The sequence below is a fragment of the Streptomyces sp. NPDC019890 genome, assembly GCF_044903445.1.
Classification (GTDB): Bacteria; Actinomycetota; Actinomycetes; order Streptomycetales; family Streptomycetaceae; genus Streptomyces.
Window position 1 is genome coordinate 55,929 of sequence record NZ_JBJDQK010000014.1, and the last position, 50,395, is coordinate 106,323.

At 70.1% G+C, this 50,395-nt stretch carries 49 protein-coding genes and 3 pseudogenes (1 of these 52 running past the window's edge); 22 read left to right on the forward strand and 30 right to left on the reverse strand.

Annotation, left to right across the window (positions count from 1 at the left end; all coding sequences use genetic code 11):
- A protein-coding gene (locus tag ACI2LP_RS29680) for an SDR family oxidoreductase (protein ID WP_404727606.1) crosses the window boundary here: on the reverse strand, positions 1-79 show its beginning. Its footprint begins 671 nt before the window's first position; only the first 79 of its 750 coding nucleotides appear in the window; the start codon lies at positions 77-79; its stop codon lies off the left edge, out of view.
- A gap of 133 nt (positions 80-212) precedes the next feature.
- Here ACI2LP_RS29680 and ACI2LP_RS29685 point away from each other — a divergent pair, with 133 nt between their 5' ends.
- The 3 genes from ACI2LP_RS29685 (at position 213) to ACI2LP_RS29695 (ending at position 4,419) form a co-directional block, all read left to right on the forward strand.
- Positions 213-1,835, forward strand: coding sequence for an alkaline phosphatase D family protein (locus ACI2LP_RS29685; protein WP_404727607.1), 1,623 nt, complete (start codon positions 213-215; stop codon positions 1,833-1,835).
- Positions 1,836-1,968: 133 nt separating this feature from the next.
- Positions 1,969-3,306 carry a multidrug effflux MFS transporter gene (locus ACI2LP_RS29690; protein ID WP_404727608.1) on the forward strand — a complete coding sequence of 446 codons (1,338 nt, stop codon included), beginning with the start codon at positions 1,969-1,971 and terminating at the stop codon, positions 3,304-3,306.
- Positions 3,307-3,363: 57 nt separating this feature from the next.
- Entirely contained in the window at positions 3,364-4,419 is a 1,056-nt protein-coding gene (locus ACI2LP_RS29695) for a small ribosomal subunit Rsm22 family protein (protein WP_404727609.1), read from the forward strand.
- A 76-nt stretch (positions 4,420-4,495) separates the two neighbouring features.
- On the opposite strand, the gene ddaH is transcribed toward ACI2LP_RS29695, so the two are convergent.
- On the reverse strand, positions 4,496-5,299 hold the full coding sequence (gene ddaH / locus ACI2LP_RS29700; RefSeq protein ID WP_404727610.1) for a dimethylargininase: 804 nt from the start codon (positions 5,297-5,299) through the stop codon (positions 4,496-4,498).
- Positions 5,300-5,550: 251 nt separating this feature from the next.
- Between ddaH and ACI2LP_RS29705 the strand changes: the two genes are divergently transcribed.
- Positions 5,551-6,315 carry a bifunctional DNA primase/polymerase gene (locus tag ACI2LP_RS29705; protein ID WP_404727611.1) on the forward strand — a complete coding sequence of 255 codons (765 nt, stop codon included), beginning with the start codon at positions 5,551-5,553 and terminating at the stop codon, positions 6,313-6,315.
- Between the two features lie 63 nt (positions 6,316-6,378).
- On the opposite strand, the gene ACI2LP_RS29710 is transcribed toward ACI2LP_RS29705, so the two are convergent.
- The 4 genes from ACI2LP_RS29710 to efeO are packed head-to-tail and all read right to left on the reverse strand — an operon-like array spanning position 6,379 to position 10,730.
- The gene (locus ACI2LP_RS29710) at positions 6,379-7,296 is read right to left on the reverse strand and encodes a hypothetical protein (protein WP_404727612.1); all 918 of its coding nucleotides are present in this window, start codon (positions 7,294-7,296) and stop codon (positions 6,379-6,381) included.
- Positions 7,247-8,230, reverse strand: coding sequence for an iron uptake transporter permease EfeU (efeU, locus tag ACI2LP_RS29715; RefSeq protein ID WP_404727613.1), 984 nt, complete (start codon positions 8,228-8,230; stop codon positions 7,247-7,249). The genes ACI2LP_RS29710 and efeU overlap by 50 nt, the downstream gene beginning before the upstream one ends.
- A 15-nt stretch (positions 8,231-8,245) precedes the next feature.
- Positions 8,246-9,574, reverse strand: a complete 1,329-nt coding sequence (gene efeB / locus ACI2LP_RS29720; protein ID WP_404727614.1) for an iron uptake transporter deferrochelatase/peroxidase subunit — start codon at positions 9,572-9,574, stop codon at positions 8,246-8,248.
- Positions 9,575-9,587: 13 nt separating this feature from the next.
- Positions 9,588-10,730 carry an iron uptake system protein EfeO gene (gene efeO, locus ACI2LP_RS29725; RefSeq protein WP_404727615.1) on the reverse strand — a complete coding sequence of 381 codons (1,143 nt, stop codon included), beginning with the start codon at positions 10,728-10,730 and terminating at the stop codon, positions 9,588-9,590.
- Positions 10,731-11,028: 298 nt separating this feature from the next.
- Between efeO and ACI2LP_RS29730 the strand changes: the two genes are divergently transcribed.
- Positions 11,029-11,700, forward strand: coding sequence for a PhzF family phenazine biosynthesis protein (locus tag ACI2LP_RS29730; protein ID WP_404727616.1), 672 nt, complete (start codon positions 11,029-11,031; stop codon positions 11,698-11,700).
- A 50-nt stretch (positions 11,701-11,750) separates the two neighbouring features.
- On the opposite strand, the gene ACI2LP_RS29735 is transcribed toward ACI2LP_RS29730, so the two are convergent.
- Positions 11,751-12,440 carry a heme oxygenase (biliverdin-producing) gene (locus ACI2LP_RS29735; RefSeq protein WP_404727617.1) on the reverse strand — a complete coding sequence of 230 codons (690 nt, stop codon included), beginning with the start codon at positions 12,438-12,440 and terminating at the stop codon, positions 11,751-11,753.
- A 138-nt stretch (positions 12,441-12,578) separates the two neighbouring features.
- Entirely contained in the window at positions 12,579-13,436 is an 858-nt protein-coding gene (map, locus tag ACI2LP_RS29740; protein WP_404727618.1) for a type I methionyl aminopeptidase, read from the reverse strand.
- Positions 13,437-13,494: 58 nt separating this feature from the next.
- Between map and ACI2LP_RS29745 the strand changes: the two genes are divergently transcribed.
- Entirely contained in the window at positions 13,495-13,728 is a 234-nt protein-coding gene (locus ACI2LP_RS29745) for a hypothetical protein (protein WP_404727619.1), read from the forward strand.
- Between the two features lie 46 nt (positions 13,729-13,774).
- Here the strand turns inward: ACI2LP_RS29745 and ACI2LP_RS29750 are convergent, their stop codons facing one another.
- Complete coding sequence (locus ACI2LP_RS29750) at positions 13,775-14,380, reverse strand: hypothetical protein (protein ID WP_404727620.1); 606 nt, start codon at positions 14,378-14,380, stop codon at positions 13,775-13,777.
- Positions 14,381-14,475: 95 nt separating this feature from the next.
- On the opposite strand from ACI2LP_RS29750, the gene npdG reads away from it, so the two are divergent.
- Both npdG and ACI2LP_RS29760 read left to right on the forward strand, forming a co-directional pair.
- Complete coding sequence (gene npdG / locus ACI2LP_RS29755; protein ID WP_404727621.1) at positions 14,476-15,189, forward strand: NADPH-dependent F420 reductase; 714 nt, start codon at positions 14,476-14,478, stop codon at positions 15,187-15,189.
- Between the two features lie 35 nt (positions 15,190-15,224).
- Complete coding sequence (locus ACI2LP_RS29760) at positions 15,225-15,467, forward strand: hypothetical protein (RefSeq protein WP_404727622.1); 243 nt, start codon at positions 15,225-15,227, stop codon at positions 15,465-15,467.
- Here the strand turns inward: ACI2LP_RS29760 and ACI2LP_RS29765 are convergent.
- Complete coding sequence (locus ACI2LP_RS29765) at positions 15,457-16,260, reverse strand: site-2 protease family protein (protein ID WP_404727623.1); 804 nt, start codon at positions 16,258-16,260, stop codon at positions 15,457-15,459. The genes ACI2LP_RS29760 and ACI2LP_RS29765 overlap by 11 nt on opposite strands.
- 160 nt (positions 16,261-16,420) lie before the next feature.
- Here ACI2LP_RS29765 and ACI2LP_RS29770 point away from each other — a divergent pair, with 160 nt between their 5' ends.
- Positions 16,421-20,032 carry an AfsR/SARP family transcriptional regulator gene (locus ACI2LP_RS29770; RefSeq protein WP_404727624.1) on the forward strand — a complete coding sequence of 1,204 codons (3,612 nt, stop codon included), beginning with the start codon at positions 16,421-16,423 and terminating at the stop codon, positions 20,030-20,032.
- Positions 20,033-20,045: 13 nt separating this feature from the next.
- On the opposite strand, the gene ACI2LP_RS29775 is transcribed toward ACI2LP_RS29770, so the two are convergent.
- The 4 genes from ACI2LP_RS29775 to panB form a co-directional block, all read right to left on the reverse strand.
- Positions 20,046-20,891: an ABC transporter permease gene (locus ACI2LP_RS29775; RefSeq protein ID WP_404727625.1), complete on the reverse strand. Its 846-nt coding sequence runs from the start codon at positions 20,889-20,891 to the stop codon at positions 20,046-20,048.
- On the reverse strand, positions 20,888-21,898 hold the full coding sequence (locus ACI2LP_RS29780; protein ID WP_404727626.1) for an ATP-binding cassette domain-containing protein: 1,011 nt from the start codon (positions 21,896-21,898) through the stop codon (positions 20,888-20,890). The genes ACI2LP_RS29775 and ACI2LP_RS29780 overlap by 4 nt, the downstream gene beginning before the upstream one ends.
- A 100-nt stretch (positions 21,899-21,998) precedes the next feature.
- A complete protein-coding gene (locus ACI2LP_RS29785; RefSeq protein WP_404727627.1) occupies positions 21,999-22,373 on the reverse strand; it encodes a cupin domain-containing protein in 375 nt (124 codons plus the stop codon).
- A 157-nt stretch (positions 22,374-22,530) separates the two neighbouring features.
- Positions 22,531-23,391, reverse strand: coding sequence for a 3-methyl-2-oxobutanoate hydroxymethyltransferase (gene panB / locus ACI2LP_RS29790; protein ID WP_404727628.1), 861 nt, complete (start codon positions 23,389-23,391; stop codon positions 22,531-22,533).
- A 161-nt stretch (positions 23,392-23,552) separates the two neighbouring features.
- On the opposite strand from panB, the gene ACI2LP_RS29795 reads away from it, so the two are divergent.
- The 4 genes from ACI2LP_RS29795 (at position 23,553) to ACI2LP_RS29810 (ending at position 28,740) form a co-directional block, all read left to right on the forward strand.
- On the forward strand, positions 23,553-25,199 hold the full coding sequence (locus ACI2LP_RS29795) for an MFS transporter (RefSeq protein WP_404727629.1): 1,647 nt from the start codon (positions 23,553-23,555) through the stop codon (positions 25,197-25,199).
- A gap of 251 nt (positions 25,200-25,450) precedes the next feature.
- Positions 25,451-26,128 (forward strand): TetR/AcrR family transcriptional regulator, encoded by a 678-nt coding sequence (locus ACI2LP_RS29800; protein WP_404727630.1) that lies wholly within the window; start codon positions 25,451-25,453, stop codon positions 26,126-26,128.
- Positions 26,129-26,330: 202 nt separating this feature from the next.
- Positions 26,331-27,353, forward strand: a complete 1,023-nt coding sequence (locus tag ACI2LP_RS29805) for an endonuclease/exonuclease/phosphatase family protein (RefSeq protein ID WP_404727631.1) — start codon at positions 26,331-26,333, stop codon at positions 27,351-27,353.
- A gap of 145 nt (positions 27,354-27,498) precedes the next feature.
- On the forward strand, positions 27,499-28,740 hold the full coding sequence (locus tag ACI2LP_RS29810; RefSeq protein WP_404727632.1) for an MFS transporter: 1,242 nt from the start codon (positions 27,499-27,501) through the stop codon (positions 28,738-28,740).
- On the opposite strand, the gene ACI2LP_RS29815 is transcribed toward ACI2LP_RS29810, so the two are convergent.
- The 3 genes from ACI2LP_RS29815 to ACI2LP_RS29825 all read right to left on the reverse strand — a co-directional run bounded on the left by ACI2LP_RS29815 (position 28,709) and on the right by ACI2LP_RS29825 (position 32,735).
- Positions 28,709-30,466, reverse strand: coding sequence for an NAD+ synthase (locus tag ACI2LP_RS29815; RefSeq protein ID WP_404727633.1), 1,758 nt, complete (start codon positions 30,464-30,466; stop codon positions 28,709-28,711). The two genes, ACI2LP_RS29810 and ACI2LP_RS29815, sit on opposite strands and share 32 nt — an antisense overlap.
- Positions 30,467-30,590: 124 nt before the next feature.
- Complete coding sequence (locus ACI2LP_RS29820; protein WP_404727634.1) at positions 30,591-32,189, reverse strand: multicopper oxidase family protein; 1,599 nt, start codon at positions 32,187-32,189, stop codon at positions 30,591-30,593.
- A 105-nt stretch (positions 32,190-32,294) separates the two neighbouring features.
- Positions 32,295-32,735 carry a hypothetical protein gene (locus ACI2LP_RS29825; RefSeq protein ID WP_404727635.1) on the reverse strand — a complete coding sequence of 147 codons (441 nt, stop codon included), beginning with the start codon at positions 32,733-32,735 and terminating at the stop codon, positions 32,295-32,297.
- A gap of 181 nt (positions 32,736-32,916) precedes the next feature.
- Here ACI2LP_RS29825 and ACI2LP_RS29830 point away from each other — a divergent pair, with 181 nt between their 5' ends.
- Positions 32,917-33,813: an alpha/beta fold hydrolase gene (locus ACI2LP_RS29830; protein ID WP_404727636.1), complete on the forward strand. Its 897-nt coding sequence runs from the start codon at positions 32,917-32,919 to the stop codon at positions 33,811-33,813.
- Between the two features lie 33 nt (positions 33,814-33,846).
- Here ACI2LP_RS29830 and ACI2LP_RS29835 read toward each other — a convergent pair whose 3' ends face one another.
- The 3 genes from ACI2LP_RS29835 to ACI2LP_RS29845 all read right to left on the reverse strand — a co-directional run bounded on the left by ACI2LP_RS29835 (position 33,847) and on the right by ACI2LP_RS29845 (position 35,584).
- Positions 33,847-34,512: a DUF305 domain-containing protein gene (locus tag ACI2LP_RS29835; protein WP_404727637.1), complete on the reverse strand. Its 666-nt coding sequence runs from the start codon at positions 34,510-34,512 to the stop codon at positions 33,847-33,849.
- Positions 34,513-34,517: 5 nt separating this feature from the next.
- Complete coding sequence (locus tag ACI2LP_RS29840; protein WP_404727638.1) at positions 34,518-35,159, reverse strand: DUF3105 domain-containing protein; 642 nt, start codon at positions 35,157-35,159, stop codon at positions 34,518-34,520.
- A gap of 68 nt (positions 35,160-35,227) precedes the next feature.
- Entirely contained in the window at positions 35,228-35,584 is a 357-nt protein-coding gene (locus tag ACI2LP_RS29845) for a hypothetical protein (RefSeq protein WP_404727639.1), read from the reverse strand.
- Between the two features lie 248 nt (positions 35,585-35,832).
- Here ACI2LP_RS29845 and ACI2LP_RS29850 point away from each other — a divergent pair, with 248 nt between their 5' ends.
- From ACI2LP_RS29850 to ACI2LP_RS29880, 7 genes and pseudogenes are all read left to right on the forward strand, one after another.
- Positions 35,833-37,194 (forward strand): glutamine synthetase family protein, encoded by a 1,362-nt coding sequence (locus tag ACI2LP_RS29850; protein WP_404727640.1) that lies wholly within the window; start codon positions 35,833-35,835, stop codon positions 37,192-37,194.
- A 293-nt stretch (positions 37,195-37,487) separates the two neighbouring features.
- On the forward strand, positions 37,488-38,375 hold the full coding sequence (locus tag ACI2LP_RS29855; RefSeq protein WP_404727641.1) for an MIP/aquaporin family protein: 888 nt from the start codon (positions 37,488-37,490) through the stop codon (positions 38,373-38,375).
- 1 nt (position 38,376) lies between these two features.
- Positions 38,377-38,568, forward strand: a pseudogene (locus ACI2LP_RS29860) (transposase); the annotation flags it as partial.
- A 393-nt stretch (positions 38,569-38,961) separates the two neighbouring features.
- Positions 38,962-39,108: pseudogene (locus tag ACI2LP_RS29865) on the forward strand (transposase); the annotation flags it as partial.
- Positions 39,109-39,150: 42 nt separating this feature from the next.
- Positions 39,151-39,267: pseudogene (locus tag ACI2LP_RS29870) on the forward strand (AAA family ATPase); the annotation flags it as partial.
- Between the two features lie 383 nt (positions 39,268-39,650).
- On the forward strand, positions 39,651-40,460 hold the full coding sequence (locus ACI2LP_RS29875; RefSeq protein ID WP_404727642.1) for a S1 family peptidase: 810 nt from the start codon (positions 39,651-39,653) through the stop codon (positions 40,458-40,460).
- Positions 40,461-40,716: 256 nt separating this feature from the next.
- Complete coding sequence (locus ACI2LP_RS29880; RefSeq protein ID WP_404727643.1) at positions 40,717-40,908, forward strand: antitoxin; 192 nt, start codon at positions 40,717-40,719, stop codon at positions 40,906-40,908.
- A 27-nt stretch (positions 40,909-40,935) separates the two neighbouring features.
- On the opposite strand, the gene ACI2LP_RS29885 is transcribed toward ACI2LP_RS29880, so the two are convergent.
- Genes ACI2LP_RS29885 through ACI2LP_RS29900 form a run of 4 tightly spaced genes read right to left on the reverse strand, consistent with a single transcriptional unit; the run spans position 40,936 to position 43,096 of the window.
- Positions 40,936-41,586, reverse strand: coding sequence for a hypothetical protein (locus ACI2LP_RS29885; protein WP_404727644.1), 651 nt, complete (start codon positions 41,584-41,586; stop codon positions 40,936-40,938).
- Between the two features lie 35 nt (positions 41,587-41,621).
- Positions 41,622-42,053 (reverse strand): VOC family protein, encoded by a 432-nt coding sequence (locus tag ACI2LP_RS29890; RefSeq protein WP_404727645.1) that lies wholly within the window; start codon positions 42,051-42,053, stop codon positions 41,622-41,624.
- 18 nt (positions 42,054-42,071) lie between these two features.
- Positions 42,072-42,263, reverse strand: coding sequence for a DUF397 domain-containing protein (locus ACI2LP_RS29895; RefSeq protein WP_404727646.1), 192 nt, complete (start codon positions 42,261-42,263; stop codon positions 42,072-42,074).
- Positions 42,260-43,096 (reverse strand): helix-turn-helix domain-containing protein, encoded by an 837-nt coding sequence (locus tag ACI2LP_RS29900; protein WP_404727647.1) that lies wholly within the window; start codon positions 43,094-43,096, stop codon positions 42,260-42,262. The genes ACI2LP_RS29895 and ACI2LP_RS29900 overlap by 4 nt, the downstream gene beginning before the upstream one ends.
- A 116-nt stretch (positions 43,097-43,212) precedes the next feature.
- On the opposite strand from ACI2LP_RS29900, the gene ACI2LP_RS29905 reads away from it, so the two are divergent.
- Complete coding sequence (locus tag ACI2LP_RS29905; protein WP_404727648.1) at positions 43,213-43,641, forward strand: ATP-binding protein; 429 nt, start codon at positions 43,213-43,215, stop codon at positions 43,639-43,641.
- On the opposite strand, the gene ACI2LP_RS29910 is transcribed toward ACI2LP_RS29905, so the two are convergent.
- From ACI2LP_RS29910 to ACI2LP_RS29935, 6 genes are read right to left on the reverse strand one after another with little or no spacing between them, the layout of a single operon-like run.
- On the reverse strand, positions 43,633-44,574 hold the full coding sequence (locus ACI2LP_RS29910; protein WP_404727649.1) for a glycoside hydrolase family 16 protein: 942 nt from the start codon (positions 44,572-44,574) through the stop codon (positions 43,633-43,635). The two genes, ACI2LP_RS29905 and ACI2LP_RS29910, sit on opposite strands and share 9 nt — an antisense overlap.
- A gap of 50 nt (positions 44,575-44,624) precedes the next feature.
- Positions 44,625-46,730 (reverse strand): ATP-binding protein, encoded by a 2,106-nt coding sequence (locus ACI2LP_RS29915; protein ID WP_404727650.1) that lies wholly within the window; start codon positions 46,728-46,730, stop codon positions 44,625-44,627.
- On the reverse strand, positions 46,727-48,268 hold the full coding sequence (locus ACI2LP_RS29920) for a glycosyltransferase (RefSeq protein ID WP_404727651.1): 1,542 nt from the start codon (positions 48,266-48,268) through the stop codon (positions 46,727-46,729). The genes ACI2LP_RS29915 and ACI2LP_RS29920 overlap by 4 nt, the downstream gene beginning before the upstream one ends.
- The gene (locus tag ACI2LP_RS29925) at positions 48,265-49,365 is read right to left on the reverse strand and encodes a HEAT repeat domain-containing protein (RefSeq protein WP_404727652.1); all 1,101 of its coding nucleotides are present in this window, start codon (positions 49,363-49,365) and stop codon (positions 48,265-48,267) included. Before ACI2LP_RS29925 ends, ACI2LP_RS29920 begins: the two co-directional genes overlap by 4 nt.
- Positions 49,362-49,736, reverse strand: a complete 375-nt coding sequence (locus ACI2LP_RS29930) for a response regulator transcription factor (protein ID WP_404727653.1) — start codon at positions 49,734-49,736, stop codon at positions 49,362-49,364. Before ACI2LP_RS29930 ends, ACI2LP_RS29925 begins: the two co-directional genes overlap by 4 nt.
- On the reverse strand, positions 49,736-50,110 hold the full coding sequence (locus ACI2LP_RS29935; RefSeq protein ID WP_404727654.1) for a response regulator: 375 nt from the start codon (positions 50,108-50,110) through the stop codon (positions 49,736-49,738). Before ACI2LP_RS29935 ends, ACI2LP_RS29930 begins: the two co-directional genes overlap by 1 nt.
- Positions 50,111-50,395 lie beyond the last annotated feature (285 nt).

The following is a 50,395-nucleotide window of genomic DNA, read 5'->3' on the forward strand; positions in this document are numbered from 1 at the left end:
CCGCCAGCGTCAGCGCGACGCTCCGGCCGATGCCCGAACCCGCGCCCGTCACCACCGCAATCTTCGCAACAGCGTTCATGGACGCGCAGCGTAAACCCGTACCTGTACGCGGAACTCATCCGACCGACATACGGATGTTGTGTACTCGACAACGCGGAGTCGTCGGCCCCTACTCAAATGCGAAGGGACAACACCCGTCAGGGGAGGGGCACATGAGAACCGCACCGCACGCACCCGAGCTGCGCGCCGCCGCCCGGCACATCGGCCGCCGCAGGTTTCTCACCGTCACCGGCGCCGCCGCCGCGCTCGCCTTCGCCGTCAATCTGCCCGGAACCGCCCACGCCGCCGAGCTCGACGCCAAGAAGATCACCGAGGACCCCTTCACCCTCGGCGTCGCATCCGGAGACCCGCAGCCCGGATCCGTACTGCTGTGGACCCGCCTCGCGACCCGTCCGTACGAGCCCGACAGCGGACTGCCCCGAGCCAGGATTCCGCTGCGCTGGGAGATCGCCCACGACTCCGGCTTCTCCCGCATCGCCAGGCGTGGATCCGTCATCGCCCACCCGGAGTTCCACCACAGCGTGCACGTCACGGTGACCGGGCTCGGCAACGACCGGCCGTACTACTACCGCTTCCGCGCGGGGACGTGGATCAGTCCCACCGGCCACACCCGTACCGCCCCCGCCCGCTCGGCCCGCATCACCGAGCTGAAGCTCGCCGCCGTGTCCTGCCAGGCGTACCACGACGGCTACTTCACCGCGTACAAGCATCTCGCCGAGGAAGAGCTCGACGCCGTCTTCCACCTCGGTGACTATCTGTACGAATACGCCGTGAACGCCGTCGGCGGTGCGCGCGCCTACACCGACCGGCGCCTGCCCGCCCACTTCAACCACGAGACCGTCACGCTCGAGGACTACCGGCTGCGCTACGGCCTCTACAAGTCGGACCCCGACCTCAAGGCCGTGCACGCCGCGCACCCCTTCGTCCTCACCTGGGACGACCACGAGACCGAGAACAACTACGCGGGCGACATCCCCGAGAACGACGTCCCGCCGGAGGAGTTCCTGCTGCGCCGGGCCGCCGCCTACCGCGCGTACTGGGAGAACCAGCCGCTGCGCAGGCCCCAGCAGCCCGATGGCCCCGACATGCAGCTCTACCGCAGGCTGCACTTCGGCCGGCTCGCGCAGTTCGACATCCTCGACACCCGCCAGTACCGCTCCGACCAGGCGTACGGCGACGGCTGGCAGGTGCCGGGCCCGGAGTCCGAGGACCCGGCGCGCACCCTGACCGGTGCCGCGCAGGAGCGCTGGCTGCTCGACGGGTGGAAGAGCTCCCGCGCCCGCTGGAACGTCGTGCCCCAGCAGGTCACCTTCGCCCAGCGGCGCGATGTCCCCACCGGCACCTTCAAGTTGAGCATGGACGCCTGGGACGGTTACCCCGCCTCGCGCGAGCGGGTCCTCGCGGGCGCCGCGGCGGCCGGCGTCGAGAACCTGATGGTCCTCACCGGCGATGTGCACGTCGGCTACGGCTTCGACCTGAAGAAGGACTTCAACGACCCGGCGTCCCGCACCATCGGCACCGAGATCGTCGCCACCTCGATCAGCAGCGGCAAGGACGGCTCCGACAAGCCCGCCAACTGGGACAACCTCACCAAGGCCAATCCCCACCTGAAGTTCTACAACGGCCGGCGCGGCTATGTGACCGTCACCCTCGGCGAGCAGCAGGCGCGCGCCGACTTCAAGACGGTCGGCGCGGTCACCAAGCCGGGCGCGCCGATCACCACGGCCGCGTCGTTCGTGACGGAGGCGGGCAACCCCGGCCTCAAGCCGGTCTAGCTTCGTCCGGGAGTGGACGCCGATGTGGTCCCTACCGCATCGGCGTCCGCGCGCGCTGCGCCCCAGCGACTCCGAACCGATCCGCGAATGCCTTCTGAGAGCATGGGGCGGGATTCAAGGACATGGAGACGCAATGCCGAAGCCGGACAGCGGCCAGGGAAGCACAGAAGGACACATAGCGGCCGCCGTCGCGGCACCCCTTGCGGAACCCGCCCCGCCCGCCGCCCAGGCATCCGCATCCGCACCCGCACCCGTCGTGGCAGCCCGCCGCGTCGGCTTTCTGGTCACGCTCGTGCTGGGCGGGCTCACCGCACTCCCGCCGCTCTCCATGGACATGTACCTCCCGGCCCTGCCCGCGGTCACCAGGTCGCTCGGCGCACCGGCCGCGACCGTACAGCTCACGCTGACCGCATGCCTGGCGGGCATGGCGCTCGGTCAGCTGGTCGTCGGCCCGATGAGCGACAGATGGGGACGCCGCCGGCCGCTGCTCATCGGCATGATCGTGTACGTCGCCGCCACCGCGACCTGCGCCCTGGCGCCCACCGCCGAGCTGCTGATCGGCTTCCGGCTGCTCCAGGGACTCGCGGGCGCGGCGGGCATTGTCATCGCGCGGGCCGTGGTCCGCGATCTGTACGACGGCGTGGAGATGGCCCGGTTCTTCTCCACGCTGATGCTGATCTCCGGCGTCGCGCCGATCATCGCTCCGCTGATCGGCGGCCAGGTGCTGCGGATCACCCAGTGGCGCGGCATCTTCGTCGTCCTGACCGGCGTCGGCATCCTGCTCACGCTGGTCGTGGCGAAGTGGCTGCACGAGACCCTGCCCCGCGAGAAGCGGCACAGCGGTGGCGTCGGCGAGGCGCTGCGCACCATGCGCGGGCTGCTCGCCGACCGGGTCTTCACCGGCTACACGCTCACCGGCGGGCTCGCCTTCGCCGCGCTCTTCGCGTACATCTCCGCCTCGCCCTTCGTGGTGCAGGAGATCTACGGCGCGTCCCCGCAGACCTTCAGCCTGCTCTTCGGCGTCAACTCCGTCGGGCTGATCACGGTCGGCCAGATCAACGGCAAGGTGCTGGTGGGGCGGGTCAGCCTGGACAAGGCGCTGGGCTTCGGGCTCGCGGTGATCACGCTGGCCGCGACCGCGCTGCTGCTGATGACGGCGGGCGTCTTCGGGAAGGTGGGGCTGCTCCCCGTCGCGGCCGGTCTCTTCGTGCTGATGTCCGCGATGGGTCTGGCGATGCCCAACACCAACGCCCTGGCCCTGATGCGCACCCCGCACGCCGCGGGCTCCGCGTCCGCACTGATCGGCACGTCCTCGTTCCTGATAGGCGCGGTCGCCTCACCGCTGGTCGGGATCGCGGGCGAGGCGACCGCCGTCCCGATGGCGGTGGTCCAACTCACCTGCGCGTTGGGCTCGTTGGGCTGCTTCCTGGGCCTGTGCCGCCCGTGGCGGCCGCGCGCCGAGGCGCTCTGAGGATCCTGGCGCCCGCGGCCTGCGCCCACGGCAGCCGCGCATGGCTAGAATTTGTCGGTGAACGCCACACTCCCCACCGCGGAAGCCCTGCGCAGCGCCCTAGCCGGGCTGCTCGACGGGCTGCCGCCCACGCAGGCTGCGCGGGCCGTCGAGCGACTGATCGCGAACTACCGGGGGGCGACCCCGACCGACGCGCCGGTGCTGCGGGACCGTTCCGACGTCGCCGCGTATGCCGCGTACCGGATGCCGGCCACCTTCGAGGCGGTACGGGCGGCGCTCGCCGGTCTGCGGGCCGCGGCCCCCGGATGGACCCCGGGCACGCACACCGACATCGGCGGCGGCACGGGCGCGGCGAGCTGGGCGGTCGCGGAGGCGTGGGAGTCGGGGGAAGGGGCGCCGGAGTCCGGGGACGAGGCGTCGGGTGCCGGGGAAGCAGGGGGCCCGCGCACGACCGTGCTCGACTGGGCCGAGCCCGCGCTGGCTCTGGGCCGTGAACTGGCCGCAGCCTCGGGGGTGCCCGCCCTGCGCGCCGCACAATGGCAGCGCTCACGGATCAGCTCGGCGCTCCGTATCGAGAGCACTGATCTCGTCACGGTGTCGTACGTCCTCAAGGAGCTCACCGCCGAGGACCGCGCGGCTGTCGTCACCGAGGCGGCCCGCGCGGCCCAGGCCGTCGTGATCGTCGAGCCCGGGACCCCCGACGGCTACGCCCGCGTCATCGAGGCGCGCGACCGCCTGATCGCGGCCGGCCTGCGGGTGGCCGCGCCATGCCCGCACAGCGCCGCCTGCCCCATCGAGCCAGGTACGGACTGGTGCCACTTCGCGGCCCGGGTCAGCCGCTCCTCGCTGCACCGCCAGGTGAAGGGCGGCTCACTGCCGTACGAGGACGAGAAGTTCAGCTATGTCGCGGCGGTCCGCTTCCCGCCCCACCCGGCCCCGTCCCGGGTCACCCGTAAGCCCCAGATCCGCAAGGGCCTGGTGCTGCTCGACCTGTGCACACAGTCCGAGGGCCTGCGCCGCGAAACGGTCACCAAGCGCCGGGGCGCGCTGTACCGCGACGCCCGCGACGTGGCGTGGGGCGACGCGTGGCCGCCGGAGCCGGCGGAGGACTGACCTCTGTGGCCGGGCGGCGCGAAGCAGCCGCCCGCCGGGGGCGCCGTTGCACCCACACACCCGCCGCGCCGGAGATTCAGGGCCGGAGCTCCAGCGTGCAGCACTTGACGCTGCCGCCGCCCTTGAGTAGTTCGCTCAGGTCCATGCCCATCGGCTCGAACCCCCTCTCCCGCAGCGGTTCGAACAGCCCCACCGCCGCCTGCGGCAGCAGCACATGGCGGCCGTCGCTCACCGCGTTCAGGCCCAGCGCCGCTGCGGCCGGCTCGTCGGCGATCAGCGCGTCCGGGAAGAGCCGGGCCAGTACCGAGCGGCTGCCCGCCGAGAACGCGTCCGGGTAGTACATGATCTGGTCCGCCGCGTCGTCCAGCACGCACAGCGCCGTGTCCAGGTGGTAGTAGCGGGGGTCCACCAGATCCAGGCCGATCACCGGCCGGCCGAAGAACTCCTGCGCCTCGGCGTGCGAGAGCGGGCTGGAGCGGAAGCCGCGCCCCGCCAGCAGACAGGACGCGGTGACGGCGAAGTCGCCCTCGCCCTCGTTGATGTGTACCGGCTCGTGGACCTCGGTGAAGCCATGGTCCCGGAACCAGCCGAGATGCGCCTCGGCCTCGGCGGTGCGCTCCGGATGCGCAAAGCGGGCGCCGAGCACCCGCCCGTCGACGACGGTCGCCCCGTTCGCGGCGAAGACCATGTCGGGCAGCCCGTCCCGCGGCTCGAGCAGCTCCACGGTGTGGCCGAGCGAGACGTAGCGGTCGCGCAGGTCCTCCCACTGGGCGAGGGCGAGCGGCAGATCCACCGGCTTCGTGGGGTCCATCCACGGATTGATGGAGTACGTGACCCGGAAATGGGCCGGCGGGCACATCAGATAGCGCCGAGTCGGCAATGAGGGCTCCTTACGGACGGTTGGGGCAACTGCCGCCCATGGTGAGGCCTGTCAGGCCCGCGCACTGTGAACCGATCGGGTGGTTTGCCGCGAAGGGCGCCAGGGCAAGGCATTGAGCCCCCGGAATACGCGGACAAGCCCCAGGAATGCGCGGACAAGCCCCCCGGTTGGGGGCGGTGGCCGTCCGAGGAGCAGGATGGTGGGACGATGGCAGGGTCCACCTGGAGCAAGCGTGAGGTGTGAGGGGATAGATGGGCGACGGTAAAGGCCGCTACCGCGGCACGGAGAACAGGGTCTCCCGGGAGAGCCGACTGCCCCAGTGGCTGCGCCGGCGCCCCAAGAACACCGAGCCCGAGGACTCCCGCCGCGAGACCCTCCTGCTGGCCAGCGCCGCCGCGGGCCTGCCGCTCGCGCCCGCCGCCCACCCCGTCGCGTACCGCTGTTCCTGTGAACGCATCGGCTGTCCGACCCCGGGCAGGCACCCGGTCTCCTTCGCCTGGCAGACACAGTCCACGACCGACAGCGCGCAGATCGAGCGCTGGGCCCAGGGCCAGCCGCAGGCCAACTTCATCACCGCGACCGGCATGGTGCACGACGTCCTCGACGTTCCCCTGGAGGCCGGCCGCAGTGCCCTCGACCGGCTGCTCGAGCAGGGCATCGAGGTGGGCCCGGTCGCCGAGTCCGGCGGTGCGGGCAACGAGGGGAGGCTGCTGTTCTTCACCGCCACGCGCGGCACCCCCGAGGACGAGGACGAGTGGTGGCCCTGTGAGCTCGACTGCCACCCCGAGACGATGGACGAGCACCCGGGGCTGCGGTGGCACTGCCGCGGCAGCTATGTCCTTGTACCGCCCGCGAAGCTGCCCGGCGATCTCGAGGTGAGCTGGGTGCGCGGCCCCGAGCATCCGCTGCCGGATCCGCTGACGCTGCTCGAGACGCTGACGGACGCGTGCGCGAAGTACGCGGGCGAGAACGAGCGGCTGGACCATCACGAGGTGGCCTGGCCCCTCGGCCGCTAGACCGGACAGGGCCTGAGCACAGGCTGCCCGGATCGAGGACCCGGGCCGGGGCGGGAGCCCCGGCTACGAACCCTTCGCCGCGGTCAGACCCGTCAGCCGGCCCAGCACCTCGACCTGCCCGCTGCCCGGCGCGCCCGTGGGCACCGTCACGGCCTGGCTGGAGACCCGCTCCTTGGTGATTGTGGAGGTCACCTGCCCGGTCAGCAGCGCCTTGACGTCCGGGTGCACCTTCAGCCGTACACCTTTCGCCGCGGTCTGCCGCTCGTAGTTGCGCACGGTGAAGAAGACCAGCGCGTTGCCGTCCTCGGTGACCAGACCCAGCGGCGCGAAGTCGTCCGAGTCCAGCGGCTGGTCGATGTACTGCGTGGTCATCCCCGGCAGATTCGCGTCCTTCGTGCGGGAGGCGCGCCAGCCCGAGGTGTGCGGTCCGTCCTTGAAGTGCTCCGGCTTCCCGTTCTGCATGTACGAGGCGTACTCCTCGCTCAGATCGCGGGGAGCGACCGCCAGCGCCGTGCTGTCCGGGGCGACCGGCTCGGCCCAGCCGTCCTTGTCGGTCTTCAGGGCCGGGATCCGGCTGGGGGACAGGATCGTGAGATATGCCGCCTCCCACAGCTGGTCCGCACCGCCCCGTACGAAGACGAGCACCCAGCGGTTGTCCCCGGCGCCCTTGTCCACATCGCGGTTGGAGTCCACATCGGCGAGGAAGAAGCGCGGCCAGCCGGCCTTCTTCGGGATGGTGAACTTCGCGTCGGTCAGCTCCAGCGGCACATGCTGCGGGTTGCCGTCCGGGTAGTTGACGTTGCGCGCCTTGAGACCGGCCTGGTTGATCGCGCCGAGCGCACCGGTGACATGCTCCGCGTCCAGCGCCGGGTCGTACGCCTTGTCGGCCTCGTTGTACGCGTCGGTGAAGTCCTTGAGGGCCTGCGCGGCCTCAGTCTTCGTCGCGGACGGAACTACCTCCAGCTCCCCGTGCACCGTCACGCACGCGCTCGCCGTCAGAGACAGCACTGTCGTCGCCGCGAGTCCCGTCGCCGCCCGGCGCAGCCTTCCCACCCGCATCGGCCTTCTCATCGGTTGCCTTCTGCTCCTTGACCCCCACTGACCGTCCGAACCCTACCGGGGCCAGGAAAAGGCCGAGCGTCGGGATCAGATACAGCGCCCACACCGTGACCTGAAGAACGGTGGGGTTGGGCTGGAAGTTGAAGACGCCCTTCAGCAGCGTGCCGTACCAGCTGTCCGGCGGGATCGTCGCGCTGATGTCGAAGGCCTTGTTCGCCAGACCGCCGAGGAAGCGCGCCTCCTGGAGGTCGTGCACGCCGTACGCAAGGACGCCCGCCGCCACGATCACCAGCATGAGGCCGGTCCACTTGAAGAACTTCGCCAGGTTGATCCGCAGCGCGCCCCGGTAGAACAGCCAGCCCAGCACGACCGCGGTGGCGATGCCGAGCAGCACACCGGCCAACGGGCCCTGGGTGCCGCCCTCGTCGGTGGCCGCCCGGACCGACGCCCACACGAACAGCGCCGTCTCCAGACCCTCGCGCCCCACCGCCAGGAACGCGGTGGCGACCAGCGCGCCCGTGCCCATCTGCAGCGCGGCGTCCAGCTTGCCGTGCAGCTCGGACTTCAGATGCCGCGCGGTGCGCCGCATCCAGAAGACCATCCAGGTGACCAGGCCGACCGCGACGATCGACAGCGAGCCGCCGAGCAGCTCCTGCGCCTCGAACGTCAGCTCCTGCGAGCCGAATTCGAGCGCGAAGCCGAAGGCGAGGGAGAGCGCGACCGCGACCCCGATGCCGATCCAGACCGGACGCAGCGCGTCGCGCCGCCCGGTCTTGACCAGATACGCGATCAGGATGCAGACGACCAGGCTGGCCTCGAGGCCCTCGCGCAGGCCGATCAGATAGTTACCGAACACGTCGGGTCCCTTCGATCAGGAGAACAGCGCCCGGCCCCACCAGTCGTCCTTGTCCCGGACGCCCGGCGGAACGGCGAACAGCGCCGAACCCACGTGCTGGATGTACTCGTTGAGGTCGTCACTGGCCGCCAGCGAGCGCTGAACCGGAATGAAGCCCTTGTGCACGTCGCGCTGGTACGCCAGGAAGAACAGCCCCGCGTCCAGCCGGCCCAGACCGTCCGTGCCGTCGGTGAACGAGTAGCCGCGGCGCAGGATCTTGGCACCGCCGTTGGTGTCCGGGTGCGCGAGCCGTACATGCGCGGTCGGCAGCATCGCCTTGAGGAACGGCTCGTCGCGCTCCTTGGCCTTGCCGACCGGCGCGCCCTCGCCCTTGTCGCGGCCGAAGATGTCCTCCTGCTCACTGAGCGGAGTGCGGTCCCAGGTCTCGATGTTCATCCGGATCCGGCGGGCGACGAGATACGAGCCGCCGGTCAGCCAGCCCGAGCCCTCTTTGTCGGAGACCCAGACATGCTTGTCGAGCGCGGCCGTGTCCGTACCGGCGATGTTCCGGGTGCCGTCCTTGAAGCCCATCATGTTGCGCGGGGTCTGCGCCTCGGGCGTCGTCGACGAGGTCTTGCCGAAGCCCAGCTGCGACCAGCGGACCGCGACCTTGCCGAAGCCGATGCGGGCGAGGTTGCGGATCGCGTGCACCGCGACCTGCGGGTCGTCCGCGCAGGCCTGGACGCACAGATCGCCGTCGCTGCGGGCCGGGTCGAGGTTGTCGCCGGGGAACGCGGGCAGTTCGACCAGGGCCGCCGGGCGCTTGCCCTCAAGGCCGAAGCGGCCCTTGGCGAACAGGGACGGGCCGAAGCCGATGGTGAGTGTGAGCCGGGACGGCTTGAGGCCGAGCGCCTCACCGGTGTCGTCCGGCGGGGCCTCGGCGAGACCGCCGTACGCGCCCTCGCCGACCGCCTGACCGGCCGTCATCCGCTCCGCGGCCCGCGTCCAGTCCTTGAGCAGCTGCACCAGTTCGGCGCGGTCCTTCGTCTTCACGTCGAAGGCCGCGAAGTGCAGCCGGTCCTGGACGGGGGTGGCTATACCTGCCTGGTTCGGGCCGTGGAAGGGCACGGCCGCGCCGGCCGAGGCGGCGGGTTCGGTCGTGTCCCCGCGGCTCAGAGCAACGGCGCCGCCGGCCGCGGCGGCGCCGAGCGCGAGGCCCGCACCGCCCCAGCCGAGCACCGAGCGACGGGACGGAGCCTGGTCCTGGGACTGGCCGCCGGTCTCCGTGGTCTCCGTGGTCTCCGAGGTCTCGACGGTCTCGTTGGACTCGTTGGACTCGTTGGTCTCGTTGTTCTTCTCGGACATGTCGATCCCCCCGTTACTTCGCAACCGCGGCGCCGAGCTTGGACAGCGGCTCGGCGAGCGCGTTGACGCCGTCGCTGAGCTCCTTGCGCTGGTCCTTGCCGACCTTGTCGTAGGAGGTGAATTCGTACGAGGTGGTGTCCTTGCGGTACTTGTCGAGCAGCGCGTTCAGCGTCGCGAACTGCTTGTCCAGCTCGGCGACGAGCTTCGGGTCGTTCTTGGTGGCGACCGGCTTCAGCAGCTCGAAGGACTTCTGCGCACCTTCGACGTTGGCCTTGAAGTCCACCAGGTCGGTGTGGCTGTAGCGCTCCTCCTCACCGGTGACCTTGCCGGTGGCGACCTCGTCGAGCAGCTCCTTGGCGCCGTTGGCCATGGAGGTCGGGGAGATCTCGGCGGTGCCGACCTTCTTCTGCCAGTCGGTCAGGTCCTTGACCAGAGTGTCGGCGAGGGCCTTCTCCGCGGGGCCGAGCTTCTTGGTCTGCCACAGCGCCTTCTCCAGCGTGTGCCAGCCGGTCCACTTCTGGCCCTTCTCCAGGCCGTCCTCACGCAGGTCGACCTTGGGGTCGATGTCGCCGAAGGACTCGGCGACCGGCTCGGTGCGCTCCCAGCCGATGCGGGAGTCGGCGTAGGCCTTCTTGGCGGCCTCGATGTCGCCCGCCTTGACGGCGTCGGTGAAGACCTTCACCTTGGGCAGCGTCTCGTCGGCCTGCTGCTGCACGTACTGGCGGTACGCGGCGACGGCGGCGTCCATCTGCGGGCTGCGCTTGGCGGCCTTGCCGTCGCCGGTGGCGCTGACCTTCTGGCTGATGCCGTCGCCCTTCATGCCGGGCTTGCAGGCGATCTCGTAGTCACCGGCCTTCACTTCGGCGGTGATGTTCGCCTTGGTGCCGGGGCCGATGTTCTCCCGCTCGGTGACGATGCGGCCGTCCGGGAAGAGGACGTAGACCTCGGTGACCTTGGAGCCCTTGTTCTCGATGTCGAGCTGGACGTGCCCGGCCGGGAACTCCTTCTTCGACAGCTCGCAGGAGTCGTCCTTCGCGGTGACCTTGATCGCGCCGTCGCTGCCCTTGGCATCGCTCTTCTCGGCGCAGCCTGTGACGGCGGTCAGGGCCGCTGCAGTGGCGGCGGCGGTGACGACGGACAGACGGACGGCTCGCATGCGGACTCCAGGGTTCGGAAGTGAGGCGGACCTAACTTAACCGAGGCTTACCTGACCGATACCCGCCCGTCCAGTGATTCAGCTCTCATACCGTTCATACGGTCACGGACGAATCGCGGAATGGTCGGGTAAACCCCATGTCCAAGTAAAGGAAAGGTCAAGCGACCCGTTTCGGGGGCGCCGGGAGCGCTGCGGTGTGCGACTGCCATGGGACGCGCCGCCTCCGCGCCGGCCTCCGCGCCGGCCGTCATGTTGGCCGAAAACACCAAGTCGGCCTGCCTGGTGCTTGAATGCCGGAGTGAATGAACGTGACGTGCTCGACGTGCTCCACGTCTTCTGCGGTGGCGACGGCCGGTACGGCAACGCCCTCGGTGTCGTACGCGACGCCCGCGCGTATCCCGACCAGGCGTCCCGGCAGGCCCTCGCCGCCGAGCTCGGGTTCAGCGAGACGGTGTTCGTCGACGACCCCGAGCGCGGCGTCGTCGACATCTACACCCCCGGCCTCCGGCTTCCCTTCGCCGGGCATCCGCTCGTCGGCGCCGCCTGGCTGCTCGATCTCGAGGCGGTGAATCCGCCCGCCGGCGAGGTGTGGGTCCGGCAGGACGGGGAGTTCACCTGGATCACCGCGCGCGCCGAGTGGGCGCCGCCGCGCACACTGCGGCAGTACGGCTCGGCCGCCGAGGTCGACGCGCTCGAGGTGCCGCCGCCCGGTGAGTGGGTGTACGCGTGGGGGTGGGAGGACGAGGCCGCGGGCCGCGTCCGGGCGCGCGCCTTCCCCGGGCGGGGCGACGGCATCGACGAGGACGAGGCGACCGGCGCCGCCGCGCTGCTGCTCACCGACCGGCTCGGGCGGGCCCTGAACATCACCCAGGGCCGGGGATCGCAGATCCTGACCGCCCCCGGCCCCGACGGCACGATCGAGATCGGCGGCCGCGTGCGCCTCGCGGCCCCCGTACCCGTCTCGCGCTGAGCGTCGCGCCGCGTACCGCTTGTGCGGTGAGCGCCGCGCCCGCCTGCCGCTTATGCGCTGAGCGGGCCCCTTCGGTGCGCCGCGGTGGCCGCGCCCAGCTCCCGGAACATCGCTCCGTTGCAGTGGAACGCCCGCTTGCACTCGTCCACGATCCGCTGCTTCTCCAGGTCGTCCGCGTTGACCGCGTCCAGCAGTTCCCGGTAGCCCCGCTTGAACGCCGCCGGGTTCGGGATCTGCTCGAAGACGTAGAACCGCACCCCGTCGCCCTTGCGCCCGAAGCCCCAGATCCTCTCCGCCCTGTCGCGGATGATCTGGCCGCCGGACAGGTCGCCGAGGTATCGGGTGTAGTGGTGCGCGACATAGCCTGCGGGCCAGTCGCTCGCGCACTGCGCGATCCGTGCGGCGTACGCGGCGGTCGCGGGCAGCGGCGTGAGTCCCTTGCGCCAGTCCGCGCCCCGCAGATGCGCCAGATCGCGCTCCAGCTCCGCCGTACGCATCAACTCCGGCCGGATGAACGGCCCCGCCACCGCGTCGTCTCTCAGCGTCTCCGCCGGCTCCTCCAGCGCCCGGTACACGAACCACAGCTGCTCGGTGTAGCGCGCATACGCCGCCACCCCCAGCCGGTCGCCGAGCAGGTCGCTCATGAAGGACGAGGTCTCCGCCTCGGTGTGCTGCGCGTGCGAGGCGACACGGATGACCGTCGAGAAGGGCGTACCGGTGGTCGTGGCGGTGGCGTCCAAGGCGGGCCTCCAGGGAACCGGTGGGGACGGGAAAGGGAGCGGTGACTTAGGCTTACCTAAGTCAATGTGTTCCCGACGTCCTGTCGGTAAAACCCTACGCCTGTCGGCGATCGCCGCAAGACGATCACGGCACAGCGATCACGGCAGGGTGAGGATCTCCGCGCCCGTCTCCGTGACCACGAGTGTGTGCTCGAACTGCGCCGTCCGCTTCCGGTCCTTGGTCACCACGGTCCAGCCGTCGTCCCACATGTCGTACTCGTGCGTGCCGAGCGTGAGCATCGGCTCGATGGTGAACGTCATGCCGGGCTGGATGACGGTCGTCGCATGCGCCGCGTCGTAGTGCGGGATGATCAGCCCCGAGTGGAACGACGAGTTGATCCCGTGCCCCGTGAAGTCGCGCACCACGCCGTATCCGAAGCGCTTCGCGTACGACTCGATGACCCGGCCGATCACATTGACCTGGCGGCCCGGCCTGACGGCCTTGATGGCGCGGTTGAGGGACTCGCGGGTCCGCTCCACCAGCAGCCGCGACTCCTCGTCCACGTCGCCGCAGAGATAGGTGGCGTTGTTGTCGCCGTGCACGCCGTTGATGTACGCGGTGACGTCGAGGTTCACGATGTCACCGTCGCGCAGCACGGTGGAGTCCGGGATCCCGTGACAGATGACCTCGTTGACCGAGGAGCACAGGGACTTGGGGAAGCCGCGGTAGCCGAGCGTGGAGGGATAGGCGCCGTGGTCGCACATGAACTCGTGCGCGACCCGGTCCAGTTCGTCCGTGGTCACGCCGGGCGAGATGTGCTTGGCGGCCTCCTCCATCGCCTGCGCGGCGATACGACCCGCGATGCGCATCCGTTCGATGGTCTCGGAGTCCTGGACCTCCGGCCCGGTGTACGGCGTCGGCGCGGGCTTCCCGACGTACTCGGGGCGCCGGATGTTTCCGGGAACGGAGCGGGTGGGAGAGAGCTCCCCTGGTACGAGCAGCGACTGGCCAGACATGCCAGCGAGTCTAACCAGGGGCGATGGGGCAGCATGGCGGGAGAGGAAGGAGCCGACGATGGCCCTGTTCAAGAAGCGCACGGTCGGAAAGCCGGGCGAGTGGTACTACTGCCTGGAGCACAAGAAGGTCGAAGAGGGCCCGGAGTGCCCGGCGAAGGACCGCTTCGGCCCGTACTCCTCGCGCGAGGAGGCGGAGCACGCGATGGAGCTTGCGCGGGAACGGAACCTGGAGTGGGAGACGGACCCGAGGTGGCATGACGCGCCCAGGCCGGACGGCGACGACGTGGCGTAACCGAGGGTCCCGTGGGCTCCGGGGCCGTCCCTCCGGTCACCCCGAACTACCAGCGCGCGGGCGGCGGTGACGTCAGCTGGTCCGCCAGCCGCGACAGCCGGTCCCTGAGCCGTCGCCGCCCCCGCGCCACCGGCACGCTGTTCTCCCCGGCCGCCGCGCTCACCAGATGCTGAACCGTGTCGATGTCGACCTCGTCCACCTGCTCGGCCACCGTCAGCGCCTCGTGCGCCAGGCCGTGCACCTCCGGGTCCCCGCCGTCCAGCGCCAGCACCGTCGCCCCGGCCCGCCGGGCGTCGTGCACCCGCTCGAGCAGCCCCGCGTCCGGCCGCGTCGGCGCGACCATCAGCAGGGTCTCGCCTCGCCGCGCCGCCTCCAGCCTGCCGAGCCCGACCGCCAGCTGCGCAGGATCGGCCGGCCGCACCCGGTGCCGTACGAGCGTCGGCGTCAGCTCCGGCTGCCCCGACCAGGCCGCCTCGTCCACAAGGTGCGCGGCCAGATGCCACGGCTCGTACTCCTCGGTCCCCACCAGCAGCAGCCCGCCGCCCTGCGGCACCACGGACGACCGGAGCACCCCCGCGAACCGCCGGGTCGCCGCCGGCCACTGGGTACCCGCCAGGACTTCGCGCAGCAGCGCGACGCGTACGGCATCCATGGCCCCGCATACTGCACCACGGCCGGACCGGGCGGGGACGGTTGCCGCCCGCTCACCCGATCGGGTGCCCGATACCACGAAGTAAGGTCGAGCCCATGACTTCTACTGACAGTTCAGGCACCGCGCCGAAGGCCCCCGCCAAGGACCCCTGGGACCTCCCCGACGTGTCCGGCCTGGTCGTCGGCGTCCTCGGCGGCACCGGCGACCAGGGCCGCGGGCTCGCGTACCGGCTGGCCAGGGCCGGGCAGAAGGTGATCATCGGATCCCGGGCCGCGGAGCGCGCCGAGACCGCAGCCGCCGAGCTGGGCCTCGGCATCGAGGGCGCCGACAACGCCGAGTGCGCCAGGCGCAGCGATGTGGTGATCGTGGCCGTGCCGTGGGACGGGCACGCCAAGACCCTTGAGACGCTGCAGAAGGAGCTCGTCGGCAAGCTCGTCATCGACTGCGTCAACCCGCTCGGCTTCGACAAGAAGGGCGCGTACGCACTGAAGCCGGAGGAGGGCAGCGCCGCCGAGCAGGCCGCCGCCCTGCTGCCCGATTCGCGGGTGACCGCAGCCTTCCATCATCTGTCCGCCGTGCTGCTCCAGGACGAGTCGATCGAGGAGATCGACACCGATGTGATGGTGCTGGGCGAGGTGCGCGCGGACACCGACCTGGTGCAGGCGCTGGCGGGCCGCATCCCGGGCATGCGCGGAGTCTTCGCGGGCCGGCTGCGCAATGCCCACCAGGTCGAGTCGCTGGTGGCGAATCTGATCTCGGTGAACCGCCGCTACAAGGCGCACGCGGGTCTGCGCGTCACCGACGTGTAGTCGACCGTGTAGTCGACGACAGGGCAGCCGGGGTCATGGGGGACACTGGACCGCGTACGCCATCAGTACCCGGACAGGAGCCGTACCCCATGCCCCGCCTCGCTCTCTACTCCCTCGCCGTCTGCATCCTCGCCGCCGCGGCGGCGGTGGTGTCCTTCGCGCAGGGCAGCTGGCTCGGGATCGTGTGGGTGCTGCTGGCCGGGCTCTCCTCCAACATGGCGTGGTACTGCCTGCGCCGGGCGAAGGCGGAGCGCCGGGCCGGCGGGGCTACCGGTTGACGAACGCCTGGCAGGCGTCGCTCGTCTGCCAGAAGCGGTAGAAGTCCTGGCCGCAGTACGTCTCGACCTCGCTGATGCCGAGCCCCCGCAGGATGGCGTCGATCGCGTCGAAGAACGCGTGGTTCACCTCGGGGATGAACAGGATGCCGAAGACGGCGAGCAGCCCGAAGGGCGCGTACGGCTCGACCTGGCGGCGGATCTTGTACGAGAGCCACGGCTCGATCACGCCGTAGCCGTCAAGGCCGGGCACCGGCAGGGAGTTCAGGATCGCGGCGGTGATCTGGAGCAGCGCGAGGAACGCGAGCGCGAAGCGGAAGACCAGCGGAACGCCGTCCAGCGCGTTCAGCCAGAACGGCGCGGTGCACACGAGGGCGAACAGGGCGTTCGTCAGCGGCCCTGCCGCCGAGATCAGGCTGTGCTTCCAGCGGCCGCGGATGCGGCCCCGCTCGATGAAGACCGCGCCGCCGGGCAGACCGATACCGCCCATGATCACGAACAGTACGGGCAGCACGATGCTCAGCAGCGCATGGGTATAGACGAGCGGATTGAGCGTCAAGTACCCCTTTGTGCCGATGGAGATGTCACCGCTGTGGAGTGCCGTGCGGGCGTGTGCGTACTCATGCAGACAGAGCGAGACGATCCAGGCGGATGTGACAAAGAGGAACACGGCGATGCCGGGGCTCGCCGAGAAGTCCGTCCACACCGCCCAGCCGGTCACCGCCATCACGGCGACGATCCCGAGGAACACCGGACTGATGCGCCGGTCGCCGTGGCGCTTGGTGGCGGTGGTCATGGGTGCGGCTCCTGAGGCTTGGGGGTCCCCCCACGCCCGCCAGGGCGTAGGGGGAGGGACGTGCGGGACCGACCGTACCGGTGACGTGAAGGGAACGTCCCGCGGGGGCGCTGAGGTTCCTGCTGCACGGGGCCGGGGCGGCAGCAGTGACAATGGGCGGGTGCGCTATCGGGTACTCGGCACCACTCAGGCTCTGAACGACGACGGCACGCCCGTCGCGCTCGGCGGTGCGCGGCTGCGCGCGCTGCTGGCCGTGCTGGCGCTTCGGCCCGGGCGTACGGTCCCGGTCGGCGTCCTCGTCGACGAGGTGTGGGACGGCGATCCGCCCGCGGACGCGGTGGGCGCGGTGCAGGCGCTGGTCGGGCGGCTGCGGCGGGCGCTGGGGCATGCGGCGGTGGCGTCGGCGGACGGTGGCTACCGGCTGTGCGCCGAGGGCGAGGACGTGGACCTGCACCGTTTCGAGCGTCTTGCGGGGGAGGGGGCGCGGGCGCTGGAGGAGGGCGACGCGGTGAAGGCGGCGGCGCTGCTCGACGATGCGCTGGGTCTGTGGCAGGGGCCGGTGCTCGCCGACCTGCCGAACCGCACGGCCGAGTCGGCGCGTTGGGAGGCCCGCCGCCTGGACGCCCGCGGCGCGCGCCTCGCGTCGGCGCTGGCACTGGGCCGCGCGGAGGAGGCGCTGCCGGAGCTCGTCGCGCTCTGCGGGGAGCACCCGCTGGACGAACGCCTCCAGGCACTGCGGCTGCGGGCGCTGCGGGCTGCGGGCCGGCCGGCGGAGGCGCTGGCGGCGTACGAGGAGATACGGGCGGACTTGGCGGACCGACTGGGGGCGGACCCGGGCCGCGAACTGCGCCTGCTCCACGCGGAATTGCTGCGCCCGGATATGTCCCCCACCCCGCTCCTCCCCGGACCTGGGGCTGCGCCCAAGCCCCCGCCGCGGAGCGGCGCAGAGGCCGGGGGGCATCCCGGCGAGGAACCGGGCTCCCGGGCTCCCGCAGGGGACGCTGCCGGAGCCTCCGGCGAAGCCGGGGCGAGCGGGGCCCGGGCCCCGGGACTTGGTCCCGGAGGCCCCGTCTCGCCGCGGAGCGGCGGAGAAGGGTCCGAAGCGACCGGCGAAGCCTGGGCGGGGGATTGGGGTCCGGGACCGCGTCCCGGGCAACCCTTCGCGCCGCGGAGCGGCGCAGAGGCCGGGGCCGGGGGCCGGTATCCCGGGCAACCCCCGCGGAGCGGCGAAGGAAACCGGGACGGGGTGGCCCCGGCCCAGGAGGGACCCGCCGGGAATCTGCGTGCCCGGCTCACCTCCTTCGTCGGGCGCGACGCCGACATCCTCACCATCCACGCCGACCTCACCCACTCCCGCCTCGTCACCCTCCTCGGCCCCGGCGGTGCCGGGAAGACCCGGCTGTCGCAGGAGGCGGCCGAGCGGGCCGTAGAGGCGTGGCCCGACGGGGTGTGGCTCGCCGAGCTCGCACCCGTGGACGACCCCGAGACCGTTCCCGACGCCGTCCTCACCGCCCTCGGCGCCCGCGAGACCGTGCTCCGCGGCGCCGGTGCCGAGGAGCTGCGCGCCGCCGAGCGAAACGGCGACGACCCCCTCGCACGGCTCACCGAGCACTGCTCCCGCCGCCGCATGCTGCTCCTCCTCGACAACTGCGAGCATGTCGTCGACGCCGCGGCCACCCTCGCGGAGCGGCTCTTGGAGAGCTGCCCGGCCGTCACCGTCCTGGCCACCAGCCGCGAACCGCTCGGCGTCCCGGGCGAGTTGGTGCGCCCAGTCGACCCGCTGCCGGACCCCATGGCCCTGCAATTGCTCGCGGACCGCGGCGCCGCCGCCAGACCTGGTTTCCGTATCGAGGACGACCCGGACGCCGCCGCCGAAATCTGCCGTCGCCTCGACGGGCTCCCCCTCGCCATCGAACTCGCCGCAGCCCGGCTGCGCATGCTCACCCCCCGCCAGATCGCCGACCGGCTCGACGACCGCTTCCGTCTGCTGACCGGCGGAAGCCGCACCGTACTCCCGCGCCAGCAGACCCTCAGGGCGGTCGTCGACTGGTCCTGGGACCTCCTGGAGGACACCGAACGCGCCGTCCTGCGGCGGCTGTCGGTCTTCGCGGGCGGCTGCGACATCCCCGCCGCCGAGGCCGTCTGCGGCGCGACCGCCCTCGACGTACTCGGGTCGCTCATCGACAAGTCACTCGTCGTCGCCGCCCCGACCCCCGACGACCAGATGCGCTACCGCCTCCTCGAAACCGTCGCCGAGTACGCCGCCGAGCGCCTCGACGAAGCCGACGAGCGGGACGCCGTGGAGCGCCGGCACCTGCTCCACTACCGGGAGTTGGCGCGCACCACCGACCCCCTCCTGCGCGGCCACGGCCAGCGCGAGGCCGTCGCCCTGCTGCAACGCGAGTACGAGAATCTGCGCACCGCGCTCCGCCGCGCCGCCGCGGCCCGCGACGAGCAGGAGGTGCTCTGCCTCGTTCTCTCGCTGTCCTGGTACTGGCAGATGCGGGATCTGCGCACCGAGGCCAGACACTGGGCCGCGGCCGCAGGCGCACTGGGCCCCGACCCCTTCCGCGCGCCCGTCGAACCCGCCCCGCAGATCTTCGAGCGGTTCACCGACGCGCCGCCGCCCATGTCGCCGGAGCTGCTGCAGGAGGCCAGACGCAGCGCGGGGCTGATCCGCATGGTCTTCATGGAGTACAACATCGAGGAGTGGACGACCCCGGACCGGACCGAGTGGCTGCGCGGGGTCACCGTGGCCTATCACCCGGGGCTGCCGCAGACCTGCCGCCCACCGGCCTCGCTGTGGTTCTTCGCCGTGCTGCTGACCGGGAACAGCGAGGACCTGAAGGAACTGCTCAACGAGACCGTCAAGGCCTGCCGTGCCTACGGGTACGAGTGGGAGCTCGCCGCCGCGCTCCAGGCCCGCGCCAATGTCCTCGCCAACCGCACCGAGTGGGCGGGTGACGCCACCCGTGACGCCGACGAGTCGCTGGAGCTGTTCACCCGGCTCGGCGACGCCTGGGGCGCGGCCGAGGCACTGTCCGCGCGCGGCGAGGCGCACGAGCGGCGCGGCGAATACCCACTGGCCGCCGAGGACTTCACGGCCGCGATCGGGTATGCCGAGCGGATCGGAGCCCAGGCCCAGACCGCGGTGCTGCGCTCCCGCCTCGCCGGCATCCTCCTGGAGTCGGGCGAGGGCGACCGGGGCGAGGCGATCATCCGCGAGGTGCTGGCCGAGAAGGGCATGGGCAACGAGTCGACGGCCATCGCCCGGCTGTACCTCGTGCTGTGGCTGGCCCGCAGCGGTCGCGTCCAGGAGGCGCGGGCCGAAATCACGCAGTTGCTGCGGCAGTTCCAGTCCAGCACCCTCGCGATCTTCGAGGGCATGGTCATCGGCATACAGGCCTGGCTGGACCTGATGGAAGGCTGCTACGAGCAGTCGTTGGAACGGAGCCGCGTGGCGCTGCGCAGGGCGCACGACCCGCTGGCCCGTATGGTCGCGCCGCAGTTGGCCTCGGTGCACCTGGTGACCGCCGCGACTGCCTTGGCCAAGGGCCGGCCCGACCGCGCCGAGGACGCGGCCCGGGTGCTCGGCGCGGCCGACGCCGATCTGCCGCCCGGTCATTTCCGTCCGCTGTACGAGAGCGAGAGCCGGGCCGAGGCGGAGGAGGCCGTACGCGCCCTGCTCGACGATGCCGCGTACGAGGCCGCATACGCCGAGGGCGGCGGCCTCACCTTCGATGAAGCCGCCGCCCTGGTCCAGGACCCCTGACCCCCTGTCGGGGTCACGTCTTCTTACGGAACTTGGCGACCGCGAGCGGCGCCGTGACGAGCGTGATCACCACCGCCCAGCCGAGCGTCATCCACACCGCGTGGGCGACCGGGCCGCCGTTGATCAGATTCCGGGCCGCGTCCGCCAGGTTGGAGAGCGGGTTGTAGTCGGTGAAGGACTGCAGCCAGCCGGGCATCGTGGTCGGCGGGGCGAAGATCGACGAGCCGAACTGGAGCGGCATCAGAACCATCATGGCCACTCCCTGGACGGCCTGGGCCGTCTTCATGGTGAGACCGAGCAGGATGAAGATCCACATCAGTGAGGCGCCGAAGACCATGGAGAGGCTGACGGCGGCGAGCAGTTCGAGCACCGAGGTGTGGATCTGGAGGCCGAGCAGGAAGCCCATGCCGAGCAGTACGGTCGTGGCGACCAGCATCCGGCCGACCTCGACCACGATCTTCGCGATGAGGACGGACGACCGGGCGATCGGCATGGACCGGAAGCGGTCCATCACGCCCTTCTTGAAGTCGTCGTTGACGCCGGTGCCGACGGCCATGGCGATGTTCATGCCCATCATCGCCATCATGCCGGGGACCACGTAGTTGACGTACTGCTGCTGGTTGCCCTTGCCGGAGATCGCGCCGCCGAAGACGTACACGAACAGCAGAATGAAGATGACGGGCATCAGCAGGGCGTCGAACATCGACTCCGGGTCCTGCTTGATCTGCAGGGCGTTGCGGCGCACCAGCGCGCCGATGTGCCGCAGATTGGCCCGCAGGCCGATCCGGCCCTCGCCGGAAGGCGCCTTCGCCGGGGCGGGCGCGGGCGTCTTCGAGTGCTGCAACGTTGCCGTACTCATGCGGCGACCTCCTCGGGAATGGCGTCGGACAGGGGCGTCTTCTCGCCGGTGATGGCGAGGAACACCTCGTCCAGGCTGGGCAGATGGGTGCCGATGTGCGCGATCCCGAAGCCGTGGGCACCCAACAGGCCGACAACGGCGGTCAGTTGCTCATCGCTCAGGATCGGTACGTACAGCAGGCCCTCGTCGGGGACGACCGTCGCACCGGTCACCCCGTCCAGGCCGGACTCGCCGAGCATGCGGGCCATGGCGGACAGTTGCGCCGGGTCGCTGGGCCGGATCTGCAGGGTGCGGCCGCCGACCCTCGCCTTGAGCTCGTCGACGCGGCCGTTCGCGATGACGCGCCCTCGGTCGATGACCGTGAGCTCGCTCGCCAGCTGCTCGGCCTCCTCCATGTACTGGGTGGTGAGCAGTACGGTCGCCCCCTCCGCGACCATCCGCTGCACCTCGTCCCAGACCTCGTTGCGGGTCCTGGGGTCGAGGCCTGTCGTCGGCTCGTCCAGATAGAGCACGGCCGGCTGCCCGACCATCGAGGCGGCCAGGTCGAGGCGGCGGCGCATGCCGCCGGAGTACGTCGCTGCGGCCCTCTTCGCGGCGTCCGTGAGCGAGAAGCGTTCCAGCATCTCGTCGGCGCGGCGGCGGGCATCCCGCCGTGACAGATCGAGCAGCCGCCCGATCATGTACAGGTTCTCCCAGCCGGACAGCTTCTCGTCGACCGAGGCGTACTGTCCGGTGAGTCCGATGGTGCGGCGCAGCTGCCGCGGCTGCTTCACCACGTCGTAGCCGGCGACGACGGCATGGCCGGCGTCCGGGACGACGAGGGTGGAGAGGCAGCGTACGAGAGTGGTCTTGCCGGCGCCGTTGGGTCCGAGCACACCGAGCACGGTGCCTTCACGGACGTCCAGATCCACGCCGTCCAGCGCTTTGGTACTGCCGTAGTGCTTGACCAGCCCCCGCACCTGGACGGCGCTGCGCGTGCCGTCTGGGTTCTTGTCGTTTCGCGTCATGCCGTCAACGATGAGGGGCGTCGCCGACAAGCCGCCGACACGTCACCGACAGGTCACCGACAAGCGGGCGACCGCCCGCCGACACCGGTGAAGATGCAGGTCAAGAGCTCGCAGGCTTGGCGTAGTCGACGAAACCGGCCCAGTCGAGCGCGACGCAGGGCTCGTCGCCGACCACCCAGGCGTCGTGGCCGGGCTGGATGTCGATGAAGTCGCCGGGACGTATCTCATCGGTCTCGCCGTCGTTCATGACGACCTTCATGCGGCCGCTGAGGACATAGCCCAGATGGTGCGACTGGCAGCTGTCGGTCCCGGTGATGGGCTTGACGTGCTTGGACCACTGCCAGCCCGGCTCGAACACGGCACGGCCGACCGGTGGCCCGCCTTCCGTGGTGAGGAGGTCGAGCCTCCCCGTGCCGTCCTCGAAGGGACGCGTCTCTTCCGGGGACTCGAAGGTCTTGCGCACGATTCCGGCCATGGCGACTGCCTCCTGGCGGGTCTACGAGGAACCCCGAGGCCACTCTCCAGGCTACGCCGTGGCGTTCTGGCGGCCACTCAGGCCGACAGCCCGCCGACGGGGGAAGATCGGCGGGCTGTCGTTGGTGCCGGAGGTGGCTCAGGAATCCCTCGTCTCCCTAGTGGAAGGTGTGCTCCTCCTGCGGGAACGCCCCGCCGGCGACGTCGTCCGCGAAGGCCTTCGCGGCGTCACCGAGTGTCTGGCGGAGGTTGGCGTACTGCTTGGTGAAGCGCGGCACCTTGCCGCCGGTGAGGCCGGCCATGTCGGTCCAGACGAGGACCTGGGCGTCCGTGTCGGGGCCCGCGCCGATGCCGATGGTCGGGATGTGCAGGCTGCGGGTGACCTCGGCGGCCAGCTCGGCCGGTACGAGTTCCAGGACGACCGCGAAGGCGCCGGCGTCCTGTGCGGCCTTGGCGTCGCGCAGCAGCCGGTGCGCATCCTCGTTGCCGCGGCCCTGCACCCGGTAGCCCATGGTGTTGACGGACTGCGGGGTCAGGCCCAGATGCGACATGACCGGGATGCCGGCCTGCACCAGCATCTCGGTCTGGCCCAGCGAGCGCTCGCCGCCCTCCAGCTTGACCGCGCCGACACCCGCGTCCTTGACCAGCCGGGTGGCGTTGCGCAGTGCCTGGACGGGGCCTTCCTGGTACGAGCCGAAGGGGAGGTCGCCGACGACGAGGGCGCGCCTGGTGCCCCGTACGACAGCGGCGGAGAGCATGGTCATCTCGTCCATCGTGACCGGCACGGTGGTGTCGTAACCGAGGTGACAGTTGCCCATGGAGTCGCCGACGAGAATGACCGGGATGCCGGCCTCGTCGAAGACGGACGCGGTCATCGCGTCGTAAGCGGTGAGCATCGGCCACTTCTCGCCGCGCTCCTTGGCGGTGGCGATGTCGTGGACCGTAATGCGGCGAGTGCCCTTGCCGCCGTACAGCGCCTTGCTGCTGTCGGTGGGCTTCTGGGCAGCCTGAAGCGTCATGGCTGAACGGCTCCTTCGTCATCTCGTGGCGCCCTGACGGCGTCCCCGGATCACCCCCATGGTGGCACCTAGTGCCGTCCGGAAGGAAGAGGACCCGATTCTTCGGTAAAGTGTTTCTATACGAGACGGTCTCGTATCGGAATATGGCTAGTCTGGGGATCATGTCGACTCCATCCGGCGCAGCTGCCCTTCCCCGTATCCCCGAGGCCGTCCACCGCCGCCGCTGGGCCATCCTCGGCGTCCTGATGTTCAGCCTGCTCATCGTCGTCCTCGACAACTCGATCCTGAACGTGGCGGTCAAGACGATCGCCAGTCCCGCGCCCACGGGAGTCGGCGCGACGCAGAGCGAGCTGGAGTGGTCGATCAACTCCTACACGCTCGTCTTCGCCGGGCTGCTCTTCACGGCGGGGCTGCTGGGCGACCGCATGGGCCGCAAGAAGGTGATGCTGTTCGGCATCCTCGTCTTCGGCATGGGCTCGGCCCTCGCGGCGTTCTCCGGCTCGCCCGGCGAACTCATCGCGTACCGCGCGGTGATGGGCTTCGGTGCGGCGTTTGTGATGCCGGCGACGCTCGCCGTGCTGATGTACGTCTTCGAGCGCGAGGAGCAGCCGAAGGCGATCGGCATCTGGGCGGGCAGCGTCGGGCTGGGCATCGCGATCGGCCCGATCGCCGGCGGACTGCTCCTCGAGCACTTCTGGTGGGGCTCGATCTTCCTGGTCAACGTGCCGATCGTGATCATCGCGGTGATCGCCATGGTGGTGCTGGTGCCCGACTCCAAGGACCCGAACCCGGGGCGTATCGACCCCCTGGGTGTGGTGCTGTCGGTCATCGGCCTGGTCCTGCTGGTGTACGGAATCATCCGCGGCGGCGAGCTCGCGGACTTCCTGGCGCCGTCCTCGCTGCTTCCGCTGCTCGGCGGGCTTGGGGTGCTGGCCGTCTTCGTACTGCACGAGAGGCGCAGTGACCATCCGGCGATCGACATCTCGTACTTCAACAAGCCGGCCTTCTCGGCGGCCGTCGCCGCGATCGCGCTGGTCTTCTTCGCGCTGATGGGCGTGACGTTCTTCTCCGCGTTCTATCTGCAGAGCGTGCGCGGGTACAGCGCGCTGGACGCCGGACTGCTGATCCTGCCGTTGGCCGTGGCGCAGATGATCTTCGCGCCGCGCGCCCGGCTGGTCGTCGAGCGATTCGGGGCGCGGGCGGTGTGCACGGCCGGAATGCTGCTGGTCGCGGTTGGTCTTTCGGCGTTCGCGCTGTTCGACGCGGACACGCCACTGTGGGTGCTCGAAGTGGTCTTCTTCGTGCAGGGCGCGGGAATGGCGCACATCATGCCGCCGGTGACGGTCTCGGTGATGCAGGCGCTGCCGCGCGAGAAGGCGGGGTCCGGTTCCGCGGTCAACAACACGTTCCGGCAGGTGGGCGGGGCGCTGGGTGTCGCGGTGCTCGGCTCGTTGCTCTCCACGCGGTACCGGAGCGGGATCGAGGGGCATCTCGAGGTGCTTCCGAGTGGGGCCCGGGAGGCCGCGGGCGAGTCGATCGAGACGACGCTCGGTTACGCGCAGAAGCTCGGTCCGGCGGGCAAGTCGCTGGTCGCGCCCGCGCACGAGGCATTCCTGGACGCGATGCATCTGACCGCGCTCGTGTCGGCGGGCGTGGCGCTGATCGGCGTGTTCGTCGTCCTGCTCTTCCTGCCGGGCGGCCGCCCGAAGAGGGCACCGGCGGCCGAGCCGGAGCCCGCGCTCGAGCCCGAGTCGGAGAGTGAGAGCGCCGGTCCTGATCATGACACGCGGTCGGTCAGCGAGAATTGACGGCGATGACGGCGATGACGGCGGCGGGCGAGACGGCGAGAGACGGTGCGGACGTGCGGTCGAGGCACCACCACGACACCCCGGGGGCCGCGGCTCCGGCGGGTCCGGCAGCCGAGGGCGGCCAGGCGCCCCTCGGGCGGCCTGCCCCGGGTTCGGCCTCCCGCGGGGCGGGGCCTGCCGCGGCCACGGGCGCGTCGTCCCCTCCGGAGCCGGCTGAGGCTCGGCGTGCCCGGGAGGGCGCTGCCTCGTCCGTGGCCCCTGCCCAGGGCCCCGCGGCGCGAAGCGCGCGCGACGGCGACGGCGCCTCCGGCGCACGTCCCGCCTCGTCCGGTGCGTCCGGGCCTGCGGGGCGGCGGGGGCGGCCCCGTAGCGAGGCCGTCGAGCGGGCCATCGTCGAGACCGTCGTACGGCTCCTCGAAGAGGGCGTGCCGCTGTCCGAGTTGTCCATCGAGCGCATCGCCCGCACCGCCGGGGTCGGCAAGGCCACCATCTACCGCCGCTGGGAGGGCAAAGAAGCCCTCTTCGTCGACGTCGTACGCTCCATGGAACCCGTCGACCCCCCGCTGCCCGGCACCTCCGTCCGCGACGACCTCGTGGCGATGGTCGAGATGCTCCGCCGCCGCGGCCTCGCCAAACGCTCCTCCGCCCTCCTGCACAACGTCTTCGCGCAGATGCAGAGCTATCCCCAGCTCTGGGACATGTACCACCACACCTCCGTCGTCCCCCGCCGCGAGCGCATGGACGAAGTCCTGCGGCGCGGCATCGCGAGCGGCGAGATCCGCGCCGACATCGACTTCGATCTGCTCGGCGACCTCTTCGTCGGCCCGATGCTCGTACGGACCGTGCTGCGCCCGGGCGGCACGCCCGAGGTGGGCAGCGCGGAACGCATCGTCGACGCCGTACTCCAGGGCGTACGCCCGCCACGCTGAGGGGCCATCAACTCGCCCGTCGCGGCCCGCCCGAAGTGTGCGCGTTCTGTCACAACGTCCCCACCTGGGCCGATACCAGGAACTCCGTCCTCCGCCTTGTCGTCATCGAGGCAGTAACGGCCGTCCGGCGACGGCGGTAAAACGCCCGCCATCGCCTAGTGTCGACGGCGAGGTGTGACGGCAAGGCAGTGAGGACAGCTTTATGGCGCAGGCGTACAAGACGGAGACGGGGAACGGCAATCCGGAGGACCGGCGCACCGGAACCCGGGCCCGGGGCCTGCTCCGGCGCTGGCGCGGCGACAACCGGATCTGGCGACGCGGCATCGTCCTCGCGTGCTTCGCCGTGCTGATCGCCCTGTTGATGATTCTGCACGCCCAGATCCCCAACCGGATCGGCAACCTCGGCAGCCTCGCCGAGACCTTCCTGCCCTGGCTCGGCGTGTTCATCCCGGTGATCCTCGCCCTCGCGATCTGGCGGCGCTCGGCCACCGCGCTGATCGCCCTGCTGCTCCCGACCGTCGTCTGGCTCAACCTCTTCGGCGGCCTGGTCACCGACAAGTCGGCCGGCGGCGGCGATCTGACGCTCGCCACACACAACGTCAACGCCGACAACCCCGATCCCGAGGGCACGGCCAAGGAGGTCGCCGCATCGGGCGCGGACGTGCTCGCGCTGCAGGAGCTGCCGCTCGGCAAGGTCTCCGCGTACGAACAGGCTCTGGCCGGCACGTACAAGTACCACTCGGTGCAGGGCACGGTGGGGCTGTGGAGCAAGTACCCGATGAGCGACACCGCTCCGGTGGACACCCGGCTGGGCTGGACGCGCGCCATGCGCTCCACCGTGCAGACACCCATGGGCGCCGTGGCGGTGTACGTCGCCCATATGCCGTCCGTACGCGTCAAGCTCCACGCGGGCTTCACCGCCAACCAGCGCGACAACAGCGCGGACGCACTGGGCGAGGCGATCGCCCACGAGCGGGGTGCCAAGGTCGTGCTGCTCGGCGACCTCAACGGCACGATGAACGACCGCTCGCTGAAGTCCATCACCTCGCAGATGCGGTCCACGCAGGGCGCGGCGGGCGACGGCTTCGGCTTCAGCTGGCCGGCGTCGTTCCCGATGGCGCGGATCGACCAGATCCTGGTGAAGGGTGTGGAGCCGGTCTCGTCGTGGACGCTGCCGCGGACGGACAGCGACCATTTGCCGATCGCGGCGCGCGTGAAGCCCTGACGGGACGCTTCCCCACTGGGGGCAAGCCCCCCGACGGGCTCCAAGGGAGCCCCAGTGATGTGACGGCAACCACCCGCTCATCCGTGGGAACAATCCCCATGAGAGCCTTTGTTTCGTAGGAGAACTAACTCGGAAAGGCTCTCCCATGCCCCTGGCGCTACTCGCGCTCGCCATAGCGTCGTTCGGCATCGGTACGACGGAGTTCGTGATGATGGGCCTCCTGCCCAACGTCGCGGACGACCTCAACACCTCCGTCCCCACCGCCGGTCACCTCGTCTCCGCCTACGCGATCGGCGTCGTCGTCGGCGCCCCCGTGCTCACCGCCCTCGGCTCCCGCATCCCCCGCAAGCGGATGCTCCTGCTGCTGATGGCCCTGTTCACCGTCGGCAACCTCGCCTCCGCCCTCGCCCCCGGCTTCGGTTGGCTGATCGCGGGCCGCGTCCTCGCCGGGCTGCCGCACGGCGCGTTCTTCGGTGTCGGCGCGGTCGTCGCGGCGCGGCTCGTCGCGGACGGGCGGCAGGCGCGCGCGGTCGCCACGATGTTCCTCGGGCTCACCGTCGCCAACATCGTCGGCGTACCCGCCGCGACCCTGCTCGGCCAGCACCTCGGCTGGCGCGCCACCTTCCTGGTGGTCACGGTGATCGGCCTGGTCGCCATGGCCGCGCTGGCCCGGCTCGTTCCGTACGTGCCCCTCGACGCGCACCAGAGCGTGGGCCGCGAACTGCGCGCCCTCGGCAGCCGTCAGGTGCTGCTCGGTCTGCTCACCGCGGTCTTCGGCTTCGCCGGCGTCTTCGCGGTGTACTCCTACCTCGCCTCGATGACGACCGAGGTGATGGGCTTCGGCGAGTCCTCCGTCACTGTGGTCCTCGCCCTGTTCGGCATCGGTATGACGCTCGGTGCGCTTGCCGCGGGACCGCTGACCGACCGGGCCCTGCGCCCCACGCTGTACGGGTCGCTCACCGCCCTCGCGCTGGTGCTGGTGGCCTTCCGCTTCACCGCGCACCACCACACCGCCGCTCTGGTCACCGTCGTCGTCCTCGGCGCGGTCGGCTTCATGACCACCACACCGCTCCAGATGCTGGTCATGCAGAAGGCGCAGGACGCCCCGACGCTGGCCTCCGCCTCCAACCACTCGGCCTTCAACCTGGCCAACGCGGGCGGCGCCTGGCTCGGCGGCGCGGCCATCGCGGCGGGCTGGGGCTGGATGTCCCCGACGGTGGTCGGCGCGGCGCTCGCCGTCGTCGGCCTGGCGATCGCCGCGGTCGCCGGCCTCCTCGACCGCGGCGGCCCGGAGACGACGACGGGGGCTTCCCGCGTTGTCGCCGCGGGAAGCCCCCGTACCGAGGAGCGCCGGATCAGCTCGTCGTCTCCCGCCAGCGGTTCGTGATCGGGAGGCGGCGGTCCTTGCCGAAGCCCTTCGCCGAGATCTTGGTGCCCGGCGGGTACTGACGCCGCTTGTACTCCGCCGTGTCCACCATCCGCAGCGTCCTGGCCACCAGCTCCTCGTCGAAGCCGGCCGCGACGATCGCGTCCTTGCCCTGGTCCCGGTCCACGTACAGCGCGAGGATCCGGTCCAAAACGTCGTAGTCCGGCAGTGAGTCGGTGTCGACCTGGCCGGGGCGCAGCTCCGCGCTCGGCGGCTTGGTGATGGAGGCCTCGGGGATCGGCGGTACCTGTCCGCGCTCCTCGGCGGCGCGGTTGCGCCACTCGGCGAGCCGGAAGACGGTCGTCTTGTAGACGTCCTTGATCGGCCCGTACGCGCCGACCGAGTCGCCGTACAGCGTCGAATACCCCACCGCCAGCTCGGACTTGTTGCCCGGCGCGAGCACGATGTGGCCCTCCTGGTTGGAGATGGCCATCAGCGTCGTGCCGCGCAGCCGCGACTGGAGGTTCTCCTCGGCGAGACCGGTCAGACCGAGCGCACCCATGTACGCGTCGAACATCGGCTCGATCGACACGGTGCGGAAGTTGAGCCCGGTACGGCGGGCCAGCTCGGCCGCGTCGCCCTTGGAGTGATCGGAGGAGTACTTCGACGGCATGGAGACGCCGTACACGTTCTGCGCTCCGAGCGCATCGCAGGCGATGGCCGCGACGAGCGCGGAGTCGATGCCGCCGGAGAGCCCGATCAGCACCGAGCGGAAGCCGTTCTTGGCGGCGTACGCGCGCAGGCCGACGACCAGTGCGGAGTACACCTCCTCGTCGTCGTCGAGCCGCTCGGCATAGCCGCCGGCCAGCTCCGCCTCGTACGCGTCCAGCGGCTCCTCGGAGATGACGACGCGCTCGATGCGCAGTCCGTCGTCGACGACGCCCGTCGGCGGCTCGGCACAGGCCGCGGGCAGTTCCAGATCCAGGACGACGCTGCCCTCCGCGAACTGCGGGGCGCGCGCGACGACTTCACCGGCCGCGTCGACGACGATCGAGTCGCCGTCGAAGACCAGCTCGTCCTGCCCGCCGATCATCGCCAGATACGCGGTGGTGCAGCCGGCCTCCTGGGCGCGCTTGCGTACCAGCTCCAGGCGGGTGTCGTCCTTGTTCTGCTCGTACGGCGAGGCGTTGACGGAGATCAGCAGCCCGGCCCCGGCGGAGCGGGTGGCCGGGACGCGGCCGCCGTCCTGCCAGAGGTCCTCGCAGATCGCGAGTGCCACGTCGATGCCGTGCACCCGGATCACCGGCATCGTGTCGCCCGGCACGAAGTAGCGGAACTCGTCGAACACGCCGTAGTTGGGAAGGTGGTGCTTGGCGAAGCTCAGCACGACCTCGCCACGGTGCAGTACGGCGGCGGCGTTCTGCGGTGCGCCGGCGGGCTGACCGTAGCGGGGCTGCGCCCGCTCGGAGCGGTCGAGATAGCCGACGATCACGGGGATCTCCCCGTAACCCTCGTCGGCGAGACGCGCGGCGAGCGCCCGCAGGGCGGCCCGTGAAGCCTCGACGAAGGAAGAGCGCAGGGCCAGATCCTCGACGGGGTAGCCGGTCAGCACCATCTCCGGGAAGGCGACGAGATGCGCCCCCTGCTCGGCGGAGTGCCGGGTCCAGTGCACGATCGACTCGGCGTTGCCGGCGAGATCGCCGACCGTCGAGTCGATCTGATTCAGAGCAAGGCGTAGTTGAGGCACGCGTCCCAGTGTAATCGTCTTTCTGACGCGATGTCCTGGGGAGGGGGTGTGGGGCGCCCCACTCCGTACGGCAGGACTCCGTACGGCGGGCCGGGCGCCCCACACTGCTCCTTCGGGTAACCGGCTACTTCAGGTAACCCAGCACCGTCATCATTCCGGACTCCGCGTGGTAGACGTTGTGGCAGTGGAGCATCCACAGGCCGGGGTTGTCCGCGTCGAAGTCCACCGTCAGCGTGGCGTTCGGCAGCACGATCGAGGTGTCCTTGCGTGGGCCGTTCTGGACATTCGCCAGGGCGTAGGTGTGGCCGTGCAGATGGATCGGATGCCACATCCTGGTGCTGTTGGTGAAGACCAGCCGGACCCGCTCGCCCGCACGGACCGGATGGCGCTGATCGTCGGTGTAGGGCTTGCCGTCGAAGGCCCAGTTGTACTGCGCCATGTTGCCCGTCAGGCGCAGCTTGATCGTGCGGTCCGGCTGCCGTGCGGGCAGGGCGACGGACTCCGCCGCGCGCAGCCGGTCCGCGGTGAGCAGCCGGCCGGAGAGCTCCTTCGGGCGTGCGGAGGAAGCGGGGGCCGCCCCGCCGCCCGTGCGGAGCAGCGCCATCGCCACCGCCCTCTTGCCCTCGGCGATCGCGGTCAGCGGGAACACGCCGTCGCCCGCCGTGACCAGCACGTCGTACCGCTCGCCCATGCCCAGGAGCAGCGCGTCGGTCTTGGCGTGCCGGACGGGGAAGCCGTCCGTGTGCGTCACTGTCAGCTCATGGTCGCCGAGCGCGATCCGGAACGCTGTCTCCGCGGCGGCATTGATGATGCGCAGCCGGATGCGGTCGCCCGGCTTGGCGCTGAACGACGAGGGGGCGTTGGACGCGCGCCCGTTGACCAGGTAGAGCGGGTACCTGATGTCGCCGGCATCGCCGCCGAGCTGCGGGCTGGTCGCGCCCATCATCATCATGGACGGGCCCTCGACCGTCGCCGTCGGGGACGGCTTGCCCTCGGCCGTCGCCATCGGGGACGCCATCTCCTCGTCCGAGTGCACGCCGCCCCTGCCGTGGGTCAGGTGCGCCAGCATCGTGTCCGGCGTGGCGCCGTCGATCCCGTCGAGCCAGTCGTCCAGGACGACGATCCACTCCTTGTCGTACTTCAGGGGCTCTTTCGGGTCGTCCACGATCAGTGGCGCGTACAGACCGCGGTCCAGCTGGACGCCCGAGTGCGGGTGGAACCAGTACGTCCCCGGGTGCGGCACCGTGAAGCGGTAGTCGAAGGAGGCGCCGGCCTTGATGGCGTTCTGGGTGATGTGGGGGGCGCCGTCCATGTCGTTGCGCAGGGCCAGGCCGTGCCAGTGCAGCGAGGTGGCCTGCGGCAGGTTGTTGGCGAGGGTGAGCGCGAGTGTGTCACCCGCGGTGACGCGGACCTCCCGGCCGGGCAGCCGGTCGCCGTACGCCCAGGACTTGACCGTGCGGCCGCCGCCCAGGTCCAGCTGGGTGGCCGTGGCGGTGAGCTTCACCTTCCGGACGGGCCCCGAGCCGCGCTTCCGTTCGGCGGCGAGGACCTCCGGGCCGTTCGGTTCGACATAGCCCTTCGGGGCTGCCTCCCCGGCGCTGCCGTGGTTCATCGAGCCGTGGCCGCCCGAGCCCGCCGATTCGGAACAGGCGGCCAGAACTCCCGTGCCGGCGGCGGCGATTGCTGCGCCGAGCACGGCGCGGCGCGTGTGATGAGTGCGCATGACTGAAGACACCTCGTGGTGGTGGTGATGCGTGCAGATGGGCGCTTCTGCTGCTTCTGGTGCACCGCTCCAAGCGCGGAGGTTCCCAGGCAGCGGGGCCCTGTTCTAGATCCGCAGCACCGACAGCCTGGCGAGGAGCGCCCTGCGCGGCGGCGGGTCGGGCCACAGCGCGCGGAGTATCCGGGCGTGGCAGGGCGCGAGGGCAGTGGCGGGTCCAGGCCGCAGCAGTGCCCCGGCGAGCACGACGAGGGTGAACGTGTCGAGCACGGCGAGGCACACGGCCATCGGGTCCCTGCCCATGCCGGGCAACTCCGGTCCGGTGTGCGCCAGTCCCGCTGGATCGGCGGTCTGCCGGTGCCCGGGAGGCGCGATGTGCGCTGTCGAGGAGGACATCGCGTGCGTCGTCGAGGCGGACATCGTGTGCTCCGCGGTCCCGCCACCGTGCCCCGGTGCCGGGTGTCCCACCGTGTGCATCGTGGCGATCCCGAAGACCAGCGCAATGAACAGCAGCAGCTGTCCGAACCGCGCACGCCGACCGATCACCATGATCGACAGCTTACCCCCACCCGGTATGCATCGAGGTGCGGACCACGCCATTGCTGCCGTCCGGGGCGGTCGCGGCCGCCTCTGGTCCCCTGGCCGCCGACGGCTCCGGAGGCCTGTTCGTGGCAGGCTGATCCGTGGTGCTCGCGCTGCCTGTGGCGCGGGAGGGGAAAGGTGGCGCGCAGTGACATTCGTACGGGTGGGAGGCGTACCGCACCATGTGGTCGTCGAGGGCAGCGGACCTGTCTGCGTCCTGAGTGCCGGGCTCGCGATGAGCTGGTTCGACTGGGACCCCGTCGTGCCCCTGCTCGCCCCGCACCGCACTGTCGTCCGCTTCGACCGCCCGGGACACGGGCTGAGCGGCCCGGCCGCCGTGCCGCCGTCGGCTGCCGGGGAGGCCCACCGCATCGCGGGCGTCCTGGACGGGCTCGGCCTGCACGGACCCGCCACCGTCGTCGGGCACTCGATCGCCGGGTTCCACGCCGAGGCCTTCGCCCGCCTGCATCCCACCCGTACGGCCGCCGCTGTCCTCGTCGACTCCAGTGTCGAGGAGCACGCGCGCGTGCCCGCCGCGCCCGCCCTGCGCACCGCCGCCGCCCGGGCGCTCGGCGCAGCGCTCTCGGCCGCCGGAGTCCCCGCCGCCCTGGGGCCGCTCACCCGCCGTACGACGGTCCGTCTCTCCCGTACGAGCGGTGGGGACCCGGCACCCCTCGCTCTCGTACGCCGCTGCTACGCCACTTCCCGGGTGATGCAGGGCGCCCTCCTGGAGAACACCCACTACCGCGCGGTTGCCGCCGAGCTCCTCGATCTGCGTGAGCGCCACCCGCTGCCGCACGTCCCCGTCACCGTGCTGGCCGCGAGCGCGGGCGGGCCGCGCTGGGCACAGCGGCAGCGCGCGCTGGCCGGGCTGCTCGGCGCCCGCTTCGAGGCGGTCGCCCCGTCGGGCCATCTGATGATGCTGGACCGCCCGGACGCGGTGGCGCGGGCGGTGCTGGGGGACGAGGCGACAGGCGAGGGGGCAGTCCCTGACGTGGCACGCGTGGCGCGGCCTTCCGCCCGCCCCGGGTCACCTCGTGGCTGACCGGGGCGGACGGCGCTCCTGCTGAAACGTGCCCTAGGAGGTACGGACCTCGGCGCCCCGCTTGTGCAGCAGGTCCACCATCAGCTCGACCTCCGAGCGCTGAGCCGCCACCATGCCCTCGGCCAGCTTCCGCTCGGGACCGACGGTGCAGAGCTTCACACAGCCCTCGGCCATCGAGATCCCGCCGTTGTGGTGGTTGATCATCAGCTGGAGATACTCGATCTCGGCCTGCTTGCCGCTCGCCCTGCCGAGCCGGTCCAGGTCCGTCCTGGTCGCCATGCCCGGCATCAGGGCACCGTCCTCGGCCTGATGCCCCATGTGGCCGTCGTGGCCCTTCATGCCCGGCATCATCCAGGCCATCGGCTCGCTGTCCGCCGACAGTTTGGGCAGCCCCCACAGATCCAGCCAGCCCAGCATCATGCCGCGCTGATTGGCCTGCGTGTTGGCGATGTCGTACGCCAGCCTGCGCACCTCGTCGTCCTGCGTACGGTCCCGGACGATGAAGGACATCTCCACCGCCTGCTGATGGTGGACCGACATGTCGCGCGCGAAGCCCGCGTCCGCCGAATCCGCCGACGGCGTACGGGAGGCGGACTCAGGAGTGGAGTCACCGCCGCCCGCCGAGGCCACCGCGGCGGCCCCGGCGAAGAGGAGCGCGAGCACGATCGCCGTGATCGCCGCCCACTGCGTACGGTTCATCCGGATCACTTGCCGCCCAGCCCGTTGGTGCACGCCGCGCCCGGCTCAGGGGTCTGCGGGCCCTGCACGTACTTGGTGAGGAACCTGCTCACGCCCGGGTCGTCGGCGCTGTCGACGGTGAGCTGCTTGCCCCAGGCGCTCAGCATGATCGCTCCGGCCTGGTCCTTGACCGGGCTCATCAGCGTGTACGGGGTCTCCTTGACCTTGGCGCTCAGCTTGGTCACATCGGCGGCCCGCGCCTTGTCGTTGTACGTCACCCAGACCGCGCCGTGCTCCAGCGAGTGCACGGCGTTCATGTCGGGGATCGGCTCCTTGTAGACGTCGCCGTTGCAGTTCATCCACACCTGGTCGTGGTCTCCGCCGACCGGAGGCTTCATCGGGTAGGTGACCGTCTTGGCGACATGCTTGCGGCCGAGCTTCTTCGCGTCCCAGGACTTCTCGCCGATGACCGGAGCCTTGGCCTCGGCGACCTTCTGCTCCTTCTTCTCCGACTCCTTGTTGAGTGCGTACACGCCGAAGCCGACGAGACCGGCCACCACCACGCCGCTGACGGCGATGGTGATGATGCGGCTGCGGCGCTCGCGGCTCTGCTCGGCGCGGCGCATCTGCTCTATTCGGGCCCGGCGGTCGTTGTTGCGGGAAGCCATGGTTGTCGTCCTTCGTGAAGTCAGGTCTGTGTGATCAAGAAGCTGGGGGTGGCGGGACTGCTGTGTGGCTATGTCCGCAGCACTTGAAGGACGTGAAGGCCGGGTGCGCGTGGCAGCGCTTCCGAGCGGGGCAGCCGGCCGGTCAGCGGCGGCGGGCCGAGGCGCGGGGGCTGGGCCCCGGCCTCGAGCGGGGCGTCCAGCGGCGGCGCGGTGAGCACGGCGGACTTGACCAGCGGCACCAGGCCGCAGGCGCCGTCGTCGTACGGGCAGCTGACCGCGGTCGTGACGCTCTGGGGCGCGGAGGCGTGGTGAGGGGCGGCCGGGCTCAGACAGATGACGAGCGCGCCGAGGAGCGTCGCCACGGCACTCAGCAGTGCCATGGGCCGCGCGGTGCGCGCGATGTGGTTGAGCCGGGAACCCCCCATGGCCGCAGATCGTAGTGTGCGGGCGCGTCCGGCACCTCATACGGGGCCGCGAAAACCGCCGTCGCGGCGGCAGGAGAAGTGGTTACGCACGAGATCAGAGGGGCCTCGGGGTCGTCTCGGCGCAGGCCCTGACCCACAATGGGGCTCAGCCGGTACTGCGGCCCTTGGCGCGGCACGCAACGCGCCTGAAACCCTGGGGTGGCATGCTCGTGCGGAGCAGGCGGCTTGACCAGCAAGGATGGGTGGAAATGGATAAGCAGCAGGAATTCGTGCTCCGTACGCTCGAGGAGCGCGACATCCGCTTCGTGCGCCTGTGGTTCACCGACGTGCTCGGCTTCCTGAAGTCGGTCGCGGTGGCCCCCGCCGAGCTTGAGCAGGCCTTTGACGAGGGCATCGGCTTCGACGGCTCCGCGATCGAGGGCTTCGCGCGGGTCTATGAGTCCGACATGATCGCCAAGCCGGATCCGAGCACCTTCCAGATCATTCCGTGGCGCGCGGAGGCCCCCGGTACGGCGCGGATGTTCTGCGACATCCTGATGCCCGACGGCTCGCCCTCCTTCGCGGACCCGCGCTTCGTACTCAAGCGGATCCTCGCCAAGACCTCGGATCTGGGCTTCACCTTCTACACCCACCCCGAGATCGAGTTCTTCCTCCTGAAGGACAAGCCGCTGGACGGCTCCCGGCCGGTGCCCGCGGACAATTCCGGATACTTCGACCACACCCCCCAGAACGTCGGCATGGACTTCCGCCGCCAGGCGATCACCATGCTCGAATCCATGGGCATCTCGGTGGAGTTCAGCCACCACGAGGGCGCGCCGGGCCAGCAGGAGATCGACCTGCGGTACGCGGACGCGCTCTCCACCGCCGACAACGTCATGACGTTCCGCCTGGTCATGAAGCAAGTCGCGCTGGAGCAGGGCGTCCAGGCGACCTTTATGCCGAAGCCGTTCAGTGAGCACCCCGGCTCCGGCATGCACACCCACCTTTCCCTCTTCGAGGGAGACCGGAACGCCTTCTACGAGTCGGGCGCCGAGTACCAGCTCTCCAAGGTCGGCCGCTCCTTCATCGCGGGCCTGCTCAAGCACGCCGCGGAGATCTCGGCCGTCACCAACCAGTGGGTCAACTCCTACAAGCGCATCTGGGGCGGCTCGGCCCGCAGTGCGGGAGCGGGCGGCGAGGCCCCTTCGTACATCTGCTGGGGCCACAACAACCGCTCGGCGCTGATCCGCGTCCCGATGTACAAGCCGGGCAAGACAGGCTCCGCGCGCGTCGAGGTCCGCTCCATCGACTCCGGCGCGAACCCGTATCTGACGTACGCGGTGCTGCTCGCCGCGGGCCTCAAGGGCATCGAGGAGGGCTACGAACTCCCGGCGGGCGCGGACGACGACGTGTGGGCGCTGTCGGACGCGGAGCGCCGTGCGATGGGGATCGAGCCGCTGCCGCAGAACCTGGGCGAGGCGATCGCGCTGATGGAGCGGAGCGAGCTGGTGGCGGAGACGCTAGGTGAGCACGTCTTCGACTTCTTCCTGCGCAACAAGAAGCAGGAGTGGGAGGAGTACCGCAGCGAGGTCACGGCGTTCGAGCTCCGCAAGAACCTGCCCGTGCTGTAAGCGCTGGTCGGAGCCACATTTCCGGCTAACGGCAATCGGGGCCTGCGGTCGACGACCGCAGGCCCCGCGCTGTTCTCGCCGGCATCCAAATACGCCGTTCGACGCCGCCCCGCTGTCCGTCAGCCTCCTCACCAACAGCGCGGCGATTTTGATTGGCAGCTCGGCGGACCAGTGCACCATTGGGGGGAACATTCCGGGGTCTCGCCAGCAGGTTCACTCCAATGCGCTTCTCACCGTCTACGTTTCTGTAAGGAGATGGTAGGTCTGTTATATGCCGACCGAGGAGAGGGCCGATGGCTGAACGCACTGTGCATCGACGCGGTTATCGAGAAGGTACCGGCGGTGAGATGCTTGCCGAGTTTCTGGGAACCTTCGTTCTGCTTTTGCTGGGCATCGGGTCGGTGGCTGTCGCAGTCGTCGGTCTACCCGGCTCAGGGCGACAAACCGTGGACTTCGGTGCCGCCAACTGGCTTATTATCGCGTGGGGTTGGGGCCTCGCCGTGGTTTTCGGCGTATACGTGGCCGGCGGAATCAGCGGCGCCCATCTCAACCCCGCGGTGACTCTCGCCTTCGCGGTTCGAAAGGATTTCCCCTGGCGGAAGGTCCTGCCCTACTGGCTGGCGCAGGTCGTGGGCGCCTTCGTCGCCGCCGCGCTCGTCTACGCCACCTACAGGTGGGCGATCGACGCGTCCAACGCAAAGACGGGAGTCCCTCGAGACAAATCTCTTGGCACCTACTCGATCTTCGCCACATTCCCCGCCGAGTACTTCGGCAATTCATGGTGGGGCCCCTTGCTCGACCAGATCGTGGGGACCGGAATCCTGCTTCTGCTGATCTGCGCACTCATCGACACGCGCAATTTGGCTCCGATGTCCAATCTCCACCCGTTCATCATCGGCCTGGTGGTCGTCGCGATCGGTCTGACTTTCGGCACCAACGCCGGGTACGCGATCAACCCCGCACGGGACTTCGGCCCCAGGTTGTTCACCTACTTCGAAGGCTGGGGCTCAATTGCTCTCCCCGGGACGTTCCAATGGTTCAGCGGCTACTGGTGGATCCCCATCGTCGGCCCGCTCATCGGCGGAGTCGTCGGCGTCGGCGTGTATGACCTGCTCATCACTCCGATGATCAAGGCCAGGAAAGGGGCAACCGAAGAGGGACCCGCCACCGAGGAACTCTAAACTGCTGGAGGCCCACCCGCTTTCCCAGGTCCTGACCTCGATGCCCGGCATCGGAGTCAGGACCTCCGCCACTCTCCTGGTCACGATCGGCGACGGCACAGCATTCCCGACCGCAGCCAACCTGGCCTCCTGAGCCGGCCTCACCCCGGCGACCAAGTCCTCCGGGCCCTCCATCCGCGGCGAAGCACGTCCGCTCGCGCGGAGAGCGGCGATCACGCTGGGCCCCGACCGCGCCTTTTCTGTGTCCTTCGCGTCGGTGTGATGAGGGACAGCCACGGCATCACACCGAAGTACAGGACGAACGTGGAAAGGGCGTAGGCCAGCGTTTTGAGGCGCACAGAGAACCCTGTCCGATGGAAGGCATAGGACAAGAAGAAAACTCTTCTACTGGCGAAGTGGGGATCGATTACGGATGAATACCCCGGACGACGGCGAGCCCTTTCGCGGTAGCTCAGCTCAAGCCTGACGGCACGATCCGTCTCGACACGGGACCGCCGTCGAGAGATTTCGTGGTCGATGAACCCGGTTCGCATGGCGGCCGTACTCACTTCGCCGCGCGGCTGGACGCGTGCAGGGTGGCGGCCGCGTCTTCGTGGCCACGTGGGGCTGCACATGGCGACAGTTGGCGCCATCGTTCGGCCCGTCCGGGCTGACGGCCCACCGCCGGTTCACCGAGTGGAGCAAGGCGCGGGTGTGGGCCAAGCTCCATCGCCTGGTGCCGGACGAGCAAGGCCGACCACCTCCTCGCATTCACCAGCATCGCCTGCACCCTCATCCGGAACTCGCGTCCCAGCACGGTGTCGAACCGCCCCGGGCCGTGGTGCTGTTCGGCCCGCCCGGCACCGGAAAGAGCACCTTCGCCCGCGCGGTGGCGGGCCGTCTTGGGTGGCCCTGCGGCTGTGCCGACTTCCCGAGTTCACGTCAGAAACCGGCTGGATTCCGCACTCTCACCGCTGGCTGTGGCACCAATGACACAGCCTTCCGGAGATTTCGTATCACTCGTGTAACAGCGGGCGGCATGAGCGGTTGGAATCGGCGGTATGAACCCAACGGGCCTTATTTCCAGCGGTAGTTGAGGTATCGCGCACCCTTGCCACCGCGGTCGCTTGTTCCACATAATCGCAGGGCGCTTTGCGGACTCATCCCCCACTGGGTTCGGATGCCTTGCGGCGTGCTGCCGCTTTTTCCAACGCACATCATGCGGTGGTGACTTCCGGTTCCCGTGGTTGGCATGAGCTCGTCATCGAGGCGTACCCCCCCACGAGAGGAAGTCCGTTGAACAGCTACCTGAAGCACCTCAGGACGACCACCGCGATCGGTGCCGTCGCCCTCGCGGCCTTCAGCCTCCAGCCCGGCGCGGCCAACGCCGCCACCCCGCCGTCCTCACGCGGCGAGGTAGGCGCAACGGTTGTCGGCGGGACCAAGGCCGATCAGGGTGAATTCCCGTTCATGGTCCGGTTGTCCATGGGCTGTGGCGGCGCGCTGTACGCCAAGGACATCGTTCTGACCGCCGCCCACTGCGTCGACGGCAGCGGCCCCAACACCGGCATCACCGCGACGGCGGGCGTCGTCGACCTGGAGGACTCCAACGCGATAAGCGCGAAGTCAACCGAGGTCCTCCAGGCGCCCGGCTACAACGGCAAGGGCAAGGACTGGGCCCTGATCAAGCTCGAGAAGCCGATCGATCTGCCGACCCTGCCGATCGCCGGGGACGACAAGCTCAACACCGGCGATTTCGACATCGCCGGCTGGGGCGCGGACAAGGAAGGCGGCGACCAGCAGCGCTATCTGCTCAAGGCCAAGGTCCCGTCCATTGACGACGCCACCTGCCAGAAGGCGTACGGCGACCAGCTGACCCCCGGCGAAGAGCTCTGCGCCGGGATCCTGGACGCCGGCGGCGTCGACACCTGCCAGGGCGACTCCGGCGGCCCCATGTTCCGCAAGGACGACGCGGGTGCCTGGATCCAGGTCGGCATCGTCAGCTGGGGCGAGGGCTGCGCGCGCCCGGGCAAGCCCGGCGTCTACACCGAGGTGAGCACCTTCGCGGCGGACATCAAGAAGGCCGCCGACGGGCTGGGCGGATGATGCCGGTCGAGCTCCGCAGGAACCTGCCGGTGCTGTAAGCGGGATCAGCTGGACCCACTCAGGGCCGACGGTCGATGACCGTCGGCCCTGAGCGGTGAGATCGCTCAGCGCTGTCCCAGGACCGGCCCAGCTCGTGCTGGTAGTCGCCGCGGCAAGAACTAGGACAGATCATGTCCTCATTGGCCGAGGATGCGAACCATGCGGTGTGCGGTGACCCTGGAGAGGTGGGGGGCCATGCCGCAAGGAGGATGACTCCATGTCCATGATGGACAAGCTCAAGCACATGATGAAGGGCCACGGGTCGCAGGCCGACAAGGGCATCGACAAGTCGGGCGACTTCGTCGACGACAAGACCCAGGGCAAGTACAGCGGCCAGGTCGACACCGGCCAGGACAAGCTCAAGGACGAGTTCGGCACGGGCCGCGAAGACCGGCCGCCCCAGCCCTGACCGTGCTGCGTCTCCGGCCGCCGCTGTCTAGGGCCGCGGCGCGCCGGACCAGCGCCATGTGGTCAGGCGTGGGTGCCCGGGCAGTTCGGCGCGCCCCGTGGCCCACAGGAGCGTGGGCCAGGGAGCGGAGTCCTCCGGGGCGTCCGGGAACAGCCGGGCCAGCACCCGCGAGCACAGAGCGGCTGGCGGCTCCCAGGCGAGCCCGAGTCCCTCGGCCAGATCGTGGGTGTGCACCAGGGTCTCCACGACCCCCATCGCGGCGAAGCCTTCCGGGTCCGACACCCCGTAACTGTGGTGCGCGCGGACCGTCGCCGGTGTCGTGCGCACCATGGCGACCAGCAGCGCGCCGCTCGCCTCCAGCACCTGCAGCAGCCCGGTGGCCCCCGCCGCCCGGTCCGCGTGGATGGCGTTCGCGGGCCCGCCGGGCCGTCGCCTTTCCCAAGCGAAGGGCACTTCGCGGTCCAACGGCGGTGTCCTGGGGCCGATTTGGGCGGCGTACGCGAAAAGGTCGTCGCTGAGGTGCTCGACGGTCTCCCAGCAGTCCCACTCCAGCGAGCCGGCCTTGCCGTCCCAGGCCGCCGGGGGCGCCTCCCGGAGTGCGGCGACGGCGAGCTGGACGGCCTGGTCGACGTCGTCCGCGGTGACGGGCAGGCGTCCGGCTTCAGTTGATCGAGGCATGGCAGGGACCGTAGCGCGTGCCGCCGGAACAGGGCCTAGTCGTCGCTGGGGCGCAGCACCTCGTACAGCGGCTTCGTGGCGCGTACGCGATACTCCTGCACCGCCCAGGCGTTGCCGTCCGGGTCCTTGAAGTGCATGAAGGTCCCGCCGTCGCTCGGCGCGATCTCGACCGGGTCCGAGACTTCCACGCCGCGCTCGACGAGCTCGGCGTGGGCCGCCTTGATGTCCGCGACGACGAGCTGAAGCCCGGCATAGGAGCCCGGCTCCGGGCCGCCCTCCGGGCCTCCGATGCCCTCACCGATGACGATCGAGCACCCGGAGCCGGGAGGCGTCAGCTGGACGATGCGCATGTCGTCGGTGACCTGTCTGTCGACATCGAGCTTGAAGCCGAGCTTGTCGCGGTAGAAATCTCTGGCCCGGTCCACGTCCGAGACGGGGACCACGATCACTTCGAGCGTCCAGTCCATGCCGGTGCCTCCTGGCGGTCAGCGGTTGGCTGCGTGCGTCACGAAGTCTGCCCATGCCTGAGGGGCGAAAGCGAGCTGCGGGCCGTGCGTGTTCTTGGAGTCGCGGACGCGGATGGCTCTGGGGGTGTTCGCTACCTCGACGCAGTCGGAGCCTGGTTCGCCGCTGCTGTAGCTGCTCTTGAACCACGCCGGCTTGGGCTCGATGGTCATGTCTCTCCCAGCAGATTCTCGATGAAGGCGAGCGACTCCCGTGGCGTGAGAGCCTGCGCTCGGATGCTTCCATAATGCATCTCCAGGAACTGCACCTCCCTGGGCTCGGAGATCAGGCGCGTGATGTGCAGCACTTCCGCGTAACCCAGCGTCGCACCGCTCCGGAGCTTGAAGATCCGGAATCCGCCGGTCAGTCCGGCATGTTCCTCAAGATCCGTCGGCATTACCTGGATCTCTACGTTCCGGAACTGCCCTACCTCCAAGAGCCGTTCGAGCTGTCGCCGCTGCACCATCTTGCCGCCCGTCGGACGGCGCAGCGTCACCTCGTCCTGAACGAAGCTGAAGACGGGCAGGGTCTTCGTCTTGTCGACGATCGCTTGCCGCGCCATTCGGGCACCGACTTCGCGCTCGATGACCTCCTCGCCGAGCAGCGGTCGCCTCATGCCGAACAGCGCTCGCGCGTACTCCTCGGTTTGCAACAACCCGTGGACCATGGCGTGGTTGTACGCGCCGAGCTCAACCGCCTCTGCCTCCAGCTTCGCCAGGTCCCGTACTTTCTTCGGATACCTGGCCTCCTCCACGTCCCTCAGCATCGCGGTGATCTTGCCGCCCGCGCCCAGGACGTCGTCAGTCCTCTGCAGGTACACGTCCTTCGGGACGCGCCGTCCGCGCTCCACCGACGAGACCTGCTCCTCGCTGTACCCGATGGCCGTCCCCAGCTCCGTCTGCCGGAGCCCCGCCGCCTCCCGCCACGCCTTCAACTGACGGCCCACCGCCCTGAGCACGGCCCCGCTCTCGTCGTCCCAACTCTGCTGCTCCGTACCGTCGTCCATGCCACCCTCCTCCGCAGCCGCACTGACCGGACCGGCCCTGACCCCGCCCGGACAGTAACGCTGCGTACCGACGTCGTTACTGTTCAGAGTAGGTGCGGGTGGCCACGCTGAGTGATGTGAACCAAGAAATCACCCGAACCGCGACATCTGTACGCCACTTCACCGTGCTGCTCTCGCCCACCCGCCGGGGCGCGCGGCTCGCCCGTCGGCTGACGGTGCAGCACCTCATCGACTGGGGACAGCCGTACGAGGGCGCAGGGCAGATCGTCGCCGAGCTCGCCGCGAACGCCGCGCTCCACGGGCGTGTGGCCGGGCGGGACTTCCGCATCACCGTCCGCCTGACGGAAACGGGGACGGTGCGCATCGAAGTCACCGACACCCGCGCGGACCTGCTGCCCCAGGTGCCTGAAGGCCCACTCCCCGAGGGCGAGTCGGGCCGTGGGCTGCTGCTGGTCGAGGCGTATGCCGACAGGTGGGGGACCGTGCTCGGGCCTGCGCCCTGCAAGACCGTATGGGCGGAGATCGACCAGCCCGCGTCACTCTGAAGCGCCTGTGGTCAGGACGGTGACGTGGTCGACGAGCATGGGACTGCCGGGGCGCGTCCCCGGGGCGGGCGTGCTGTGCCCGGCGACGGCTCTCGGGAAGCCGCCGCCGATGGCCACGTTGAGGAGGATGAAGTGCCCGTGGCCCGTGGCGGCGTCCCAGGTGGCCTTGTTCATCTGTGACGAGCTGACCGAGTGGTAGCGCCTGCCGTCGACGTACCAGGTCACCCGCTCCGGCTCGGCGCCGCGGTCCCACTCGACGGCGTAGGTGTGGAAGCGGCCGGTGCAAGGGGAGTCGGGGCAGGTCGTGTTGGCACTGAGGCCCGTGCTCTCCTTGCACGGGCCGCCCGTGCTCGTCCCGCAATGCATGGCGCCCCAGACCCGGTTGACGCCGTTGGCGTTCTCCAGCACGTCGAACTCGCCCACGGTGGGTGATTTTCCCTCGCCGGTACGGAAGGGCCGGCCCAGGGTCCAGAAGGCCGACCAGTACCCCGCGGCCGCGGCGCCGGTGATGGAGGGAAGCTGGATGCGGGCCTCAATACGGAGCTTCTTGCCGTCCGCCGGCCGAAAGTCACTGCGGCGCGTCTCGATGCGGCCGGAAGTCCATCGCCCGGCGCTGTCCCGCAGCGGTGTGATGCGCAGGTTGCCTCGGCCGTCCTGGCTCAGATTGGCCGGGTCGGCGGTGTATCTCTGCACCTCACCGGTTCCCCACCGGGGCGGACCGCCGGGGTATCCGGTGCCAACGTCGATGATCCAGTTTTTGGTGGCCGGCACGGTTCCGGCTTTGCCGTCGAAGTCGTCGGTCCACTCGACGGTCCACCCGTCGGTGGACGGCCCACCGGCATGCGCAGCCGGCGAGCCACAGCCCATGCAGAGCGCGGCCAGCACGGACGCCAGTGCCAGGCACGTGCGACGGGCCCGGGGTGGCAGCTTCATCCGCTTGCACCTCCTGGCCCGGCCGTGAGCGGCCAACCGTGCGGAACAGTTCAGGGGGTTGCTTGCACGACCTCGGGCGCGGCCACCAGCGGCAGCCGTGCGGTCACCGTCGTACCCTCGCCCTCCTGGGAGTGGACTTCCGTCGTCCCTCCGTGATTCGTCACGATCGTGTTGACGATGGTCAGCCCGAGTCCCGTGCCCGGGATGGCTGCGTCCACCGCGTTCGAGGCCCGGAAGAACCGGCTGAAGAGCTGCTTGCGCTCCTCCTCGGGGATGCCGATGCCGGTGTCGCTGACGCTGAGGACCGCATGGCCGTCGTCCGCGGCAGCCTCGACGCGTACAAGCCCGCCGCTGGGAGTGAATTTCACCGCGTTGGACAGCAGGTTCATCAGGACCCGGTCCAGTTGGTCGCTGTCCGCCTCCAGCACGAGCGGCACTTCGGGGCAGTCGATCTCCAGGCGGACGGAACCCGCCTCGGCCGCGGGCTTGATGGTGTCCACCGCCGAGGTCACCAGTCGGCGCAGGTCGATCTCGCTCTTCTGCGAACTGAACGTGCCCGCCTCGATCCGGGACAGGGTCAGCAGATCCTCGATCAGCGCGCGCAGCCGGTTGGCGTTGCGGTCGACGATGTCCAGCATGCGCCGCTGCGGCTCCGCGAGCGGGCCCGTGTCGTCGTCCTTCAGCAGCTCGATATATCCCACGATGCTGGTCAGCGGAGTCCGCAACTCGTGGGAGACGGTCGACAGAAAGTCGCTCTTGGCCTGGTCCAGCGCGCGCAACTTCTCCACCAGGCGCGCTTCTTGGCCGTAGAGCATCGAGTTGTGCAGCGCCCGGCCGACACCGGCGACCATCGACTCCGCGATTTCGATCTCCACTGCCCGCCAGCGATGCCCCGGCCGGGTCCGGGCCAGGGCCACGGCGCCCATGGGTTCCTCTCCCACTCCGAGGGGGATGAGCACCACCGAGACCAGGCCCAAGGACGCGGCGGCATCCCGGTTCTCTTCCGGCATGCCGGTCTTGCCGAAGGAGCCGGGGGCGCCCGGCAGGGGCGTGGTCTCGGCCAGGTAGTCCGACAGATCGTCGATTGTCCAGGTCGTTCCCCGGCGGTAGTGATCGCGGATCACTTCGGCGGGCACGGGGGGAAGCGCCCTTTGTTCCTCCGTGGGGAGCAGACCTTGGTCTGCGGACCATGCTCGCGACACCGGCACGGTCGGCTTGTCCCCGTCGGAGAGCAGCACGAATGCGTAGTCCGCGTCCAGGCCCTCGCCCATCCCCGTGCAGGTCACGTCCAGGACCTGATCGACATCGAGGCGCTCCCGGATCCGGATGCCGACGTCTCGCGCAGTCTTCGACAGCTGGCCCCGCTCCTCCTCGATCCTGCGCAGCCGGTCGCTCTCGTCGGCGAGTGTGTTCACCGACCGGGCCACCGCGCGGATCTCGGCGGGTCCCTGCTCCTTGGCCCGTGCCGAATGCTCTCCGGCGGTGAGCCGGCCGAGTGTGCGCTCCACGCCCTTGAGCGGCCGGGCCAGGGCACGGGTGGTTCGCAGCGACGTGTACACAGCGGTGGCCAGCGCCGCGATCAGCAGGGCGCCGACCCCTGCGAAACTGACGCGGACGATCCTGTCGGAGCGGTGGTCCAACCGCCGGGCTTCCTTGGTCAACTGGACTTCCAACTCGTGGTTGGTGGCCTCGAACGCGCTGTACGGGACGTTGGCCTTCCGGGTGAGCTGGGCCGCCTGCTCGCTTCTCGGTCTGGCTTTCTCCTGTTGTTCGGTGATGCGCAGGTACGCCTGGAGCTGCCGTGCCTGAGTCCTCAGATTCTGATCGGTCTCAGGGTCGCCGTGCCTGAGGGCGGTGGCGAGTATCGCCGGGTATGCCTCGCGCGCCGATCGGTAGGCATCCAGCTGTTTCTGATCGCCGGTGATGAGATAGCCGCGCATGGAACGCTGTATGTCGGCAGCCTCGCGGTGCAGCCGCAGATTGTCGATGAGGGCCGGCTGCAGCCGGTCGACGATGACGTCACTCGTCGCGTGCCCGATGAACGCACCGGTCAGCACCCCGCCCGCCACCAGCAGAATGAGGCCGATCAGCACGCCGAACGCCGTGCCGAGCCGCCGAGTTACGGAGTAGCCGCCCCGATCCCTGCCGCTGCTCACGCTCGATCACCTTCGCTCGCTCGCGCCTGCCCGGACTCGGCGAATCCGCTGCGTGCTATCGACTCCCACACCTGCGGAGCGCCGCGCAACGCCTGCAACATGCCGCGCAGCCGCCACCACGCGGTGAGCTGGCGGTATCCGATGTTCTCGGCAATCGCCCCGACTACAGCGCCCCAGACGTCCCGCCACCGCGCGAACCGGTGGAAGGCGTACTCCTCCACCGCGAGCGACACCAGAGAGACCACCAGGGCATAGCCGTACGCGACGAGCAGGAAGCGCCACACGAAGTCCGGATCGACCGCACCGATCAGCACGCCCACGGGTACCAGGACGAGACCGGCCAGTTCGACGACGGGGGCGAGCAGCTCGAAGACCACGTAGAAGGGCAGCGACACCAGCCCGATCCGGCCGTACCGTGGATTGCCGATCATGCGGCGGTGCTTGAGCAGGATCTCTGTCAGCCCGCGATGCCACCGCCGCCGCTGTCCCGCCAGGGCCTTCGTCGTGGACGGCGCCTCGCTCCAGGAGATCGGCTCGCTGACGAACACGATGCGGTAGTCGCGGCCCTGGTCACGCAGATGCCGGTGCATGCGGACGACCAGCTCGGCATCCTCGCCGATGCAGTCCGAGTCCATGCCGCCCACCGCCACCACCACGTCCCGGCGGAACAGACCGAAGGCGCCGGCGATGACCAGCAGGCCGCCGACCTTCGACCACCCGGTACGTCCCAGCATGAACGCCCGCAGATACTCGACCACCTGGATGCGGCCCAGCAGCTCGAGGGGCACGCGCGGCTCGACGACCCGCCCCGCGACGACGGTGCAGCCGTTGGCGATGCCGACCACGCCGCCCGTGGCCACCACCCGCATCGGGTCGTCGCAGAACGGCTTGGCCACCGAGAGCAGCGCCTCGGAGTCCAGAATCGAGTCCGCGTCCACCATGCACAGCAGCGGATAGCGCGCCAGGTTGATTCCGGCGTTGAGCGCGTCGGCCTTGCCGCCGTTCTCCTTGCGGGCCACCACGAGCGGCACCGGGCCGCCCCTGGGCAGATGGACCGACACCACCGCACCGCGCACCGGTACGTCGTCGGGCACGACGCGCTCCACCTCGACGAGGTCGAATGCCTCACACAGGGCGTCCAGCGTCCCGTCGGCGGAGCCGTCGTCGACGACGACGACCTCGAAGACCGGATAGCGCAGCAGGAGCATGGCCCGGACCGCCTCCGCGATGCCTACCTCTTCGTTGTAGGCGGGCATGATCAGCGACACCGGAGGGGTGAAGGGGCTCGAGGAGGCGTCGTCGTAGCCTGCGAAGGACGCCCGGCGCAGCCTTTTGACGAGCTCTGCGACGGCCAGGGCGATCAAGAACAGATAGCTGGTGTTGATGACGGCGAAGTACGTGAGGATCACGCCGTCGCTCACCGCGATCAGAGTGTGAGCCGCGTCCCGCAGCCATCCGACCGGCCCGTCGCTCGCCACGCTGGTGGCGCCGGCGACGTTCACCGGGCTCAGCGTGCCGGCAGCGCTCACCGCATTCACGGGTTCACCCCGACGACGTGACTGAAGGGCGTGCCCACGACGGAAGACTCCGCGAGCGCCGCCCTGGCCTGCGCCTCCGCCCGCCGACCGGAACGGCCGTCGGCGGCCGCCCGCAATTCGGCGCCGCCCACCTCGCCGAGCCGCAGCAGGGACCGGGCCGCGGTGGCGGCCACATGATCATCCGGGTCGCCGAGCAGGTCCCGCAGCCGGGATGTGGCGGCGACCGCACCCAGGTTGCCCAGGGCCCCGGCTGCCACCCTGCGCAGGGCGACCGGCTGATCGGGGTCCACCGCGGTCAGCAGCGGCTGAAGGCCGTCGGGCATGCCGAGCCTGCCCAGCGCGCGGGCGGCCCTGATACGCACTTCCGCATGGGGATCCTCGCGCAGAGCGCGCGCGATCTCAGCGGTCCTGGAGACCCCGCCGAGCGCGCCCAGCGTCTCGATCGACACGGCCCGGACGAGCGGCTCCGGGTGCTCCAGGCCCGCCGCGATGCCCCTCAGGGCCTCCGGCCCGAAGGACGTCAGAGCCCGGGTGACCACAGCGGGCGGTACGGTCCGCGGTCCGTAGAGGCAGTCCAGCAGCTGCGGGACGACCGAGGGTTCTCCGATCCGGCCCAGCGCCCGTGCGGCGACCAACCGCACTTCCGGGTCGCGGTCGTCCAGCAGCCGGCAGAGCGGTGGGGCCGCGGGCCGGTGACCGAGCTGGCCGAGCACTTCCGCGGCGCGGCCCCGTCGGACCTGGCCCCGGCGGCCCAGATCCGCCACGGCATGCGCGGTGGCCCCGCGGCGCTCGAACAACTCGATGAGCGCGGTCCTGGCCTGTCCGGTGACCTTGCCGAACATCACCGCCACCGTGGGCTCCAGAGCCCCCCAGGTGCGGTCGTCGAGCTCCGAGAGCCGCTTCAGCGCCTCGCGCTGCTCGTCCTCCTCCGCGCACACGAGCTCGAGCAGCACCCCTCGCACCGGGGCCACGATCCTGTCTCTTCGGCGCTGCCGGTACCGACGGACGACGCGCATGCCGACGATCAGTACCCCCAGCAGCACCACGACGGTCACCAGGCACACCAGCGCGCCGGTGACGAGACTGGTGGCGATCACCGCGCGGCCCGGGTGAGCACGGCCTGGACCCGGCTGCTCAGCTCGCGCGGGCTGAACGGCTTGATGATGTAGTCGTCGGCCCCCGCGGCGAATCCCGTCTCGACGTCTCCCTCCTGGGAGCGGGCCGTGATCAGGATGACGGGGAGTGACTCGGTCTCGGGCGCCGCGCGTAGTTCGCGGCACACATCGAGGCCGGACATTCCGGGCATACGTATGTCGAGCAGGGCGACATCCACCGGCTCGCTGCGCGCTGCCTTGAGCGCGGCCATGCCGTCCTCCACGGCGATGACCTCATGGCCGCTCTGGGTCAGCTTGAACGCGACAAGGTCCCGTATGTCGACGTCGTCATCGGCTATGAGGACACGAGCCATTACGTCTCCTGGGATGAGGAATTCCGGAAGGAGTCGAGGAGGCGCATCACGCTCGAGCGCCGGAACGGTTTGGCCAGCATCTCGTCCACCGCCAACTCGGCCAGGTCCTGCGGGTCGAGCACGGAGGAGACGACGAGGTGGCACTCGCTGGTACGGCCGTCCGCGCGCAGTCTGCGGATGACTTCCCGGCCGTCGATACCAGGGAGCAGGATGTCGATGACCACCATGTCAGGAGGGTTCGCGAAGGCGAGTTCCAGACCCTCTTCGCCCGTGTCCGCGAGGACCACCTGGCACCCCAGCCCGCTGAGATGACGCTTCAGCAGGGCGCTGACGTCCAGATTGTCTTCGATAACGAGTACGCGTGGAGAGCCCATTACTGTCCTTGTCACGGAAGTATCGCGTCACTGCCCTCAAGATAGGTGCGTTTCGTCTCCCCTGCCACATTTATGATCACTGTCGGTGACTGAAGAAGGAGCCGGGGCGGGAGACTCGGCCAAGTGGGCCAGGGGATACACGGGTTGGACAACGGGCCTGTCAGGACCGCGAGTTGTGTGTCGCCCCGCGGCGGCACACAACACCCGCCCCCGCCGCGCGGAGCCACCGGCGCCGGCGCCGCCAGGACGCACCCGCCCGGGCCGGCCCGGGGCGTGAAGAACATG

Excerpts from the sequence above, each read along its gene's own strand:
- ACI2LP_RS29685 (WP_404727607.1), top strand. The coding sequence starts at position 213 with ATGAGAACCGCACCGCACGCACCCGAGCTGCGCGCCGCCGCCCGGCAC.
- ACI2LP_RS29690 (WP_404727608.1), top strand. The coding sequence starts at position 1,969 with ATGCCGAAGCCGGACAGCGGCCAGGGAAGCACAGAAGGACACATAGCG.
- ACI2LP_RS29705 (WP_404727611.1), top strand. The coding sequence starts at position 5,551 with ATGGGCGACGGTAAAGGCCGCTACCGCGGCACGGAGAACAGGGTCTCC.
- efeB (WP_404727614.1), bottom strand. The coding sequence starts at position 9,574 with ATGTCCGAGAAGAACAACGAGACCAACGAGTCCAACGAGTCCAACGAG.
- efeO (WP_404727615.1), bottom strand. The coding sequence starts at position 10,730 with ATGCGAGCCGTCCGTCTGTCCGTCGTCACCGCCGCCGCCACTGCAGCG.
- map (WP_404727618.1), bottom strand. The coding sequence starts at position 13,436 with ATGTCTGGCCAGTCGCTGCTCGTACCAGGGGAGCTCTCTCCCACCCGC.
- ACI2LP_RS29745 (WP_404727619.1), top strand. The coding sequence starts at position 13,495 with ATGGCCCTGTTCAAGAAGCGCACGGTCGGAAAGCCGGGCGAGTGGTAC.
- ACI2LP_RS29750 (WP_404727620.1), bottom strand. The coding sequence starts at position 14,380 with ATGGATGCCGTACGCGTCGCGCTGCTGCGCGAAGTCCTGGCGGGTACC.
- npdG (WP_404727621.1), top strand. The coding sequence starts at position 14,476 with ATGACTTCTACTGACAGTTCAGGCACCGCGCCGAAGGCCCCCGCCAAG.
- ACI2LP_RS29760 (WP_404727622.1), top strand. The coding sequence starts at position 15,225 with ATGGGGGACACTGGACCGCGTACGCCATCAGTACCCGGACAGGAGCCG.
- ACI2LP_RS29765 (WP_404727623.1), bottom strand. The coding sequence starts at position 16,260 with ATGACCACCGCCACCAAGCGCCACGGCGACCGGCGCATCAGTCCGGTG.
- ACI2LP_RS29775 (WP_404727625.1), bottom strand. The coding sequence starts at position 20,891 with ATGAGTACGGCAACGTTGCAGCACTCGAAGACGCCCGCGCCCGCCCCG.
- ACI2LP_RS29780 (WP_404727626.1), bottom strand. The coding sequence starts at position 21,898 with ATGACGCGAAACGACAAGAACCCAGACGGCACGCGCAGCGCCGTCCAG.
- ACI2LP_RS29785 (WP_404727627.1), bottom strand. The coding sequence starts at position 22,373 with ATGGCCGGAATCGTGCGCAAGACCTTCGAGTCCCCGGAAGAGACGCGT.
- panB (WP_404727628.1), bottom strand. The coding sequence starts at position 23,391 with ATGACGCTTCAGGCTGCCCAGAAGCCCACCGACAGCAGCAAGGCGCTG.
- ACI2LP_RS29795 (WP_404727629.1), top strand. The coding sequence starts at position 23,553 with ATGTCGACTCCATCCGGCGCAGCTGCCCTTCCCCGTATCCCCGAGGCC.
- ACI2LP_RS29805 (WP_404727631.1), top strand. The coding sequence starts at position 26,331 with ATGGCGCAGGCGTACAAGACGGAGACGGGGAACGGCAATCCGGAGGAC.
- ACI2LP_RS29810 (WP_404727632.1), top strand. The coding sequence starts at position 27,499 with ATGCCCCTGGCGCTACTCGCGCTCGCCATAGCGTCGTTCGGCATCGGT.
- ACI2LP_RS29820 (WP_404727634.1), bottom strand. The coding sequence starts at position 32,189 with ATGCGCACTCATCACACGCGCCGCGCCGTGCTCGGCGCAGCAATCGCC.
- ACI2LP_RS29825 (WP_404727635.1), bottom strand. The coding sequence starts at position 32,735 with ATGGTGATCGGTCGGCGTGCGCGGTTCGGACAGCTGCTGCTGTTCATT.
- ACI2LP_RS29835 (WP_404727637.1), bottom strand. The coding sequence starts at position 34,512 with ATGAACCGTACGCAGTGGGCGGCGATCACGGCGATCGTGCTCGCGCTC.
- ACI2LP_RS29840 (WP_404727638.1), bottom strand. The coding sequence starts at position 35,159 with ATGGCTTCCCGCAACAACGACCGCCGGGCCCGAATAGAGCAGATGCGC.
- ACI2LP_RS29845 (WP_404727639.1), bottom strand. The coding sequence starts at position 35,584 with ATGGGGGGTTCCCGGCTCAACCACATCGCGCGCACCGCGCGGCCCATG.
- ACI2LP_RS29850 (WP_404727640.1), top strand. The coding sequence starts at position 35,833 with ATGGATAAGCAGCAGGAATTCGTGCTCCGTACGCTCGAGGAGCGCGAC.
- ACI2LP_RS29855 (WP_404727641.1), top strand. The coding sequence starts at position 37,488 with ATGGCTGAACGCACTGTGCATCGACGCGGTTATCGAGAAGGTACCGGC.
- ACI2LP_RS29880 (WP_404727643.1), top strand. The coding sequence starts at position 40,717 with ATGTCCATGATGGACAAGCTCAAGCACATGATGAAGGGCCACGGGTCG.
- ACI2LP_RS29885 (WP_404727644.1), bottom strand. The coding sequence starts at position 41,586 with ATGCCTCGATCAACTGAAGCCGGACGCCTGCCCGTCACCGCGGACGAC.
- ACI2LP_RS29890 (WP_404727645.1), bottom strand. The coding sequence starts at position 42,053 with ATGGACTGGACGCTCGAAGTGATCGTGGTCCCCGTCTCGGACGTGGAC.
- ACI2LP_RS29895 (WP_404727646.1), bottom strand. The coding sequence starts at position 42,263 with ATGACCATCGAGCCCAAGCCGGCGTGGTTCAAGAGCAGCTACAGCAGC.
- ACI2LP_RS29900 (WP_404727647.1), bottom strand. The coding sequence starts at position 43,096 with ATGGACGACGGTACGGAGCAGCAGAGTTGGGACGACGAGAGCGGGGCC.
- ACI2LP_RS29910 (WP_404727649.1), bottom strand. The coding sequence starts at position 44,574 with ATGAAGCTGCCACCCCGGGCCCGTCGCACGTGCCTGGCACTGGCGTCC.
- ACI2LP_RS29930 (WP_404727653.1), bottom strand. The coding sequence starts at position 49,736 with ATGGCTCGTGTCCTCATAGCCGATGACGACGTCGACATACGGGACCTT.
- ACI2LP_RS29935 (WP_404727654.1), bottom strand. The coding sequence starts at position 50,110 with ATGGGCTCTCCACGCGTACTCGTTATCGAAGACAATCTGGACGTCAGC.